The organism is Actinoplanes sp. NPDC051405 (assembly GCF_055586185.1).
This window is the reverse complement of record NZ_JBVJIR010000006.1, coordinates 190,189-247,237: the sequence shown is the minus strand read 5'-3', so window position 1 is coordinate 247,237 and position 57,049 is coordinate 190,189. Positions and strand designations below refer to the sequence as shown.

Here is a 57,049-nt window from a genome sequence, read left to right as displayed (position 1 = left end):
CGAGCCCAACCGGGGCCAGTTCGACTTCCGGGCCGGGGACGCCATCTACAACTGGGCCACCCAGCACGGCATGCGGGTCCGGGGCCACACCCTGGCCTGGCACGCCCAGCAACCCCGCTTCTGGGGCAGTCTCAGCGGCAGCGCCCTGCGCACCGCGATGATCGACCACATCAACGGCGTCATGGCCCACTACAAGGGCAAGCTCTACGCCTGGGACGTGGTCAACGAAGCCTTCGCCGAGAACGGCAGCCGGCGCTCGTCGAACCTGCAGTCCACCGGCAACGACTGGATCGAGGTGGCGTTCCGCACCGCGCGGGCCGCCGACCCGGGCGTGCAGCTCTGCTACAACGACTACAACATCGAGAACTGGACGTACGCCAAGACGCAGGGCGTCTACAACATGATCCGCGATTTCAAGGCGCGCGGCGTCCCGGTCGACTGCGTCGGCCTGCAGACCCACTTCACCGGGGGCAGCTCGCTGCCGGGCAACTTCCAGCAGACGCTGTCGAGCTTCGCCGCCCTCGGCGTGGACGTGGCGTTGACCGAGGCCGACGTGACCAACGCGTCGGCGAGTCAGTACCAGGGCCTGACCCAGGCGTGCATGAATGTCCCACGCTGCGTCGGCATCACGACCTGGGGCATCCGGGACAGCGACTCCTGGCGGGGCAACGAGAACCCGCTGCTGTTCGACCGCAGCAGCAACCCCAAGCCCGCGTACACCTCGGTCCTCAACGCCCTCAACGCCGCCTCCACGACGGTGCCCGGGACGACCACGCCGCCGAGTACCCCGACCAGCACGCCACCGAGCACCCCGCCCGTCACCGGGCAGCCGGGCGCGTGCACCGCGACCTACCGCACGGCCAGCACCTGGAACGGTGGCTATCAGGGTGAGGTGACGGTGACCAACAACGGCTCCGGCACCCTCAACGGCTGGACCGTCCGGCTGACGCTGGCCGGCGGGCAGACCATCGCGAACGTCTGGAACGGCGTCAACACCGGCACCAGCGGCACGGTCAGCGTCCGCAACGCCGCGTACAACGGCTCCGTCGGTGCCAACGCCTCCACCAGCTTCGGCTTCCTGGTCAACGGCAGCAGCAACGCGGCGCCCGGCGCCCTGTCGTGCGCCAGCCCCTGACCGCCGTCCCCCGCCAGAGGAGAAAGGCTAGTGATGACAACACGTACGGGGCGGACTCGAGCCGACCGTCGCCGGCTACTGGGGCACCTACACCGGGGCGATCGACCAGGCACTCACCAAGGGCAAGGTGATCATGGCGTACTGGGCCCACAGCGGCGGCCGGCCCAGCGACGCCGCGGCCTACGACCGGATGTGGGACACCGTCGTCGCCCGGTACGCCGGCAACAGCAACGCCTACTTCGAGGTCATCAACGAGCCGCACGGGTATTCCACGACCGACCTGAACAACATGTACAACGCCTGGCTCAACCGGCACTCCGGGGTGCCGCGCGGCCGGGTCATCCTGGACGGCGCCGGGCTGGCCCAGAACGTCGCCGCGGTCGGCCAGGACACCAGGTTGAACAACACCCTGCTGGCCGTCCCGGACGGTGGCCACCGAGTGGGGCGGTCCGATGGGCCGGGCAGCAAGAACGGGGTCGCGTACGACACCATCGACTACAACATCCCGAGCGGGTCGTTCTTCGCCGACTACCTGCGGGGCGTCAGCGCCAAACTGCGCGAGCTCGGTGTCGGCGGCGTCTACTGGCCCGGCCTGCGCGACGGCGACTGGTACAGCCTGACCCGGCGCACCGGCAGCGGATCGAATCTGAACCTGACGCTGACCAACCCTTCCGGGCTGAACCGGCTGCGGTACTCCTGGGGGATGGGCACCGGCGGCAGCACGACGGTCCGGTCGTCGGCACGGCCACCAGCCGGTACGCCGACGGCCTGGGCCGTACGGCGGCCGGCTCCGACGTCGGTCAGAGCTCCGCCACCACCAGCGTCAACCAGCAGTGGGTGATCGAGAACTCCGGCACCTACGTGCGGGTCAGGAACCAGGGCACCGGGCTGTACCTGGACGGCATGGGCCGGACCGCCAACGGCAGCGCCGCCGGCCAGTACACCACCGGAACGTCGGCCAACCAGCAGTGGTCCGTGCTGACCGACGCGAACAACGTCCGGCTGCGCAACCGGGTCACCGGCCTCTACCTCGACGGCATGGGCCGCACGGCGAACGGGGCCGGCATCGGGCAGTACGGCGACTCCACCAGCGCCAACCAGCGCTGGAAGATCGTCGCGGTGCCCCAGGACGTCAGCTGATGGTGTAGAGGACGTCCGGGCCGATGTCCTGACGGATGACGCCGGGCGGGGTCGGTGCGTTCAGCACCGCCTCGAACGGCGTGCCCGGGACCCGGTCGCGCAGCACGACCACGCTGCGGATGCCGAGCCGGCGCATGCGGTCCAGGCTGGGCTCGCTGGGAAAGGTCTGCATCAGGTCGCGGAGTCCCTGGTGGTTGGGCGGGATGTAGCCGGACGCCCCGTTGACCATCAAGGGGAATCCTTCGGTCGACCAGAGCAGGACGTTGGTGTCGACGTTCTCGTCGGAGGGCAGCACCATCAACGGCGCCGACGCCATGGTGAACGCGGCCGGTGGAACCGGGGTGTCCGGATGGTCCATGTCGGGCATGCCCTCGGCCAGCACCAGCAGCAACGGGGGAATGGTCAGCACCCGGACGGCGACCGTCTGCCACTGCGGCAGTGTCGCCGCCCGGGCCAGCCGGGCGAGCTTGGTGAGCAGGCCGGCGGCGAGGACAACCATGAAGATGGTCGGCCACAGGATCAACCGGCCGGGGGTACGGCTGCCGTCGAAGCCGGGCACGTACAGGTGCAGGAGGCGGTACGTGGGACCGTTGGTGCCGAGCGCGAACAGGATCCCCAGGACTGTGCCGGCGAGGAGAAGCAGGCGCTGCCGGACGGACCACGACGAGAGGACCAGGCCGCCGAGAGCCAGCAGGTAAAGCGCGTACCCGCACAGCAGCGCCTTCTCGTTGGCGGCGTTGCCGAGCTCGGCCCGGGCGTCGTTGTGCAGGGTGCCCCAGGGCAGCGAGTACTGCGGTGCGACGAACAGGCCGCGCGGCGGCGGCGAGAACACGGCGACGTAATCCCAGGACCGGGTCACGTACGGGTACAGCTCGCGGACCTGCTGGTAGCCGTACGCGAAGAAGGCGGTGACCGCGGTGAAGGCCAGCCCGCCGGCGAGGTCGGCGAGGATCAGCCGGCGGCCCAGTGGCGGGCGGCCCCGGACCAGCCAGCCGATCGCCGCGCAGAGGCAGGCGAGGGCGAGCAGGTAGACGAAACCGAGGCCGATGCCGAAGCCGAGAGTCACCTGCCAGGCCGCGACCAGCCAGCCGGCGACCGCCCAGCCGGGCCGGACCCGGTCGCTGCGGTAACCGCGGGTCAGTGACCAGCCGTGGCCGCGGGCGAGCATCGCCACGGCGAGGGTGATGCCGCCGGTCGACATGATGTTCAGGTGACCCGCATGGTCGTAACGCCAGGGTGCGTAGGCCAGGGCGGCGCCGGCCAGCGCGGCGGCCACCCGCTCGGCGCCCAGCTGGCGCAGCATCGCGTAGCCGCCGAGGAACGCCAGCGCGAACGTCAGCACGAACAGGATGTTGTAGCGCAGCACGGCGGCCGTCACGCCCTCGCCGATCAGCCCGGCCGGCGCGTAGCCGAAGAGGGTGTCGGTGTACGCCAAGCCGAACGTGTCGGGGTAGAAGGCGTTGGTGTGCCACAGCCCGCGCAGGCCGTGCCGCAGGGACTGGCCGTTCCAGGCGACGATCCAGGCCTGCGCCGTCGGGTCGCCGGCGTCGCCGATGATGGTGCGCACCGGGTTGGCGATGGTCTCCTGCTTGACGCCGCCGGTGACGAGCCGGCTCGCGTACGGCGGGAGCAGCCACACCATGACGATCGCGAGCAGCACCGAGCCGGCGGTGGCGACGGTCCACTCGTGCCGCAGCAGCCGCAGCAGCCGGGCCGGTGCTCTCGTTGCCTTCTCGGTGACCACATCGGACAAGACGTACCCCCGTACGCGGAAAGATCCTGGTGAGCGCGAGGAAAGCTAACACGACTTCCGGCGCAGCAATAGAGCGGTTCCGAATAAGGAGAACATCGCCGGCGAAAAACCGTTACGAGAACGCACGCCGATGGTCGATTAACTATTTGCCAGTGAAGTTCTTGAATGCATGGGAGCGCTCCCGTAGCCTGCGTTCATATTCGTGCTCAATCAGCGAGGAGTGACGCGATGGCGAGCGGAAGACGGACCTCGTCGATGGTGGGCGTCGTCCTGGCCGCCGCCGCGCTCCTGGTCGGGGCCGGCGTGGTCGCGGCCTCGGCCGGAACGGTCGCGGCTGACGGGCCCACCGTGCTGGCCGCGACCGCCGGGTGCGGCAAGACGCCGACGCTGCGCAACGGCACTTACACGATCCAGCGCGGTGGCCAGTCCCGCACCTACATCCTGCGCATCCCCGACAACTACCAGCCGACCCTGAAGTACCGGCTGTTCGTCGGGCTGCACTGGCTCAACGGCTCGGCGCAGAACGTCGCCGCCGGGGGCGGTGCGGCCGGCGCCGCGTGGGCCTTCTACGGCGAGCAGCGGGCGTCCGGCAACGGAGCGATCTTCATCGCCCCGCAGGGCCTGGACGCCGGGTGGGCCAACACCAACGGCCGCGACGTGACGCTGGTCGACGACATCCTGCGAGTGGTCGAGAACGACCTCTGCGTCGACACCACCCAGCGTTTCGCGCTCGGCTGGAGCTACGGCGGCTCGATGAGCTACGCCTTGGCCTGCGCCCGGCCGGCCATCTTCCGCGCGGTGGTGGCGTACTCCGGTGCCCAGCTCAGCGGCTGCGCCGGTGGCACCCATCCGGTCGCCTACTTCGGTATCCACGGCACCCGCGACAGCGTGCTGAACATCAGCTCCGGGCGGCAGATCCGCGACACGTTCGTACGGGTCAACGGCTGCACCGCGCAGAACCCGCCGGAGCCCCCGAACGGCAGCGGGCGGCACATCACCACCGCGTACGCGGGGTGCCGGGCCGGGTATCCGGTGCAGTGGGCCGCTTTCGACGGCGACCACACGCCCGAGCCGGCCGACGGCGGCGGCACCAACACCGCGACCACGTGGACGACCGGCGAGGTCTGGCGCTTCCTGAGCCAGTTCGGGCCGGCCACCTCGCCCGCCGGCTCGACCCCGGGGCCGTCGAGCCCGGCGCCCTCGAGCCCGATGCCGAGCGATCCGGTGCCCAGCATTCCCGGCCCCAGCATTCCCGGCCCCAGCAGCCCCGGACCCAGCAGTCCCGCGGACCGGGCGTGCCGGGTGTCCAGCAAGGTCAACGCCTGGAACACCGGGCTGACCGCCGACATCACCCTCACCAACACCGGCACGACCGCGGTCAACGGCTGGTCGCTGAGCTTCGGCCTCGCCGCCGGGCAGACGATCACCGCCGGCTGGAACGCCACCTACAGCCCGGCCTCCGGGCAGGTGACGGCCCGCAACGCCGGCTACAACGGCGCGATCGCCGCCGGCGGGTCGGTCAGCATCGGCTTCCAGGCCGGGCACACCGGCAACAGCGCCGCACCGACCGCATTCGTCCTCGATGGAGTTCCCTGCGTCACCAGTTGAAGCCGCACTCATCCGGGGAAAGTCCGATGCGAACGTGCTGTGGGCCGCGCAAGCCACCGCACGTTCGCATCGGGCATGTCCGCCGGCAGGGGCTCATCGGGCAACGTTCGGGGCATGTGCGGGCAGCCACCCATCGGCAACGGCCGGAGCCGCGTACTCGTACCCGTGCCCACACTCAAGAGAAAAATCGCCCTCACCGCGGCCGCTGTCGTCACGGCCGGCGTCTCCGCGGTCACCTACCAGGCCTCGGCCGCCGAGGCCCCGTCCCTCCAGCCGCCGGCCGGCCTGAAGATCATCGGCCAGTTCGTGGTCGGCACCGGAACCCAGACCTACACCTGTACGGGTGGCAAGTTCACCGGCTCGTCGGTCCCCGAGGCGGGCCTCTTCGACGGGGCCAACCGGAAGATCCACCACTTCGGCGGCCCGACCTGGCAGTCCGAGGCGGACGGCTCGCTGATCACCGCCGCCCCGGTGGCCAACTCCCCGGTGCCCGGCGCGATCCCGGAGCTGCTGCTGGAGGTCAGGACCCGGTCCGGGTCGGGGATGCTCAGCACGGTGACCCACATCCAGCGGCTGAACACCTTCGGTGGCGTGGCCCCGGCCACCGCCTGCACCGACGGTCAGAAGGCAAGCGTGCCCTACAACGCCAACTACATCTTCTGGGGCAACTGACCTCATGTAATGACTTTGCATGGGTTTTCCGCCGCGGGTGGGCTCAGCCGCTGACGATGTCGATGTCGTCGACGTAGCCGCGGAAGAGGCCGGTGGTGCCGGGCTGGTCGTACCCGATCCAGATCTGGTCGACGGTGCCGCCGGCCAGGGCGCTCAGCGGGATCCGGACGAGATTCCACTCGTTGAGCCGCAGGTGGCCCGCCTGGCCCTGGAACCGCGGGTGGGCCCGGACCCCGGACTGGTCGGTCGCGCCGGAATCCCGCAGGCTGCGGCCGTCGGTCAGGAACAGGTCGAGTGCGACCGACGTGGCCGGGTACTGCGGATAGATCCAGTACGACAGCGTCGTGTCCGCGGCGATCGGGACGTGGACGTCGAAGACCTTGTTGTACGAGTACGACTGCGTCGTGCTGGTGTCGTTGCCGGAGTACATGAGGGCGTACGTGCCGCCGTGCGCGGTCTCGGCCCGGCGAGCGGATTCCATGGCGGTCAGGCCGCAGCAGAAACCGCCGACGTTCACGCTCGCGTGGACGCTGTTGGTCCAGGTGGGCTGCGCGGCGGCGCCGAAGTCGGTGCGGAACAGCGGCCAGGCCCGGCCGGCGCCCAGCACCGGACGCAGGGCGCTGTGCCAGAGGTTGGCGAGTTTGACGTATCCGCCGTCGGTGGGATGGATGGTGTCCGGGCCGATGTCGGCGGCCGTCAGGGTGCTGGTGAGGTCGACGAGCCGGACGTTGTGCCCGGCGGCCACCTGCGCCGCGGCGATGGCGGGCAGAGCGGCGTTGAAGGTCCGCGCCCGGCTGTCGTTGGTGGGATTGCCCGAGGGGACCAGCGTGGAGAACACCACGGCGGCGGTCGGCCGGGCGGCGACGATCCGGTCGAGCAGGTCGCGCATCCGCGCCGGCGCGTTCGGCAGGTCGTAGTTCTGCAAGGTGTCGTTGGTGCCGACGTTCAGCAGCACCACGTCGGGCCGGGCGGCGGACAGCCAGGCGTCCGCGTTGGCCGCGATCTGGTCGATGCGCAGACCGGGGTGGCCCTCGTTGTCGCGATCCGTCATCGTGCCCGACTGCTGCGATCCGACGAAGTCGATCGCGACTCCGGCGTCGCCGGCGAGATGCTCGCGCAGCTCCTCGCGGTAGCCGTTGCCGTCGGTGGAGGAGGTGCCCCAGGTGATCGACGCGCCCAGCGGCATGATCCGCACCGGGTCGACCGCGTGGGCCGGTGCCGCCGCCCCGGTCGCGCCGATGGCGGCCGCCAGGAGGACGGCCGTGGTCAGACGCCGGAGAATCATCGGGCTCCCTGCCGTTGACATCGTTGTCAGCGCATTGCACATCGCAGGTCGTCGATGTGTCAAGAGCGGGCCCGGTGGTAGATCGCCTCCAACCGCCGCAGAAAGACCTCCGGCGGGTACGCCGCCGCGGCCGCCATGCCGTCCCGGCTCACCCTGGCCCGTAGGGCGCCGTCGTCCAGCATGCGCAGCAGCGCGGCGGCGAACGCGTCCGGCGTCGGTGCGCAGGTGAAGCGCGCGGCCCCGACGGATCCCGGCCGGACGGCGAGCTCCGGGTCGGCGACCACCACCGGCAGCCCGGCCGCTTCCGCCTCGGCCAGCACCAGGCTCTGCGTGTCCGTGGTGGAGGCGAACGCGAGCACGTCGGCGGCCCGGTAGAAGCCGGCGACCGCGTCGGGCGGCACGGGCGGAAGAACCTGGACGTGACCGTCCAGCCCGAGTGCGGCGATCCGGCGGGCCAGGCGCCGGCGCTGCTGGGACACCCCGACCAGGACCAGCCGGGCGTCCGGCCGGGCTGAGCGCACCCGGGCGTACGCCTGCAGCAACAGTTCCGGGTTCTTCTCGGCGGTGGCCCGGCCGACCGACAGCACAACGTTCCCGCTGGTACGGGCCGGGCGGGGCGCGACGCCGGCGACCGGTGTGGGCAGCACGCAGATCTCGGCGGCCGGCCGGAACGGAGCGAAGCCCGCCGCCGCCTTGTCCGAGGGGGCGATCGCCACCGCCATCCGCGCGAACATGGCCTGGCCGAGCGCAACCAGCCGGCGCCGGCGCACCGCTCCGGGCCGGGTCAGCTCCAGGAACTCCCGGGGCGACCAGCCCAGGCCCAGGCGCACCGCACACCAGGCGGCGCCGGCCGGGATCTCGGCGAACAGGTCGGCGTAGGCCAGCAGGTCGGTGTGCCAGGTCATCACCAGCGGCACGCCCCAGTCGGCGGCCGACCGGAACCCGGTCATCCCGATCGGCCCGGTGCTGTGCGCGTGGACCAGGTCGGCCGGCCGGGGCGTGAACGGCAGCCCGACACGGACCTGCCGCAACGGCACTGGTACCGAGCGGACGCCGTCGCGGCTCAGCAGGGGTCCGGGGCGGTAGAAGTCCACCTCGTGCCCGGCCGCGCGCAGCAGCCGTACGGTCAGCTCGGCCGACCGGGCGACGCCGTCCGGCCGTCCGGCGTGGCTGTCGCAGAAGTGGGCGATCCTCACGGCTCGCCTCTTGCCCGTAGGCTCGCTCGATGAACCGGGGCAAGCGGCTGCTACCGGCGTTCGGAATGCTCGCCGCGGTGCAGATGATCGCCGTGAGCACAGTGGACGGCCTCACCCGGCCCGGCTACGACGAGACGCGCCACTGGATCAGTCAGCTGTCGCTCGGTCCGGACGGCTGGTACGGCACCGTCAACCTCGCCACCTGCGGCCTCTGGCTCATCCTGTGTGCCATCGGGCTGCACCGGCGGGCCGGCGGACGCGCGGTGGTCCTGATCCTGTGGTGCGGGCTCTGTTTCGTGTCCCTCGCCGTCGTCCGGACCGACGCGGGCCTGGGCTTCCCGCCGGGCGTGCCCGAGGAGCACACCCCGCGCGGGCTGATTCACAAGCTGATTGCTCTCACGCTGAGCGTCGCGGGGATCGCCGCGGTGGCCGGTGTCGGACCGCGACGGGTGGCCCGGGTGGTCGCGGCGGCCATGGCGGTGTCGTTCGTGGCGGCCGTCGTGCTGGTGCTGCTCGACGACGGCGAGGTGCTGCCGGGCAATCCGAGCGGGGTGTTCGAACGGGCCGCGTTGTTCGCCGGGCTCGGCTGGATCGGACTGTGCTGTATGGGCCTGGTCGGGGGCCGGCAAGTGGCGGGCACCGGATCGGTGCCCGCCGCTCACTGCGGTGGTTCTGACGTCAGCGGATGACCCCGGTCAGCGCCGGGTCCACTGCTGGTTGGCGGCCCCGGTGCAGGCCCACAGCAGCGTCAGCGTGCCGTTCGCGGTCTGGTTGTTGGAGACGTCGAGGCAGAGGCCGGTCTGGTTGTTGCGGACGGTGCCGTTGCTCTGGAAGGTCCATTGCTGGTTGGTGCCGCCGTTGCAGTCCCAGAGCTGCGCCTTGGCGCCCGCGGTGGCGCCGGTCGGCGCGTCCAGGCACTTGCCCAGCGACTGCAGGGCCTGACCGGACACGGTCCACTTCTGGTTGTTCGCCCCGCCGCAGTCCCAGATGACCGGCTGGGTGCCGTTGGCGGTGTTGCTGTTCGGCACGTCCAGGCAGCGCCCGGACGAGGTGCTGACCAGGCTGGTCGAGGCCGGCACCGGCGGCTCGCCGCTGGTGCCCCCGCTGACCCGGTAGACGACCGTCCCGTGGGCCGGCACGCTCGCGCTGATCGTGCCGCTGGTGGTCGTCGTGGCCCCGCTCCAGGCGTCGACCAGGTTGTACGACGACGCTCCGGTCTTGCCGACCGCCGCGGCGGTGGTGGAGATCGTCCGGGTGGCGCCGCTCTGGTTGAACAGGGCCACCGCGACATCGCCGTTGGCCAGCCGCTTGGCCAGCACCCGTTGGTTGCTGTCGCCCGCCACCTGGACCCCCTGCAGGCCCAGGGTGTCCTGGTTGATGGCGATGAGCCGGGGGTTCTTCAGGATCGTCTGGGTGGCGGTGGTCATGGTGCGGATGTCGTTGCCGGCGATCAGGGGCGCGGCCATGATCGCCCACATGGCGAAGTGGGAACGCTGCTCGGTGTCGGTCAGCGTGCCCCGGCCGACCTCCATCATGTCCGGGTCGTTGAAACCACCCGGCTTGGCGTATCCGGCCAGCGGCACGTTCACGTTGATGATGTTTTGGACGCCCATCGGGTAGTCGTTGACCTGGTTCGTGTTCCAGACCAGCTGGATGTCCTCGGTGGTGCGCCAGATGTTGGCCACATCGCCCCAGTTGCGCTGCGGCCCGGTCTTGGAGTGGATGCTGTTGGAGTTGATGCTGTACAGGATCGGCCGCCCGGTCGCGGCCAGCGCGTCACGCATCTTCGCGAACGTGGCCACCTGGTCGTTGATGGTGCCGCTGGGGGAGCACCAGTCGTACTTCAGGTAGTCCACGCCCCAGGCGGCGAACTGCCGGGCGTCCTGGGCCTCGTGCCCCTGACTGCCGGTCGCACCCGGGTACGAGCCGAAGTACTGCGCGCAGGTCTTGTCCAGCGGCGCCTGGTAGATGCCGAACTTGAGACCCTTGCTGTGGATGTAGTCGCCGAGGGCCTTCATGCCGCTGGGGAAGCGGGTCGGGTCGGCCTGCAGGTTGCCGCTCCCGTCGCGGTCGGGGTTCATCCAGCAGTCGTCGACCACCACGTACTGGTAGCCCGCGTCGCGCATGCCGGAGCTGACGATGCTGTCGGCCATTCCCCGGATCAACGACTCGTTGATGTTGCAGAAGAACGTGTTCCAGCTGTTCCAGCCCATCGGCGGGGTACGGGCCACCCCGTTGTCCAGGGCCTGCGCCGGCGTTGCTGCGGAAGCGACGAACGCCGTGCCCGACAGCATCAGGAGTCCAGCCGCGAGCAAGGATTTCAGAGCTCTCATCGATTACCGACCTGTTCAGAGTGAACGTTAACATCCGGATTTCACAAGGTTGCCAGAATGTTTCCAGGCATTCAAGGGCGAGAATTCGTCACGGCGGTACGCGACTTCTGGATGCCGCTGCGCATAACACAATTACGCCCGGGCCCGGTCAGCGCGTGGTTCAGGGGTATCCGGCGGCGATCACGTTGGCCTGTACCGCGTTCTCGGTCGTCGGACGGGTAGCCGGCGACCATGACTCCCTCGTAGAAGGTGCCGGCGCTCGGTTGGCGCCGCCCACGGGCTTGCAGCAGTCGCCGCCGCTGACGAGGATGATGGCGCCCTGCCTCTTCATCGGGCTGTGCTGGTGAAGGACCGCTGGTTCGGGTTCCAGGTCTGACTGCCGCCGGGATTGATGAACAGCGAGTACGCCTTGGCCACGCCGACCGTCAGCGATTCGGAGGTCGCGGTGGCCGGGCGGCTCCGGGGCGAGCCGGGCACGACGCTCGAACCCTGGTACCAGAGGTCGTTGCCGCGGCCGGACTGGTCGTGGCCGACGGTGATGACGCAGGTGTTCCCGCCGCAGAACGCGTCCTGGGCGGTGCCGTCACCGGTCGGTGGCGTCGGGTCGGCCGGCGAGTCCCACAGCTGGTTGCTCTGCCCGTTGCAGTCCCAGATGACGACCGGCATGGCGTTGGCGGCGCCCTGTCCCGAAGCGTCCAGGCACTTGCCGTTGACCATCAGCTGCTTCGACGCGGTGTAGGTCCAGGTCTGGCCGGAGCAGTCGCGCAGTTGTGCCTGGGTTCCGTTCCCGGAGGCGGTGACGCTCAGGCAGCGGCCGGACCGGGTGCCCACGATCGGGGCGCTCTGGCCCGGCTGGACGGTCGCGGCGGCCGCGGTGCCGGCGACGAGGATGACGGCGAGGGTGACGCCCGCTGCGAGCAGTTGTCCGAGGTGGCGGCACCGTTGGAAACGACCATGAATGGCCTCCCGGTACTGGTGGTTCGCCACATGGGGACAAATCGGCGGATGTCAATACGACTTCACCGGGTCCGATCTCGTTACACATTTCGGGCCGGGGATTTCCGGCGGGGCCGGGATTTACGCATCGACAATGGTCGCTTGACATGGTGGAAACACCGCCTTAACGTCGGCGGAAGGAAACGTCATACGTCATACGCTGCGGCTCTGTGCCGATCGCGCCGCGATGATCCCCGACCCGAGGAGATGCCCGTGCCGTCCACGCTGCGCAGAAAGGTGCTGGCCGGATTCGCCGCGGCGGGTGTGGCCGCCGCGGTGATGACCGTCGCCGGGGCGACCCCCGCACTGGCCGCGCCCACCACCCTCTACGCTTCCCCCGCCGGCTCCGGCACCGCGTGTTCCAGCGCCCAGCCGTGCTCGCTGACGGGCGCGCAGGCCGCGGTGCGGTCGCTGAACGACGCGATGTCCGACGACATCGTGGTGCAGCTGGCCGACGGCGTGTACCGCTTGTCGGCGCCGTTCCGGCTGACCGCCGAGGACTCCGGCACCAACGGCCACACCGTGGTGTGGCAGGCGGCGCCGTCGGCCCGGCCGGCGATCAGCGGAGCGCGGGCGGTCACCGGCTGGACTCTCGCCGACGCCGGTCGCAACATCTGGCAGGCCAATGTGGGCGCCGGGACCGACAGCCGGCAGCTCTACGTCAACGGGTCCATCGCCACCCGGGCGCGCACAAGTGTGAACCGGGCGGACTTCACCGCCAGCGGCACCGGCCTGCGGTTCACCAACGGGGCGCTGAGCTACCTCAACAACCTGGCCAACCAGAACCGGATCCAGCTGGAGAGCGTCGCCTCGTTCACCGACCGGTACGTGTCGGTGCAGAGCATCAGCGGCAACTTCATCACCATGCAGCAGCCGAGCTGGAACAACAACACCTTCGGCTACGACACCTTCACCACCCCGCACCGGGCCGGCCCGCTGTACCTGACCAACGCGTACGAGTTCCTGGACTCGCCGAACGAGTGGTATCTCAACTCCGGCACCGGCACGTTGTCCTACGCGCCGCCGGCCGGCCAGAGCATGAGCAACCTCAGCGTGGAGCTGCCGACGCTGCAGTCCCTGGTCAACATCGGGGGCACCTACGACGCCCCCGCTCACCACGTCACGTTCAAGGGGATCACCTTCACCGGCACCAGCTGGCTCGGGGCCAGCAGCAACCAGGGCTACGCGGACCAGCAGACCGGCGCGTACATGACCGGTAACTGGAACTGGCCGGCGTTGAGCGTCTGTCAGGAGGGGTGCAGCCAGTTCGAGGCCACCCGGCCGCACTGGAACCAGATGCCCGCCGCCGTGCAGGTCTCCGCGGCCAACGCCATCACCTTCAGCGGCTCGCAGTTCGTCAACCTCGGCCAGATGGCCATCGGCATCGGCAACGACGCCAACGCCCACGCCAGCGGCGTCGGCCTGGGCGCCAGCAACATCACGGTCACCGGTTCGGAGATCGCCCGCAGCTCGGCCGGCGGCATCGTGGTCGGCGGCGTACGCGCCGACGCGCACCACCCGAGCGACCAGCGGATGGTCAACCGCGACATCACGATCAGCAACAACCGCATCCACGACCTCGGCGTGGAGTACCGCGGCAACGTGTCGGCCCTGACGACCTACGTCACCAACGCCACCATGTCGCACAACGAGGTCTACAACATGCCGTACTCCGGCATGTCGATCGGTTTCGGCTGGGGCGCCAACGAGCCGGGCGGCAGCAACCAGTACGCCAACCGGGGCCTGTACAACTACCAGCCGCGGTACACCACGGCGACGACCGCCTCGAACAACCGGCTCATCGGCAACTACATCCACGACGTGATGCAGCAGATGACCGACGGCGGATGCATCTACACGCTGTCCTGGAACCCGGGCGCCCGGATCGACGGGAACCACTGCCTGCGGATCAACGGCTGGTTCGGGCTCTACTTCGACGAGGGTTCCAAGTACTACACCGCCAGTGGCAACGTCTTCAACAACGTCGGCACCTGGGCCACCGCCAACTACTGGGGCGGCGAGAACATGGGCAACTTCACCGTCACCGGCAACTGGACCAGCAACAGCAGCACCAACATCACCAACGGCGACCGCGGCAACGTCGTGAACAACACCACGGTCACCAACGGCAACTGGCCCGCCGCCGCGCAGGCGGTGATGGCGGCGGCCGGACCGCAGACCAGCACCAGCCCGCAGACCACCCGGATCGTCGGGGTGCAGTCGGGCCGGTGCGTCGAGGTGGCGGGCGCCGCGACCGCCAACGGCGCCCAGACGCAGCTGGGGGACTGCACCGGCGCCGGCAGCCAGACCTGGACCTACACCGCCTCGAAGCAGCTCATGGTCTATGGCAACAAGTGCCTGGACGCCAGCGGACAGGGCACCAGCAACGGCACCGCCGTCATCATCTGGGACTGCAACGGCCAGCCCAACCAGCAGTGGAACCTCAACGCCGCCGGCACCGTCACCGGCGTCGCCTCCGGACTGTGCCTGGACGCCACCGGCGCGGGTACCGCCAGCGGCACCAGGATCAATCTCTGGGCCTGCCACGGCGGCACCAACCAGCAGTGGACCCGTCCCTCCTGACCGGCTGACCGGACGGGCCCACGCCACCACGGCGTGGGCCCGTCCCGTTCACTTCAGCAGCTGCCGCATCGACCGGGACAACAGCTCGGTGCGGTCCGCCGCGGTCAGCTTCTCCGGCCCGAAACCGAAGTAGAGAGTCGCCGGGGTGGCGGTCGCGGCGCCGAAGTCGTACACGTGCCCGGCCCGGGTCCAGTCGGTCGGGTTGGGCGCGGAACCCGGCGGTGGCCCGGCCACGGTCCAACCGCCCAGGTCCGTCTCGAAGGACGTACGGGCGACGGTCGCGCCGTCCACGTCCAGGCGTACGTCGTCGAGGAAGACGCCGTAGCCCTGGACGTACCAGTCGGATGTGGAGCTGATGGAGATCTCGACCTGCTTGCCCGCGTACGCGGACAGGTCGGCATGGAAGTCTTTCCACCCGCCGCTGTTGCCGGTCGCGGCGTTCCAGTCGCCGGTGGAGCCGTGCGGTGTGCAGTCCTCGGCCCAGTAGTGGGCCAGGAACGGGTGCGGGTCGAGCCGTTCCCACTCGCAGGTCCACCCGACGTCCGTACTGGTCAGGCCGCCGGTGTCCGGCAGGGTGGTCCAGTTGTCGGTGCCGACCTCGTGCGCCTCCACGATGAGGAAGTCGGCCCCCGGGTCCGTGTCGAACGAGGTCTTGAACCGCAGGTGCGCGTCCCGCGCCGTCCTCAGGTCGACGGTCCTGGTCAGTCGCTTGTAGGAGGAGTCCGAGCGCCCGCTCCACAGGTACTGGTCCCCGTCGGCCGGGTCGTAGGGTCCCGGACCGTCGTGCTGCCAGACCATCGGGACCGTGCTGGTGAACTGCGGGAACTGAGCCGCGGGCAGCTCGCTCGATGTGCTCAGGAACGCCGCCGTGTGCTGCTGTGCCCCGGCCGGGGCGGAGAAGCCCGCCAGCGCGCCGGCGGTGCCGGCCACCGTCGCGCTCCCGCCGTTGTCCACGTACGCGCCGGCGCCGAGCCAGTACTGCCGGAAGTCGTCGCTCAACGGCTGGCAGTCGAGGTCGTCGCCGCCGTCACCGCACTCCCCGGGGCCCTGCGGGAGGTAGAAGTACCCCGCGGATGCGGCGTACTGGGCGTACTGGCCGGCGTGCAGCAGCTTGCCGCCCTCGTTGAGGTAGTCGCGGACGGCCAGGTCGGTCTCGAAGGTGGCCCGGGTGGTGGCCCACTCCGGCTGGCCCGGGTTGCGCGGGACGATGTCGTCGCCGGTCTCCCACACCACCGCCCGATAGTGGGAGAGGACGCCGAGCGGGTGCGGGGCCCGCCGGTCGTGCGTGTCCATGTCGTAGACGTCGGCGGTGTGACCGGAACGCTTGAGGGCCTCGACGTAGGTGCCCGCGTACCGGGCCGCGGTGGCGCCGTCGGTGTTCGCCGGTTCGACGGCGGTGACGTCCTCGGTGGCCAGCACGAGCACGTCGCCGCCGACCTGCTGGTTGACGGTGTAGGTGAAGGGTGCGCTCTTGTGGCCGCCGGCGGCGGTGAACCACACGGTCACCCGGTCGCCCGGCTTCTGCCCGGTGACGGTGCCGCGCAGCTCCGCGAAGTACTTGTCCGCGCTGCCGCCGTACCTCTGGCCGCCCTGCCACTTGGTGACCGCGACCGTACGCTCTCTGCCGTTGATCCTGGTGTGCAGTCGCACGTTGCGCAGCGAGCGCTTGGCGACCACGGCCACCTGCTGGGGGGTGCCGAAGGAATCAGGGAAGGTGTCGGGGACGAAGTCCCTGGTCGACCGGCCGGCCACGGAGACCGGATCGGCCGGGTTCCGCGCCGAGCGGGCCAGCGAGAGCGCGAACGGGATGTTCTTGGCGACCTCGGCCTGGATCAGCTTCTCGTCATCGGGGAAATCGAACTCGGTACGGCAGTCCTCCGGTCGCCAGGCGTCGTCCGGATCGGACTCCGAGGCGGTCTGGCACGTCGACATCTCGGGGGCGAAACCGATGGTCCCCATCCGGACCTGGGCGTGATGGTTGGTGTCGCCGTTGGTGACATACAGCTCGGCGGAGATGTCCGGGTCATAACCGGGTACGGCCGGGTGCGCGTCGTCGCCGGCCAGCGCCATGGCGATCTGGTCGTCCGGGCTGACCGTCTCGACCTGCCAGCCGGCGCCCCAGAGGATGAGTTGGGCGGCCGAGTGGTAGTTGACCAGGAACTCGAAGCCGACCCGGCGGAACAGGGCGTCCATCGCCCGGGTCTCCGGCTCGGACTGCGGCGCGGGACCCCGATAGGTCTCGTCGCCCGGTTCCGGCGACGAGCCTTCGTTGTCGTATCCCCACCGCTCGGCGAAGTTGCGGTTGAGGTCGATGCCGTCCTCGGGCCCGTACCGGCCGTCGCCGTTGTTGTCGCGCATGTTCTTGCGCCAGTAACGGTATTCGTCGGAGGTGAAGGTGAGGTCGTAGCCGTCGGGGTTGGCCACCGGCAGGAACCACAGCTCGGTCGTGTCCACCAGGCCGGTGATGGCAGGGTCGGTGCCGTAGCTGTCGAGGACGTGGTGCATCAGCCGCCGGGTCATCTCGGGGGTGATCCACTCCCGGGCGTGCTGCCCGCCGAAGTAGAGCACGGCCGGGCGGCGGCCGTCGGGCACGGTCCGGGCGTTGCGGGTGACCTTGACCGCCTGGATCGGGACTCCGCGGACCGTCGTGCCGATCGTCTCGAGCTTCGCCAGTTTCGGGAAGCGTGCCGCGGTGGTGGCCAGCTCCTCGCGGATGCCGCCGAGCGAGTGGTAAGGCCGGAAGACTGTGGGGCCGGCTGCCTTGCGGGAGCGCGTCGAAGCGGTCTCCGGTTTGCGGGACAGGGAAACGCCGGCCTTCACGAGCCGGTCCGCCTGGGCCCGGCCGAGGATCACCTCGACCGCGGCCTTGCGGCCCGGAACCGGCGCGCGGCCGAGCTCGTCCGCCGCCAGGCCGGCCGTACGCAACGTGTCCCACTGGCGGTTGTCGAGTGTGCCGACGTAGACGTCGAGCCGGTCCTCGGAGGACGGTGCGGCCCCGGCCTGCGCCGGGATCGCGGTGACGGCGGCGGCGGTGGTGATGAGCACGGCTGCCGCCATGGCTGTCCGTTGTGAGCGCCTCATGAGTGACAAGTATCGATGTCTTGTCAACGCGCACGAGGCTCGCGGTCATCGGCCCAGCCATCCTCCGTCCACTGCGAGCACCGTGCCGGACACGTAGTCCGAGGCCGCCGAGCTGAGGAAGACGGCCGCGCCCGCGAGGTCGGCGCTGTGGCCCCAGCGCCCGGCCGGGATCCGTTCCAGGATCGACCGGGAGCGGTCGGGATCCGCGCGCAACGCGGCGGTGTTGTCGGTGGCGATGTAGCCCGGCGCGATGGCGTTGACGTTGATGCCCCGGCCGGTCCACTCGTTGGCCAGCGCCCGGGTGAGCCCGGCGATCCCCGACTTGGCGGCGGTGTAGCCGGGGACGTTGATGCCGCCCTGGAAGCTGAGCAGGCTGGCGGTGAAGACGATCTTGCCGCTGCCGCGTTCCAGCATCGGCGCGGCGACCAGCTGGGTCAGCACGAACTGGCTCGACAGGTCGACCTCGATGACCCGGTCCCACCAGGACAGCGGGTGCTCCGCCGCGGGTGCCCGTTCGATCGTGCCGGCGTTGTTGATGAGGATGTCCGGCGCCCGCCCGGCCAGCTCGCTGCCCAGCGCTGTCACGGCGTCGCGGTCGGCGAAGTCGACGGCGCGGGCCTCGAAGGTGCGACCGAGCCCGCGGACCGACTCGGCGACCTCGTCGTCGGCGTGCATCCGGGCACTGACCCCGATGATGTCCGCGCCTGCGGCGGCCAGGGCTTCGGCCATCGCCCGGCCGATGCCGCGGCGGGCGCCGGTGACCACGGCGAGCCGCCCCTCCAGATCGAACAAGCCGCTCATGCCATCGACTCCCCGGCGACGTCGATGAGGATCTTCATGGCCCGGCCGGCCGACAGGTCCGCGATGGCGGTGGCTGTTTCCTCCAGCGGCACGACGCCCGAGATCAGCGCCGCCGCCGGAATCACCCCCCGGCGCAGCAGCTCGATCGCCCGCTCGAAGTCGGATCGCTGGTAGACCCGCGCGCCCAGCAGGCGGAGCTCCCGCCAGAAGACCCGCTGCAGGTCGATCTCGCGTGCGGCGGCGTGGATGGCGACGACGACGATCGTGCCCCGGACCTTGGCCAGTGCGGTGGTGGCCCGGACCGCCGCGGCCGCGCCGGACACCTCGAACACCACATCCGCGCCGACGCCGCCGGTCCAGCTCTCGACCTCGGCGGTGAGATCGGTGCCGGCCGGATCCAGCACCTCGAAGCCGAGCGCCGCGATGCGGCTGCGACGCGACTCGTCGATCTCCGCGACCCGGACCTCCGCCCCGGCTTCGCGTGCCACGCAGGCGATGAGCACTCCGATCGGACCGCCGCCCAGGACGACGACCCGGTCGCCGACCTGCAACTCGGAGCGGCGGACGTCGTGCACGGCCACGGCCGCGGGCTCGACCAGCGCCGCGGTGCGCAGGTCCAGGTCGCCGGGCAGCGGCACCGCGATCGACGCCGGTACGTTCCAGCGCTGTTGCAGCGCACCGGGAGAGTCGATGCCCACGAAGACCAGGTTCTGGCAGATGTGCTGATGCCCGGCCAGACAAGCCGCACAGGTGCCGTCCCAGAGCAGTGGCATCACGGTCAGCGGATCGCCGACCGCCCAGCCCTGAACGGCGGCGCCGACGGCGGCCACGGTGCCCGAGGCCTCGTGACCGAACGCCAGCGGCGTCCGTACCCGGGCGTCCATGTCGCCGTGCACGATGTGCAGATCGGTGCCGCACAGACCGCAGTAGGCGACGGCGATCTGCAGTTCGCCCGGTCCCGGTGGTGCCTCGTCCATGGACACCGTCCGCAGCCGGCCTGAGCCCTCGTACGTCGTGCCCTTCATCGGCAGCTCTCCCTTGCAAACATCATACGTATGCCCTTATATTTCGGGCCGATGAACGCGGCGTCAATACGGAAGATCAGAAAAGGACACCGACTATGGTCCGTTCCAGGCGTGCCCGCTCCATCCGCTCCCTCCTGACAACCCTCGGCGGCGTCGCGGTTCTCACGGTCGCTCTCGCCGGCTGCGGCAACGACGACGGTGGTGGTTCCACCGCCGGCTCCTACGGATTTCCTCAGGTCACCCAGGACGACAAAGCCCCCATCACGGTATGGGTGGACGCCGATCGCACGAAGGCCGCGGACGCCTTCAAGAAGGCCCACCCGGAGGTGCCGATCCAGGTCGTGACCTACGACGGATCGGCCAACGGCTCCAACTCGTTCCGTACCAAGATCCAGCTCTTCGATCGCACCCAGAGCGGCTGGCCCGACGTCGTGTTCTCGACGCAGAACAACGACGCCGCCTGGGCCAGCCAGCAGAGCAACGGCAAGCAGGCCTTCGCCGCCGTGCTCAACGGCGGGCTCGTGCCCAAGGACACCCTCGACAAGTTCACCCCCGGCGCGCTGAACCCGTGCACCGTCGACGGCAAGGTCTACTGCCTGCGCAACGACCTCGCCCAGGTCGTGCTCCGGTACAACAAGGCGCTGTTCGACCAGTTCGGTTACAAGGTCCCGGCCACCTGGCAGGAATACCAGGCCCTCGGTGAGAAGGTCGCCCGGGAACACCCCGGCAACATCGTCGGCACCGTGGGCGACGCCTGGACCCCGGAGGTCTTCTTCTGGGGCAGCAAGTGCCAGGCGAACGACATCACCGGCCCCAAGACGGTCACGGTGAACACCACGACCCCTCAGTGCCAGCGCGCGGCGGCGATGCTCGACACGCTGATCAAGAACGGCACCACGCCGAACGTCAGCGTCTTCACGCCGGAGTTCGTGAAGAAGTACTCCGGCAAGGTGCTGATGATGCCCGGACCGGCCTGGTACGCCGGCGCCATCTTCAACAACCCGCAGTCGCTCAAGGTGCCCGCCGGTCAGCTCGGGGTGGCCGCGCCGCTGGCCTGGCCGGGCGAGGACGCCGTGACCGGCAACGTCGGCGGCGGCACCTGGTTCGTCAGCAGCCACTCGAAGAACCTCAAGGCCGCCGAGACCTTCGCCGAGTTCGTCACGACGGCCGACGACTACCAGGTGGCGGTCGCTCCCGGCTATCCCGCGTACGGGCCGGCCGCCGAGAAGTGGGTGAAGAAGCAGGAGTCGAGCGGCTACTACGCCACCGACCTGAAGGCCATCGTCACCGCCGGCACCTCGATCTGGCCCGGCTGGGGCTCGGGCATCTTCAGCCAGGAGGCGGTCTGGGCCAAGACGATGACGCCGGCCATCGCCGGCGGCAAAAGCGTGGTCACGCTCCTCCCGGAGTGGCAGACGGCGATCAAGAACCAGGCGCAGGTCGACGGATACACGGTCAAATGACGGTCGTCGACCGCACCGCGCAAGCGGCGGCCGTGGCGACGCGGCGGGCGGCCCGCCGGCCGCCCACCGGCCGCGACAACGTGATGAGCTACGGCCTCATCTCGGGCTACGCGGTGCTCACACTGGCCTTCGGGTTACTGCCGGCGCTGTACGCGGTGTACCTCGCCTTCACCGACGCCACCGGTGGATTCGCCGGCCTGGCCAACTTCTCCAAGGTGGCCGGCGACTTCCGCTTCTGGCCGGCGGTCTCGCACGTGGCCCTCTACCTGGTCATCTGGCTGGTCGCGCTGGTGGCGCTGGTGACCGTGCTGGCGGTCGTCGTGCACGCCATCAGGGTCCGGTGGCTCAGCCGGACCCTGCGGCTGGTCTTCTACCTGCCGGGCGCACTGGCCGGGGCCTCCAGCGTGCTGCTGTGGCTGTTCGTCCTCGACCCGACGGCCAGCCCGGTCGGCGGGCTGCTGCGGCTGCTCGGCTTCGAGAGCTTCGTGCAGGTCATCGTGCCGGGGAACCTGCCGGTCATCTTCGCCGTCATCGCCTTCTGGACCGGCGCCGGCGGCTGGATCGTCATCATGTACGGCGCACTGAACAACATCAGCGCCGAGGTCATCGAGGCGGCCCGGGTGGACGGTGCGAACGCCGTGCAGATCGCCTGGCGCATCCAGCTGCCGATGCTGCGCAAGTGGATCTCGTACATGGGCATCATGTCGCTCGCCGCCGGCACCCAGCTGTTCGTCGAGCCGCAGCTGCTCTCGCAGGCCAGCAACGCCGTCGTGCCCAACGACTACTCGCTCAACCAGCTCGCCTACCAGTACGCGTTCCAGCAGAACGACTTCAACGGAGCAGCGGCGATCTCCCTGCTGCTGCTCGTCGTCGCCCTCGCGCTGTCGGCGGTCTTCGTGACGCGCGGCGGCCTGTTCGAGCGGGAGTGAACCCATGAGCTCTGTGCCCACCGGCTCCGCGGCGGCGCACCGGCCCGGCGTCAGCGGCTGGAGCGGCCGGGCGATCGTCGCGGTCATGGTGACGGTGTTCGTGCTGTTCTTCGCCGTCCCCATCGTCTGGCTGCTGCTGGCCACCACCAAGTCGGCGCGCGGCCTGAGCGTCGGCGACCCGTTCGCCTTCGGCAGCACCGGCGACCTGGCCACCAACTGGAGCCAGCTGTTCGGCTTCCAGGACGGCGCGGTCACCACCTGGATGACCAACTCGGCGCTGTACGCCGTCGGCGCGCTCGTCATCACCCTGGTCGTGAGCATCCCGGCCGGGTACGCGCTGGCCCTGACCCGGTTCCGGTTCCGGCGGCTGCTGCTGGTGCTGACGCTGATCGTCATGCTGATCCCCAACACCGCGCTGGTGCTGCCGATCTTCCTGGAGCTCAACGCGGTGGGCCTGATCGGCAGCCCGCTGTCGGTGATCCTGCCGATGTCGTTCTTCCCGTTCGGGGTGTACCTGACCTACATCTACTTCTCCACCAGCATCCCGCGCGACCTGCTGGCCGCGGCCCGGATCGACGGGTGCCGGGAGATCCAGGTGTTCACCCGGATCGCCCTGCCGCTGGCCGCGCCGATCGTCGCGCTGGTCGCGTTCTTCAGCTTCGTGCAGAACTGGAACAACTTCTTCCTGCCCTTCGTGATGCTGCCCTCCAGCGACGGCTATCCGGTGCAGGTCGGGCTGACCTCCCTGCTCGCCTCCACCCCGGCGTTCAACCCGAGCTCCGCCGGCGGGCAGTCGGTCCAGCTGCCGACGCTGGCCCTGGCGACCGTGGTCTCGGTGCTGCCGGTGCTCATCGTCTTCCTCGTGTCACAACGCTTCCTGGTCGCCGGCATGACCGCCGGCGGCACCAAGGAGTGAGCCGAATGTCTGCCGACCAGGAGCCAACATGAAAGTCACCGGTTATCGCAGCCTGTTGACCAAGCACGAGTGGGGGCGGCTGACCGGTGACGCCAACGGCGTGATGCCCGAGCCGCGCACCGACGTCCACGTGCTGATCCTCGAGACCGACGACGGGCTCGAAGGCGTCGGCGTCGGCCCGCACGGCGACATCGACCGGATCTTCGGTGCCGTCGAGGGCGAGGACCCGCGGGCCGTCACCGCGCTCTACGACCGCATGCTGAGCTGGGTGTTCAAGACCGGCCACGCCGGGGCGACGTTCGGCGCGGTCGGGGCGATCGACATGGCGCTGTGGGACCTCAAGGCGAAGGCGGCGGGCGAGCCGCTCTGGCGGACCCTCGGGGCGCTGGACCGCTTCGTGCCCGGGTACGCCTCCGGGCTCGACATCGCGCTCGACGACGAGGCCCTCGTCCGCCTCTACGAGCGCTACGCCGACCGCGGTTTCAGCTCGGCCAAGCTCAAGGGCGGCCTCGACGTCACCCACGACCTGCGCCGGCTGCTGGCGGTCCGCGACGTGCTGCACCGCAACTCGACCCACCCGGCGCTGATGCTCGACGCCAACGAGGCCTGGAACCGTACGCAGGCGGTCCGGTTCGTCAGCGAGCTGGAGCGCACCGTCGACCTGGCCTGGATCGAGGAACCGGTGCGCCGCTGGGACGCGGCCGGTCTCGCCTCGGTGCGCCAGCACCTGCGCGCGGCCGTGGCGACCGGCGAGAACCTCACCGGCCTGGAGCAGTACCGGCCGCTGCTGGACGCCGGCGCCGTCGACATCGTCCAGGTCGGCAACGTCTGGGGCATCACCCACTTCCTCCGGGTGGCCGCCGTCGCGCACAGCCACGACCTGCCGGTGAGCCCGGTGTCCTATCACGCCAACCCGGTGGCCCACGCCGCCGCCGCGGTGCCCAACCACCTGTCCTTCGAGGTGCAGCACCTCGACTCGCCGATCGGCCTGCGGATCGATCAGGAGGTCATGGACGGCGGTATCGTCCTGGGCGACGAGCCGGGCATCGGCATCCGGGTCGACGAGGAGCGCATCAACGCGGTACGGGCCGCCAACCCGGTCGCCGGGATCACCGGCCCGCACGTGCGTCCCCGGCGGGCCGGGCTGCGGCTGGTCCCCGAGTCCCGGCGCGACCTGCGGCACCTGTCATGAGCGGGGTGATCGACGCGCACGTGCACCTGTGGAACCGCGCCACCGATCCGCAGCCCTGGATCGACCCGGCGACGATGGCGGTCATCGACCGCGACTTCGCCGCCGGCGACCTCGAACGCATGCTCGACGAGACCGGCAGCGACACCGCGGTGGTGGTCCAGGCCGGCAACAGCATCGCCGAAACCCGGAGGCTGCTGGCCGGTGCCGGGCCCCGGGTGGCCGGGGTGGTCGGCTCGTGGCAGCAACCGCTGGCCGCGACCGTCGCCGGGGAGCATCCCGGCCTGCGCTTCGTCGTCGACCATCTCGGTGGCATCGCCGACTCCATCGACGACGACGGCTGGGAGCGCGGCCTGCGGGCGCTCGCCGCCCGGCCGAACGTCCGGGCCAAGATCTCCGGGCTGGCCGGGCTTGTGAAGGACCCGCAACGGCTGCGCCGGGTGGTCGGCGTGGCGGTCGAGGCCTTCGGCCCGCAGCGGCTCACGTACGGCTCCGACTGGCCGGTGGCGTGTCTGGGCGCCGGCCCGGTCGCCTGGCGTACGGCTGTGGACGAACTGCTGGCCGACCTGAGCGCGGGGCAGCGCGCCGCGATCATGTCGGGAACCGCCTCGGCCTTCTACGGGCTCGGCACATGACCAGCGCGGTCGAGGAGCTGCGGCGCCGCGGGGTGATCGGGCTGGGCGGCGCACCGCTGGGCAACTTCGCCGGTGCCATGGACGACGAGCAGGCCGCCCGTACGCTGCGCCGGGCCTGGGAACGAGGTATCCGCTACTTCGACACCGCGCCGCACTACGGCCTCGGGTTGTCCGAGCGGCGCATCGGTGCGGAGTTGCGTCACCGGCCGCGTGACGAGTTCCTCATCTCCACCAAGGTCGGCCGGCTGCTCGTTCCCCGCGTACCCCCGCTCGACCAGGACGACGACGGCTTCGTCGTGCCCGGAGACCTGGAGCGGCGCTGGGATTTCTCCGCCGGCGGAGTCGAGCGGTCCCTGCGGGAGAGCCTCGAACGCCTCGGGCTCGACCGGATCGACATCCTCTACGCGCACGACCCCGATCAGGCCTGGGACGGCGCGGCCCGGGAGGCACTGGCGTCGCTGGCCCGGCTGAAGGCGGCGGGTGTCGTGTCGGCCATCGGCGTCGGGACGAACTCGACCGCCGGCCTCGGACCGCTCATCCGCGAGGGCCTGGTCGACGTGATCATGCTCGCCAACCGGTACTCGCTGCTCGACCACAGTGGCCTCGAGGCGGTGCTCGCGCCGGCCCGGGACGCCGGCATCGCGATCGTCGCTGCCGGCGTCTTCGCCACCGGTCTGCTCTCGACGGCGCAGCCCGAGCCCGGCGCCACGTACGAATACCGCCCGGCCGACGCCGCAGTGGTCCAGCGGACCAGGCTGATCGCGTCGATCTGCGCGGACCACGGTGTGCCGCTGCCCGCGGCGGCGCTGGCCTTCCCGCTGCTGCATCCCGCGGTCGCCGCCGTGGCCATCGGCATGCGCTCGCCCCGGGAGGTCGACGAGGACATCGAGCGGTTCACCACCGACATCCCCGCCGGACTGTGGCGTGACCTGGTCTCGGCCGGGCTCATCCCGGCGGGCGCGGTGCCGGCGGGACCTACGAGCCGCTCTCCGGAGGAGCCGCCGGGCGGCGCCGCTGCCAGGAGCTGACGATGTGGTGGCGCATCGCCCGCTCGGCGCCCTCGACGTCGTGCCGGGCGATCGCCTCGACCACCTTGCTGTGCTCCTCGATGGTCGAGGCGAAAGCGCCGTCGTAACGGAGCCCCTGGTACCGGTCGCTCTCCAGCGCGCGCCGGTACAGGCGTTTGGCTATGTTCTCGGCCAGCCGGTTGCGGGAGATCTCCATGACCGTGAAGTGGAAAACGACGTCCTCCTGCCGGAAGGCGTCGCTCTCCTGCCGCATCTCCCGCATGGCGTCCAGGACGTGCTCGATGCGCGCCAGCTCCTCCTGGGTGTGGTGCGCGGCCACCGCGCCGGCCATGGCCGATTCCAGGTTTCCCCGCACGATGGTGAGCTCGTCGAGGATGCCCAGCGACTCGTCACTGTCGATCAGCGCGGAGAGCACGATCGGGTCCAGCATGTTCCACGACCCGGCCCGGGCCACCTGCGTGCCCCGGCCCTGGGCGACGACGACCAGCCCCTTCTCCTCGAGCCGCTTCACCGACTCGCGGATCACGGTGCGGCTCACCCCGAAGTGATCGCTGAGCGGGCCCTCCGGGGGCAGCAGGCCGCCCTCGGGGATCTCACCCGTGACGATGAGCTCGACGAGCTCACTGGTCACCGCCACACCGAGCCGCGCCGAGCGGCGGCGGGGCGGAAAGGCGGAGGTGTCGGGCTGGTCTGCCATGACCGCAATATACGGGTCGCGATGCTCCGGCCCTGGCCGCAGCCCCGGGCGGACGCGCGGCGGGCCCCGCCTCAACCGCTGACCGGCCCGGCCGGATCCTCCTCGCTCTGGTGGAACATGCCGGCGTGCCGGGTGCGCAGCTCCCGCTTGAGCACCTTCCCGGTGGGACCGAGCGGGAGATCCTCGATCACCACCGCGGCGAGGGTGGCCAGCCCGGCCGCCGACAGCTCCTTGTTCGCCTTCTCCAGGATCAGCTCGGCGGTGGCCGCGGCCGCGCCGGCCTGCGGGCGGACCACGGCGATGGGGATCTGGCCGCAGCCGTCGGGGGCCGGTACGCCCACCACCGAGCAGTCCAGCACCAGGTCGGCGCAGTCGGCGATCAGCACCTCCTCGATCGGCAGGCTGTAGACCGGCCCGGCCAGGGTGTCGATGACGTCGACCGTACGGTCCAGGTGGTAGTAGTTGCCCTCGGCGTCGCGGCGGGCCACGTCGCCGGTCAGCCAGTAGCCGTTGAGCTCGAAGCTCTCGGTGAGCCGCGCGTTCTTCCAGTAGCCGGGCGTCCGGGACGGGGTGATCACGCCGAGCAGGCCGACCGTGCCGTCGGGGAGCTCGTTGCCGTCGTCGTCGAGCACCGCCGCCTTGATCACGGCGTCCTGCGGCTTGCCGACGCACCTGTCGTTGCGCGGCGTCTCCGGGGTGGTCAGACCGCCGAACAGGGCCATGCCCATCTCGGAGGAGCCGAGCCCGTCGATGAACTGCGAGCCCGGCAAGGCGCCGTCCGCGGCCCGGTCCTGCGGCAGCAGCCAGGCGGCGAGCAGCCCGGCCGGCCGTTCGCCCAGGCCGACCAGGCGCCGGATGTGGCCGTAGTGGGCGGAGTCGCCGGTGTTGAACCAGGAGTGCACCCGGGCCGCGCCGCGCACCGGCAGGTCGCCGGTGGCCAGCTCGACGAAGGTACGCGGGAACGACGCCAGCATGGTCGGCTGGAACGTCTCCATCACCGGCTCGACCACGCTGCGGCGCCAGTCGGCCATCACCACCGTGGGCAGGCCGAGCAGGACAGCGGTGAGGAAGTAGCTGAGCCCGCCGGCGTGCGTGTGCGGCATCAGTGACATCAGCCTGTCGTACGGCTCGGCCGGGAACCGGGTCATCCGCGCCTGCTTGCCGTCCCAGAAGCTGCGGTGCCCGAGGATGGTGGACTTGGGGCTGCCGGTGGTGCCCGACGAGTGGATCAGCGCGCACACGTCGCCGGGCCCGTGCCGGTACGGGTACTGCTCCGGAAGCTGCGTACCCGTGTCGTCAAAGGCCTGGATCTCGGCGGCGAGCGTCAGGAACCGGGGCCGGGTGGCCGGGTCGGCCCGGTACGCCGAGGCCAGCCGCGTGGTGTCGTCGGCGACCACTCCCACCACGCCGACGTGCTCGAGGTAGCGGAGCAGCACGTCCGGCCGCATGGCGTCGTTGATCATCGCCGGGATGGCGCCCAGCGCGGTCAGGGCCAGATAGTGGATCAGCGGTTCCAGCCCCTCGGCGACCACGATGCCGACCGGGTCGCCGGCCCGGACCCCGTTGGCCCGGTACCACCGGGCGTACCGGTCGCGCAGGGCGGCCAGCTCCAGCAGGCTGTGCCCGCGCAGCGTGACCTGGCCCCGGTGGTCGACGCTGTGCGTGTGGATCAGCGGCACCGCCCGGTTCGGGTTGGACCGCACGGCGTGGTCGAGGAAGTTGCCGGCGCCCAGGTCCGGCTCGGTCATGAACTGCCGGCGCACGCTCAGCGGGGCGATCGGACTGTCGGTCATCGCGTTCTCCTTGCGGTTTCGTGGCTGGACAGGATTTCCGCGGCCACCCGGTGACCCGAGCGGATGGCACCTTCCATGAGCCCGAAGAACTCGGTGCTCGTCTCCGTGCCGGCCCAGTGCACCCGGCCGTGCGGGGTGCTCAGGTGCGGGCCGAGCCGCGACCAGTCGCCGGGCCCGAACACGGCCGCGTAACAACCCCGGCTGTACGGCTCGTTCACCCAGTCGCTGACGTGCACGGCGACCGGCTCCGGCAGCCGGGGGAACAGCTCGGCGACCTGGTGCAGGGCCTCGGCCTCGCGGGCCGCCGGGTCCAGCGCCGCGAACCGGTACGCCTCGGCGCCGGTCACGAACCCGGTCAGCACCCCGGCGCCGGCCCCGGGCGGCGAGTCGTCCACGGTCGACAGCATCGGGCCGGTGGCGCTCACCGACCAGCCGGACAGCCCGTGCGCGTGCCAGTACGGCTCCCGGTAGACGATCTGCACCTTCACCGCGCAGCCCCGCCCGGTGGCCGTGGTGGCCCGGGGCGCCGGCAGGCCCGGCCGGTAGTCGATGGCCTGGGCCAGCGCCGGCGGCACCGCCACCACAACCGCGTCGCCGTGGTGTTGCTCGCCGGTGCCGGTGTGCACGCTCACCCGGCCGTCGTGCTGGTGGATCGCGTGCACGGGCCGGTTCAGCCGGATCCGGGCGCCGAGCTGCGCGGCGAGCCGTTCGGCGACCTGGTGGGCGCCGCCGAGCACCCGGTCCTGCTGCGCGCCGCCGGCGAACGCGTTGAGATATCTGATCCCACCGCCCGAGCGCAGGTAGAGCGCCATGTGCAGGACGGACACCGAGGCCGGGTCGGCGGCCATCATCTCGCCCAGGAACAACGGGAAGAACAGCCGCGCGTCCGGGTGGCGCAGGTTGCCGGCGGCCCATTCCGCGGCCGTGAGGGTGTCCAGGGCGGCCGCGTCCGGCGTTCGCCACGGCGCGTCCGTCCGGACCCGCGCGGTCAGGTCGTGGAGCAGGTCGAACAGCTCGCCGAGCGCGACGGCGTTCAGCGGCGGGAACCGCCCGGCCCGGGTCTTCTCGCCGCTGCCCAGCGCGAACCGGCTGCCGCCCCACATCGCGGTCGGTGTCGCCGACAACCCCAGCCCGGCCAGCAGCTTGTGCAGTTCGGTGTGCCGGTCACCCAGGTACGCCGCCCCGGCGTCGACCCACGCGCCCGGCGCCACCTCGATGCCGTGGGTGCGTCCGCCGACCCGGTCACGGGCCTCCAGCACGATGGTCTCCACCCCGGCGGCGGCCAGGTCGGTGGCGGCGGTGAGCCCGGCCAGCCCGGCGCCGATCACCACGACGCTCATCGGGGCGCCCCCGCGACCGTGCTGGCCAGCGCGGCCGGGGTGGGCGCGAGCAGAAAGTCCTCGAAGGTCAGCTCGACGCCGTGCTCGCGGGCCACGGCACTGAGCACCCGGGTCGCCAGCAGCGAGTCCCCGCCCAGGTGGAAGAAGTCGTCCTGCTCGCTGACCCGCGGGTTCTCCAGGACCCGCCGGAACAGGTCGGTCGCCTGGTGGACGTTCATGACAGCATCTCCTTGCTCGCGCGCCGATCGACCTTGCCGCTCGCGGTGTAGGCCAGCTCGGCCACGACGTGGATGTGACTGGGAACCAGGTGGGCCGGGACCCGGCCGCGCAGGTGCGCGGTGATCCGGTCCGGCAGCCCGGCGCCGGACGTGCCGGCCCGGGGTACGACGTATGCCGCGAGGGCCGTGCGGCCGGCCACCGTGACCCCGGTGACCAGGGCCGCGCGGATCGCCGGATGACCGGTGAGGTGCGCTTCCACCTCGGCCGGGTCGACCCGGATCCCGCGGATCTTCACCTCGTGGTCGATCCGGCCGCGGTGGGTGAGCACGCCGTCGGCGGCACGCGACACCCGGTCGCCGGTGCGGAAGAACCGTCGCCCGCCGACCGTGACGAAGCGTTCCGCGGTCGCCGCCGGCCGGCCCAGGTAGCCGTCGGCCAGCGCCGGCCCGCCGATGAGAAGTTCGCCGCCCTCGCCCAGGTGCTCGGCCACGTGCGGCAGGGCCCGGCCGATCGGCACCGGGTCGGGCGCTCCGGTCAGCTCCAGCGCGTGGGTGATCAGGGTCGTCTCGGTGCACCCGTACGTGTTGAGCAGCTGAACCGGCCCCGCCGGCAACGCCGACCACTGCGCGACCTTCCCGGGCGCGGCGGCCTCCCCACCGATGATCACGAGCCGTACGCACGCCGGCAGCGCCTCCCCGGACTCGTGCAGGTGCCTTACCAGCTCGTGCCAGAACGCGGTCGGCAGGTCCAGCACGGTGATCCGTTCCCGCGCGAGCATCCGCAGGAACCGGGGGAACGAGCCGCGGTGCGCGTCCGCGTCGAAGACCAGGCACGCGCCGCTGGTGAGCGCGGGCAGGATCTCCTCGAAGCAGGTGTCCCAGTTGAGCGACGCGAACTGCAGCACCCGGTCCTCCGGCGTGATGCCGAACAGCTCACGCAGGGATCCGACGGTCGTGGCGATCGCCCGGTGCGGGGTCACCACAGGTTTGGGTTCGCCGGTCGAGCCTGAGGTGAACAGCACGTAGGCCGCCTCCGGATCGGTGCCGCCGGGACCCGGTTCCGGCCGGCCGTCGGCGCCGATCAGCACCCGGCAGCCGGCGGCGCGGGCCATCGCGGTGCGGCGCTGCCCGGGGAAGCCGGGATCGATCGGGCAGTACGTGCCACCGGCGGCCCACACCCCGAACAGCGCGGTCACCGTGCCGGCGTGATGGCCGGCCGGGACACCGACCACACCGGGCTGTGTCCCGAGGCCGGCGGCGAAGTCGGCCACCCGGGCCGCCAGCTCGGCGTAGGTCAGGTCGACGCCTTCGGCTCTGATCGCCGGGCGATCCGCGTGGACGCGGGCCGCGGTGAGGAAGTCGGCGAGCACGCCGCCGGAACGCCCGCGCCCCGCCGGTCCAGCCCCGTCCGGCCGGGCGCTCGTCGCCGGTTCGGCCCCGCCCGGATTGGCGCTCATCGCTGGCCCCAGGAAGGATCGCGGCCCAGGAAGGCGAGCAGGCGGTCCAGCGGGGGAGCGCCGTCGTCCGCCGGCCGGGCGGGCGCGAAGGTCGCCTGTGGACGGTGCCGGCGTGGCCCGTCCGGCACGTCGCGTTCGGCGATCTCCCGGACCGCGGCGATGACGTCGTCGGTGTGGGTGACCGGCCGCCCGATCGCCGCCGCCACGTCCCAGCCGTGCACCACATAGTCGAGCAGGTGGAAATCGAGCGCCTGCCGGGCCGGCAGCGAGATCCCGTCCCGGATCAGCGGCAGCCAGACGGTACGGTCCAGCGCTCCCTCGGCGGCGAACGCCGCGGTCACCTCTTGTGCGGACGCGGCGTACTCGGCCCGGGGATCCGCGCCGATCGGGGTGTGCCAGTCCGCCGGTCCGGTGTGCTCGCCCCGGACCGCCGCGGCGAACCCGCGGTTCTCCCGGATCATGTGCGCCACGAGCTGGGCCACCGTCCACTCGGCGCACGGGGTGGGCCGGTCCCACTGGTCATCGCGGATCGCCCCGACGGTGTCGGCGCTGTGCCGCACCACGTCCGGGTGCAGGTGCAGGGCCCGCGGCGCCAGCCAGGACCGGGTCATCGCCGACACCGCGGCGCCGTCGGGGTCGGCGAGCTTCGTGCGGACGTACTGCTCGCCCCAGGCGCTCGTCATGATCCTGATCGGGGGCGCGTCGTCGGTGAGCGCGCGGATCAGCACGTCGGCCACCTCGGCCGCGGACTGGGCGCCCGGGTGCCCGCCGCGCGCGACCCAGTCCAGGTAGTCGGCCAGCACCTCGGCGTACGGGCCGGCCGCGGCCAGCAGCGACTCGCGGGTGACGCCGGAGTTGGCGCCGAACGCCGTGCCCAGCACCGGTCCCGGCTCGACCATGACCACTCGGACGCCCTGGCTCGCCGCGACCGGCGCGAGGCTCTCCATGAACCCCTCGACCGCGAACTTGGCCGCGGAGTACGCCTCGTTGAACGGCTGCCCGATGAGCCCGCGCGTGCTGCCCACGGTGACGATCCGGCCCCGGCTGGCGCGCAGATGCGGCAGCGCCGCCCGGGTCACCGCGACCACGCCGAACAGGTTGACCTCCAGCCCGGCCCGGAACGGGGCCATCCCGGCGGTCTCCACACTGGCGAACGTGTTGGCCAGCCCGGCGTTGTTGACCAAGGCGTCGAGCCGGCCGTGGGTGTCCAGCACCCCGGCCAGGCACGCGTCGACCGAGGCCTCGTCGGTGACGTCCAGACGCCGTACGTCGAGCTTCACCCCGGCCGCGTCGGCGGCCTGCCGCAGCGATTTCGCGCGGCCGGGATCGCGCAGCGTGGCGATCGTCGTGCAACCGGCCTGCGCGGCCCGGATCGCGGTCGCCAGGCCGATCCCGGAAGAACAGCCGGTGATCAGCACGATTCGGCTCATGCCATCCCCTCCGCCGGCGCTCCGGTGCTGACATTCGTCGGGCGCTGAGTTGATGATTCGCTTGCAAGCCCGCTCATCCGGCACCCGCCGCCGCGCTTTCCCGGGCCAGCCGGGCGTGGGTGGGGGCCAGGGGGATCCAGGCGAACAGGACCCCGATCAAGGTGCCGCCGACCATGGCGATCCGGGCCGCGTCCAGGACGCCCACCCGCGGGGTGAGCAGTTCGACCAGCACCCCGCCGAGCAGCGCCGCGAACGGGATGACACCCCAGGTGATCGTGCGGAACGCGGCGTGCGAGACGGCCTGGTCGGCCGGGCCGACCCGGGCCTGGCGGACCGCCGCGGTGCTGACGTTGTACCAGACCATGAACAGCCCGTAGAAGCTCAGCGTCACGCCGAGCACGAGCGCCGGGGGCAGCGCCGGTGCGGCCAGGATGCCCAGGCCGGCCAGGCAGTGCAGGAACACCGACCAGGGCATCAGCCGGTCGGCGCCGATCAGCCGGCTGACCCGCTGGGCCAGCAGCGCACCGGCGACGGCGGCGACCGCGGCCACCGACATCACCGTGCCCAGCGTGGACACGGACAGGTGCAGTCCCCGGTACGCCAGGATCGGCAGCACGGTCACGAAGATCGGGCCGCCCAGGTTGAGCAGCGTGGTGCCCAGGATGGTGCCGCGCAGGACCGGGTCGTGCCAGTTGAGGCGTACGCCGGCGACCAGCCGCGTCCACATCGGCTCGTGCTGCTGCGTGCGTACCCCGTACGGCCGCATCGCCCGCACGCCGGCGGCGGAGATCAGGAAGGTGACCGCGTCGACCAGCAGCGAGGCCACGCCGAGCAGGCGGTACAGCACGCTGGCCAGCGCCGGTCCCACCACCTCGGCGACGCTGCGGCTGCCCTCCAGCCGCGAGTACGCCCGCACCCGGCCCTCGGCCGGGACGATCGCCGCGATGGTGGCGACGTAGCCGATGTTGAAGAAGACCGACGCCGCGTTGGCCAGCACCACGACCACGAAGACCAGCGGCACGGACAGCACGCCGAGCCAGTAGGCGACCGGGATGGCGGTGATGGCCAGCATGCGGATCAGGTCGCACCAGATCAGCGTGCGGCGCAGGTCCCAGCGGTCCACCAGCACGCCGGCGGCCAGGCTGAGCAACGGGATGGCCAGGTACTGGGCCATGCCGACCAGGCCCACCTGGAACGCCGAGGCGTGCAGCAGCAGGATCATCACGGTCGGCACCACGAAGACGTTGATCCGGTCGCCGACGTTGCTGACCGACTGCCCGAGCCACAGCAGGTTGAATTCGCGCCCGAGCCCGCGGGCGGGGTCCTCGCGGGCCGGTGCGACGGCCGGTGAGCTCATGTCGCCTGCCGCTGGACCAGCGGGGACACCTTGCCGGTGCGCTCGTTGTGGATCAGCGCGTCGGTGACGGTGACCGCCAGGGCTTCGGGGTCGCGCTGGAAGGCGGTGCTCGGGCCGCCGAAGGCCGAGCCGAGGATGTGGTCGCGGACCCGGCCGGCGAGCCCGTCCGGCGTGCCCCGGGCCGGCACCACCAGCACCTCGCACGTACTGCCGCGGGCCGGATACTCGGTGATGACCACCTGGCTCTGCGAGACGCCGGGCACGCCGGCGACCTCGCGCAGCAGGGCATCCGCGTTGAGCAGCAGGCCGCGGAACTTCACCTCGCCGTCGCGGCGGCCCAGCACCCGCAGCGCCCGGCCGGGCACCCCGCAGGTGCAGGTGACCCACTCGCCGGCGTCGCCGGTCTGGTAGCGCAGCACCGGGTTGAGGCCGTGCGGCTTGAGCGAGGTGAAGTCGATCAGCTGGTCGGCGCCGATGTGCACGAGCTGCGACGGCAGCGGGTGCCAGGTGTCGTCGGCGCACTGCGGGGTGTTGGTGCCGGCGACCCAGGTCTCGGTGCTGCCGAACAGGCCCCAGCGGCGCGCCTGCGGCGCGACCACCGGCAGGTCCTCGTCCAGGCCGGGGTTCCAGGCCTCGCCGAGCCAGAGCACGGTACGCAGGTCGGCCAGCTTGATCCCGAGCTCGCGGGCCCGGCCGATGATCGGGCGCAGGACGCTGGGCGTGCCACCGATGGAGGTGACCCCACGGTCGGCGAAGAACTCCAGCCAGACGTCGTACTCGGTGCGGTTGATCGCGCCCAGCCCGATCCCGGTGCAGCCGGTCAGGTCGGCGTAGGAGTTCATCAGGTAGTGCGCGCCCCACAGCTTGCCGGCGCCCCAGCCGTTGACGAACAGGTCGTCCGGGCCCAGCGGCTTCCACTGCTCGTACACCTCGGCCATGTACAGCCCGGTGGGGGCGTAGCCCAGCTTGGGCGAGCCGGTGCTGCCGCCGCTCTGGAACGTCCAGGTGGCGCCGTGCTGCGCCTTGGGCTTGAGGTGTTCCAGTGCCACGTTCAGGTCGTCCTTGCGCATGACCGGCACGTGGACCAGGTCCTCGAGGCTGTCCAGGGCGACGATGTCGGCGTACCGGGCGGCCAGGGCCGGCACCGAGCGCAGCTTGGCCAGGGTGTCGGCGACGGTGGCCACCGCCAGCGGGGCGGCGGAGAAGAATTCGGTGGTCACAGCGCACCTCCGTGCAGTCGCGCGTGCCCGTCCCGGTACGCCAGGAACCGGTCCCGGACGATCGCCCGGTTCTGCGCGACGACCTCGGGGTCGCGGGAGTCGGGGCACATGATGGCGCCGTCCGGTTCCACCTCGGACAGCCAGAACCGTTCGCCGTCGTGCAGGAAATCCACGCAGAAGTACGGCATCGGCAACTTCTTCGCGAAGTAGTCGACCGCCGCGGCCAGCTCATCCGGCAGCGGCGCGTAGTGCAGCCGCGCCCCGGTGCTGTACTGCGGGTAGCGGGCACCGTCGCCGGGGATGCGCACCAGCGTGGTGTGCGGCTTCCCGTCGACCATGTGGATGCGGTAGTCGGTGGTGGCCCGGCCCAGGTACGGCTGGAACACCAGCGTGGTGTCACCGCCCTGGGCGAGGCTGAGCAGTCCCCGGACGTCGTGGGCGTCGTGAGCCATGTTGATGCCGCGCGAGGCGGCCCAGCCGGACGGCTTGACGATGGCCGGGTACGGCAGGTTCTCGACCGCGGGCAGGAACTCGTCGTACAGCAGGTCGCGGCCGGAGCCGATGCGCACGGTCGGCACCGGCGGGATCGGCGAGTCCTTGAGGAACAGCAGGGTGGCCAGCTTGTCGTTGCCGAGCGCGGCCAGCCAGCTCGGGTGCGGCAGGTAGAAGCCGGCCTGCTCCAGCACGGCGTAGAGGGTGAACTGGTTGAACGCGTCGGCGGCCTGGTACGGCAGCGTGTACGGCGAGGTGACGAAAAGGGTGTCCCGCGGGGTCACCAGGATCCCGTCGACGTACACCTTGGGGCTGCGGGGGTCCAGGGCGTCCACCGTCACCGCCTCCGGCGCGGTCCGCTCCCAGCTCAGGCCCAGTTCCTTGGCCACCTCCTGATAGGTGCGCCAGAACGCGGCGTTCCACTGCGCCGCGGTCCGGGTCGATTCTCGGTCCGGGAAGATCCAGCACATGCGCTGCAACATGGGCCGAAGCCTGACGGGCGCCGCTTCAGATCCACCATGGATCCGCTGCGCAGCGGATCTGTAGCGAATCTGCAGCGCCCCCGGCCACGGTGGGGCGATGAGCGCTTCCCGAACCGTCGTGATGGTCGATGCGTACGCCCCGACCCGGCGCCTCGCGCCGGTGTTCCACCAGGCCGGCTACCAGGTGGTCCGGGTGCAGAGCACGCCGGAACCGCCGCTGGTGTACCAGGGCGCGTTCGACCTGTCCCCGTACGCGGCGAACATCGTGCACACCGGCGACCTGGCTGCCACGCTCGCGGCGGTCCGCGGGCACGACCCCGTGGCCGTGGTGGCCGGGGGCGAGATCGGCGTGGAGTTCGCCGACCTGCTCGCCGCCGAGCTCGGCCTTCCCGGCAACGGCACCGCGCTGAGCGTCGCCCGCCGCGACAAGTACGTGCAGATCGAGACGTTGCGGGCCGCCGGCCTGCGGGCCACCGGGCAGCTGCTCGTGGAGAACGCGGAGCAGCTGGCCGCCTGGCACGAGGCCCAGGGCGGCCGGATCGTGGTGAAACCGATCCGCAGTGCGGCCGGCGACGGGGTGCACTTCTGCGCCACGCCACGGGAGTCGGTCGCCGCGTACCGCAAGATCCTGGGCAGCGAGAACATCTTCTCCCGTCGCAACGAGGCCGTCGTCGCCCAGGAGTACCTGGCCGGCGGCGAGTACGTGGTGGACACGGTCAGCTGCGACGGCGCGCACCAGGTCACCGACATCTGGAAGTACGACAAGCTCACCGTCAACGGCATCGTCGACCTGACCTGCGGGGTGCGCCTGCTGCCCCGGCACGGCGCGGTCCAGCAGGCGCTGGTGCCGTACGCGTTCGCGGTCCTGGAAGCGCTGGGCATCCGCTACGGCGCCGCCCACCTGGAGATCAAGCTGACCCCGTCGGGGCCGTGCCTGGTCGAAGCCGGCGCCCGGATGGCCGGTCTGGACCTGCCCGGTTTCTGCCGGCCCGCGCTGGGCGAGGGCCAGCTGGAGTGGATCGTCGACGCGTACGTGCGCCCGCAGCGCTTCGCCGCCCGGGTCGGCACCGACTACGAGATCAGGAAACACGTGGTCAGCGCCTGGGCGGTGTCCACCGTGGAGGCGCGGCTCAAGGCGTACCCGCTGATCGGGGTGATCGAGGGCCTGGAGAGCCTCTACGACATCCGCCCGGTGGTCGCCCCGGGAGGCCGGCTGCGGCGCACCGTCGACGACCTGAGCACCCCGCTGATCGTCAACCTCATGCACCCGATCGAGGAGGTCGTCGACCGCGACTTCGGCACGTTCCGCTACCTGGACGGCCCGGCGTTCTACGAGCTGGCGGAGGACGACTGATGCCGGCCCGGCCGCACATCGTGGTCATCCACCGCTGGCGGGCCCGCTACGCCGAGTACGCCCGGTACCTCGACCATCGCACGCACACCGTCACCTACGTCGCCACCGAGGTCGGGGCGTCGGCGGTGCCCCCGGACGCGGCCGCGGTGCTGCTGGTCGACGCGACCGACGACCTGCCCGCCGTGACGGAACGGGTCAAGCAGCTGGCCCACGAGTTCGGGCCGCCGGCCGCGATCGTCGCGCTCAAGGAGGACGATCTGCTGGTCGCCGCCCAGCTGCGGCAGGAGTGGGGCTGCGCCGGGTGGACACCGGGGGAGCTGCGCCCCTACCGGGACAAGGTGACGATGAGCGGGCAGGTGGCCGGCGCGGGCCTGGCGGTGCCGGCCTTCACGACCGTACGGGAGGCGGCGACCGTCCGCGCCTTCGGTGACCGGTACGGCTGGCCGGTGATCGTCAAGCCCCGCACGGGCAGCTCCAGCGCCGGCGTCGTACGCCTGGACGGGCCCGGTGACCTGCGCGAGGTGGACTTCACCGGCCGGCCCCGGCTGATGGCCCAGTCGTTCGACCCGCGCCCGATCCACCACGTGGACGGCTACTTCGACGGCGCGGCGCTCGGCCCGTACCGGGTGTCGCGGTATCTGAACACCTGTCTTGGCTTCCGCGGCGGCACCCCGCTCGGCTCGGTGGAGGAGGACGATCCCGGCCTGGTGCGGGCCGTCGGCGCGTACGCGGTGCGGGCCCTGGCCGCCCTGTCCGACCGGCCCGTGGTGTTCCACCTGGAGCTGTTCGTCGACCGCGCCACCGGCGCGTGCGCGTTCCTGGAGGTCGGTGCCCGCGCGGGTGGGGCGGAGATCCCGTTCCTGTGGCGTGAGGTGCACGGCTACGACCTGATGGAGGCGGCGTTCCGGCTGGCGCTGGGCCGTCCGCCCCGGGACTGGCCGGCCGCGCTCGCCCAGCCGGGCGGTGAGGTGGCCGGCTGGCTGCTGGCGCCCGCCCCGGCGCAGCGTCCGTGCCGGATCACCGGGGCCGGGTCGATGCTGGACCGCGAGCCCGGCCCGTACGCCGAGGCGGTGCTGCGGCCGGGGGAGATCCTGCCGGCCGCCGACGCGTACTACGAGCACGTCGGCGGCCGGTTCCGGTTCCGCGGGCGGACCTCGGCCGAGGTGGCGGCGGCGATCGCCGCGACGGCCCGGGACTTCCGGGTCAGCGCCGTACCCCTGTGAACAGCCGGGCCGCCAGCCGCCGGTCCGGGCCGGTCACCCGCGGGGCCCGCATGCAGTCGTCCAGGTAGGCCAGGAACCGGACGCCCACCTGGGCGTTCAGCACCAGCCGGGCGCGGCTGAACCGGCTCCCGGTGGCGGCCTCGCACATGATCAGCGCCTGGGCGAAGCGTTCCTGGCCGCGGCCGGCCGAGCCGGTGCGCACCAGCAGGTCGGCGTGGGCGAACAGGGCGATCGTGGAGGCCAGCGGCTCGGTCCCCGGGTCGAGCAGATCGAGGGTCCGCTCCAACAGCGCGCCCGCCTCGGCCGGCCGGCCCTGCCGGGCCAGCAGACTGCCCAGGGCGAACGTGGCGATCCGGACGTGCTCGCCCTGGTCCACGCCGAGCAGCTGGATGGCCCGTTCCAGATGCCGGCCCGCCTCGTCGGCCCGGGCCGGGTCGGTCAGCAGCGCGGCGCCGAGCTGGGTGTGCGCGGCTCCCAGCGTGCGGCTGTCGCCCAGGTTCGTCGCCGCGGCCAGCGCCGCCTCGCACGCCTCGACGCCCACGGCGGGGGTGACCGTGTACGCCCAGCTCACGAAGTCCCAGGTGAGCTGGGGATCGCCGCGCTGCGCGACCCAGCGGGCGACCGCCGGCAGGTCGCCCTCCTCGGCGCCGACGAGCTCGGGGTCCGGCGCCGGCTGGGCCGCGAGCCGCTCGAACGTGGACAGGTACCAGCGGATCGCCCGTTCCTCGGCCACGTCACGGTCGCTCAGGGCGGCGCCGCAGCGGCGGGCGTACCGGCGGACCATGTCGTACCAGCCGTACCGGTCCGGGCCGGTCTCGACCATCAGGTTGGCCGAGATCACCTCGTCCAGCAGCCGCCGGGTCCGGATCACCGAGATCCCGGCCACCGCGGCGGCCAGCGCCAGGCTGACCGAGCCCACCGGGAGCGCGCCGAGCTGGTCGAACAGCCGCCCGGCGGCCGGGTCCAGGCCGGTGCGGGCCTGCACCAGCGCGGCCCGGACGGTCCGCGGGTCGTCGGCCACCGACAGGGTGTCGGCCCGCTCGCGCAGCTCGCCGGCGAAGGAGCCGAGCGACTGGGTGGACCGGGCGGCCAGCATGGCTCCGGCCTGGCGCAAGGTCAGCGGCCAGCCACCGCACAGCTCCACCACCTCGGCGCCGCCCGGCCCGGCCAGCCGGCCCGGGCCGACGATCGCGCACAGCAGGTCGCGGGCCAGCTCGCCGGAGAGCGGGCGCAGGGCGACCGTACGCACCTCGTGGTGCGCGGTGAGCGCGGTCAGCCGGCTGCGGCTGGTCGCCACCAGCAGGCTGCCCGAGGTGGGCGGGACCAGCGGCAGCAGCTCGCCCACGCAACCGGCGTCGTCGGCGACCAGCAGCACCCGCTGGTGGTACAGCCGGGTCCGGAACAGGGCGGCCCGCTCCTCGACCCCGGCCGGCAGGCGCTCCGCGGGGACGCCGATCGCGAGCAGCGCCGCGCCCACAGCCGCGCCGGGGGACAGGGTCGCATCCCGGGCCGACCCGTGCAGGTCCACGAAGATCTGCCCGTCCGGGAACCGGTCCGCGACCGTGTGCGCCCAGCGCACCGCCAGCGCGGTCTTGCCCAGGCCCCCGGCGCCGGAGACGAGCACGACCCGGGGATCGGCGCCCGGCTCCGGCAGTGCGGCGGTCAGCGCGGCCAGGTCGGCCTCCCGGCCCGCGAAGTGCCCGACGCCGGCCGGCATCTGCGCCGGCCGCGCCTTCGGCTCCGGCTCCACCGGCACCGCGCCCGCCACGGCCGGGCGGCGCGGGGCCGGATCCTCGCCGCGCAGGATCGCCGCGTGCAGCTCCCGCAGATCCGCGCACGGGTCGCTCCCCAGCTCGCCGGCGAGCCGCTCGCGCAAGCTCTGGTACGCCAGCAGCGCCTCGGCGCCCCGGTTCGCGCGGTACAGCGCGGTCATCAACTGCCCGGTGAGCCGCTCCCGCAACGGGTTGGCGGTCACCGCGGCCACCATCTCGCGGACCAGTTCCGCGTGCCGGCCCAGGGCCAGCTCCGCCTCGAAGCAGGCCTCCAGGAGCGAGACCCGCAGCTCGGCCAGCCGGGCCCGGTCGGCCTCGACACCCGGTGCGGCCACCCCGCCCAGCGGCTCGCCGTGCCACAGCGCCAGCGCCTGGCGCAGCTTCTCCGCCGCGTCGGCCGGCCGCGCCCGGGCTGCCTGCCGGGCCAGCTCCTCACACCGCTGCAGGTCACAGGCGGCGGCGGGCAGCGCCAGGAAGTACCCCGGGTCGCGGGTGACCAGCGCGCTGCCGATCTTGCGTCGCAGCGACGAGATCAATCCCTGGACGCGGGCCCGCGGTGCCGCCGGGGGCTTGACCGCCCAGAGGCTGTCGATGAGCCGCTCGGTGGACAGCACCGTGCCCTCGGCCAGCGCCAGCAGGGTGAGAACGCTGCGTTCCAGCGGGGCGAGCGGGACCCGCGCCCCGTCCGTACGGGCCTCGACCGGCCCGAGCAGTGCGAGCTCCAGCGCCATCGCCGGTCACTGCCCCGGTGCGACGGCCGGACGCCCGCTCAGCATCACGCTGTGCCCGCGGAACTCGGCGACGGCCTCGCCGGTCGGGCGCCGCACGGTCACGTCGTACACGCCGTTGCGGCCGGCGCGCACCCGTTCGACCGCCTCGGCGAGCAGCTCGTCGTGCACCTCGGCCGGACGCAGGAACGTGACCTGCGCGTGCTGGGCCACCGCGACCGGCCCGTGGGTGTTGCTGGCGTACGCGAACGCCGCGTCGGCCAGCAGGAACAAGTATCCGCCGTGGACGGTCCCGTGCCCGTTGGTCATCGTGGTGGTGACCCGCATCCGCATCAGTGCGCGGCCGGGCCCGAGATCGTCGAGCTGGATGCCGAGCTGCTGACAGGTGAGGTCCCGGTGGTACATGGCTGTGGCGATCCGGATCGTGTCCATGGTGGTAAGCGCCCCCGCTCGTGCCGGTGAGATCGAGAGCGAATCTAACTGTGCGGGTACAGCTTCTGACTAGCAGTGATCATCCATGGACGGTCGCCACTGTCTGGTTCGGCAGCTTTTGTCAGCTACCTTTGGCGCCGTCGGCCAGGCTATGACGCATTAGTCGAAATCGCTGACTCGTGATTGTTCGCACCTAACATCCTGATATGGGCGGGATCCGGCGGCCTATACAGATTGCCCAGCCGGACCCGGTCAGCGATGGCAGATCTGTACAGATTGCCCGCCCCCGGCTGGACGCGTTGTGCACCACAGGCCGTTGACCAAAGCTGGAGCGGCGCAGCGACCCCGACGGAGGTAAGAGTGACCGCACCGCCCCGGCTGTTCCTCGGCCTGCTCGACGACGCGGCCATCTTCCCGCCCGGCAACGAGCCCTTGCCGGACGCCGTACGGGCGCACCGCGAGCGCCGCGCCTCGCCGATGGCGCCGCTGCTCGGCCCGTTCATCTGCTCCCTGCCCCGCTGGGCGGAGCTCACGACGGCACTGCCGGCCGGACCGCCGCTGCCCGTCTCCCTCACCTTTCCCGGCGGGAGTGCGGACGTTCCCGCCGCCATCACCCGGGCGCAGGCGGAACCCGGGGTGGACCTGGTGGCGCTGGAGGTGCCAGCGTCCGCGGCCGGGCTCGCCGAGCTGGTGACCGCGGTCGAGGGGCACGTGCCCCCGGCGGTGCGCACCTACGTCGAACTGCCGTGGGCCGACGTCACCGCCGCGACGGTGGCCACCCTGGCCGCGGCCGGTCTGCGACTCAAGATCCGGACCGGTGGGGTGGTCGCGACCGCCTTCCCCGACGAGCGGCAGCTGGCCGCGGTCCTGGACGCGGCCGTACGCGGCGGCCTCGCCTTCAAACTCACCGCGGGCCTGCACGACCCGGTCCGGCATCGCGATCCCGACACGGGCTTCGAACACCACGGCCATCTCAACGTGCTGCTCGCCACCGGCCGTGCCCTTCAGGGAGCCGACGTCGCCGCCGCACTGGCCGACCAGGACGGCGTACGCGTGGCCACCGCGATCGCCGGCCTCGACGACTCCCTGGCCGGACGGATCCGGCAGCACTTCATCAGTTTCGGCACGTGCAGCATCACCGAGCCGGTCGACGGCCTGCTGCGGCACGGACTTCTCCCGGAGGACCCGCGTTGAGCACCGTCTCCACCCCGTTCGGCGTCGCGACCCTGCCCTACGGGGTGTTCAGCACGGCGGCGGACAGCCGGGCCCGGGTGGGCGTGGCGATCGACGACCTGATCCTGGACCTGGCCGCCGCCGTGCGGCAGTTCGCCCCGGCGCTGGCCCCGGCCGTGGCGGGCCCGTCACTGGACACCCTGCTGGCCGCCGGACCTGACGCCTGGTCGCAGGTCCGCGCCCTGGTGACCGGCTGGGTCGCCGACGGCGCCTTCGCTGAGCGGTTCGGCCCGCATCTCGTGCCGGCGCGGGACGCCGTCATGCACCTGCCGTTCACGGTGGCCGACTACGTCGACTTCTACGCCTCGGAACAGCACGCGACCAACCTCGGCCGGATGTTCCGGCCCGGCCAGGACCCGCTGACGCCCAACTGGAAGCACCTGCCGATCGGCTACCACGGGCGTGCCGGCACGGTGATCGCCTCGGGCACCGACATCATCCGCCCCTGTGGCCAGCGCCGCGGCACCGACGGCGAGATCACCTTCGGGCCGTCCCGCCGCCTCGACATCGAGGCCGAGCTGGGCTTCGTCGTCGGCACCCCGTCGTCCTTGGGCCGGCCTGTGCCGCAGACCGCCTTCGCGGCGCACGTCTTCGGGATCTGCCTGGTCAACGACTGGTCCGCCCGCGACATCCAGGCCTGGGAGTACGTGCCGCTGGGCCCGTTCCTGGGCAAGTCCTTCGCCACCTCGATCTCACCGTGGGTCGTACCGCTGGCCGCGCTCGGCTCCGCCCGGGTGGCACCGCCGGCGCGGACGGTGCCGCTGCTGCCGTACCTCGACGACTCGCGGACGCCGCCGTGGGGACTGGACGTCCGGCTCGAGGTCCGGCTCAACGGCCACGTCGTCTCCCGCCCGAGGTCCGACGGCATGTACTGGACCGGCGCGCAGATGCTGGCCCACCTGACCGCCAACGGGGCGTCGCTGCGCACCGGCGACCTCTACGCCTGCGGCACCATCAGCGGCGAACGCCCGGACCAGCGGGGCTCACTCATCGAGCTCTCCTGGGGAGGCGCCGAGCCGCTGCGGCTCCCGGACGGCAGCACCCGCACCTTCCTCGAGGACGGCGACGAGATCGTGATCAGTGCGAGCGCGCCCGGCCCGGACGGTGCCGTCATCGGGCTCGGCGAGGTGCGCGGCCGCATCCGGCCCGCCACGGATCCGACGCGGTAGGCCCCTGTCCGGGCCGCGACAGCCGTGGCGGATCATCTTCGGCATGGCTGTACTGGTGGAGATCCACATTCCGATGACCGCTGACGGTGAATGGATCGACGACGTCGGTGACTTCATGATCGACCTCGAGGACGAGCTCGGCATCGAGGAGTACGACGACGGCGAGGAGTTCGGCGACGTCTACATCTTCTTCATCGCCGGCGGGAGCGAGCAGAAGCTGCTGGCCGCGGCCTCCCGGGTGGCGAAGCGGGAAGGTGTGCCCGCCGGCGCCTTCGCCATGGTGACCGACACCGACGCTCCGCAGTTCGGCATGGGCCGCCGGGTCGAGCTTCCGGTGCGGTGACCTGCTCAGCCGAACAGGCGATCCCGGGCCACCGATGATCGACGCTCCGTCATCGTTACGGCAACTACTCGGTGTAGTCGGCCACTGGTAAACCCTCTGGCAAGATGCGGTAATTGGTCCGGAAATCAGTGTGGTGATCGCTGTGCGTTTCTGACGATGATCACGCGCTGTGTCGGCGGCTCGCTCGCCCTTCAGGAGGCCCTCCGCATGTCGTTCACCGCTCGCCTGCTCGGCGCCGGACTCGCCGCCGCGCTGCTCGCCGGCGTCGCCGTCGCGCCGGCCGGATCCGCTCAGGCCGCCACCGCAGACGTGACCAGCGCGATGGAGGCAGAGCGGGTCGACCGCGTGCCGACACCGGCTCTGCAGTGGTACACCTGCTACGGAAGCGCCCAGTGCGCCACCGTCCGGCTGCCGCTCGACTACGACGAGCCGGACGGCGCGACGGTGCAGATCGCCCTGCTCCGCGTGAAGGCACGCAAGCAGTCGCAGCGGATCGGCAGCCTGTTCGTCAACCCCGGCGGACCGGGCGGCTCCGGCACCGACATGGCCGCGATGGCCCCCGCCTTCCTCAGCGACAGCGTCCTGGACCGTTTCGACGTGGTCGGCTTCGACCCGCGCGGCATCGGCGCCAGCGACAACCTCAAGTGCTTCCCCTCGACCCGCGAGCAGGTGCTGACCCAGGCACCGCTGAACAAATTCTTCCCGTACGGCGCCGCCGAGGAGGCGAGCTACACCAAGGCCGCCCGCGCGGTCGGGCAGGCCTGCTCCACCACCGGGGCCGCGCTCGCCGGGGCGATGTCCACCGCCGAGGTCGCCCGCGACATGGACGTGCTGCGCCGCGCGGTCGGTGACCCGAAGCTGACCTACCTCGGCTTCAGCTACGGGACCCTGCTCGGTCAGTACTACGCGAACATGTTCCCCGACCGCGTCCGCGCTCTGGCTCTCGACGGTGTCGTCAACCCGAAGTCCTGGGCCGGGGTCCCGGCGCAGGGCTCCCTGCAGGACAACCGGCTGCGCTCGGCCGACGCCGCCTACCGGGCGTTGCGCACCCTGCTCACCCGGTGTGACCACGCCGGGAAGAAGCGCTGCGTGTTCGCTGCCGGCAACCCTCAGCGGCACTTCGCCGCCATTGCGCGGTCCCTGCGCGCCAAGCCGCTGCTGCTGGGCCGCGACGAGAACGGCAAGGCGGTGCGGCTGACCTACGCCGACTTCATCGGCCTCACGCTCTCCGGCCTGTACTCCGCCGAGGCCGGCGACTTCGTCACCTCCGTCGCCGCCGCGGTCGAGACCCTGCTCGCCGCACCCGCGGGCAAGAGCGCGAAAAAGCGGTCCGTGGCGCGGGCCGAGCTGCGTGCACACCTCACCCGGGTACGCACACCGGCCCGCGATTTCCCGTACGACAACACGCTGGACGCGTTCAGCGGTGTCATCTGCACCGACGCCGACCACCCCCGCGACACGAGCATGTGGCCCGCCCTGACCGCGGCCGAGGATGTCCGCGCCCCGTACTTCGGCCGGGCCTGGGGCTGGGGCACCGCCTCCTGCGCCGGCAATACGTGGACCGTGCGGGACGAGGACGCCTACCGCGGGCCGTTCAACCGGACCACCGGCGCGCCGGTGCTGTTCGTCGGCAACTACTGGGACCCGGCGACGAGCTACCGGCAGGCCGAGTCGGCCACCAAGCTGCTGCCGGGCAGCCGCCTGCTGTCCAGTGACAACTGGGGCCACACCGCCTACGGGACCTCGACCTGTGTGACCAGGGCCGTGGACCGCTACCTGCTCGGCGGGGCCCTGCCCGCGGCCGGCACCGTCTGCCACTCGCCGATGCAGCCGTTCAAGCGCCGGGTGTCCATGGCCGGTGCCACGGCCCAGGCCGAAGCGAAGCAGCTTCCGCCGGTCGCCGGTCCCTACGCCGCTTCGTCCCCCCTGCCTCTGGAGTACCGACCGTGAGCCCTGATCACCGCGACGTCAGCGTCGTCATCCCGACCCACACCGAGCGGCGCTGGCAGTCCCTGGTCCGCACGGTGCGATCCGCCCGCACCCAGCGGCACGCCCCGGCCGAGGTCGTCGTCGTGGTCGACCACAACCCGGCCCTGTTCCGCCGCGTCCGGCGCGAGCTGCCCGGCATCACCGTGCTGGAGAACGCCTACGCACGGGGCGCCTCCGGCACCCGTAACACCGGCGCGTTCCACACCGGCACGCCTTTGATCGCGTTCCTCGACGACGACACCGTGGCCTCGCCGGACTGGCTCGGCCGGCTCATGGCGCCCTTCGCCGACCCGGCCGTGGTCGGCGCCGGCGGCGGCATCCTCCCGGCCTGGTCCGGCGAACGGCCCCGGTGGATGCCCGACGAGCTGCTGTGGACGGTCGGCGTCTCCTACACCGGCATGCCGACGGCCACCGCCCCGATCCGCAACGTCTGGTCGGCCAGCATGATGGTCCGGCGCGACGCCTTCACCGCCGTCGGCGGCTTCCGGACCGGCTTCGGTAAACTGGGCGACCGCAACCGGCCCGAGGACACCGAGCTGTGCCTGCGGATGAGCGCCGCGGGCGGCGGGCACTGGATGTACGTGCCGGGCGCGCTGATCGACCACGAGGTGCCCACCGAACGCTCCACGTTCCGGTTCCTGATGCGCCGCTGCTACGCCGAGGGCCGGGGCAAGGTGCAGATGGCCCGGCTGCTGCCCCGTGTCCAGAAACTGGGCGTCGAACGCGACTACGTCCGTCGTATCCTGCCGCGTGCGGTGGTCCGTGGCCTCGTCGCGGCCGGCAACGGCCGGGGTGCCACCCACGCGTTGCAGGCCGTCACCGTCGTGGCGGCGGTGGCCGCCGCCGGAGTGGGCGGCGGCCTGGAAACCCTGGCCGAGCTCATGCACACCGACTTCGGCGACAACCGCAGCTGACGGCGGGCTGGCCGCCACGCCGGGCGGCGGCCGGCCGCACCGTCACCGAGGGAACGGCGGCAGCGCCCGGTTGTCGAGCCACGCGGCGAACAGGTCGTCCAGCGGCTCCCGGGCGAAGCGCTGCGCGTGCGCCCGGAACTGCTCGGTCGTCACCGTCGCGTGCCGGTGCTCGGCCACCCACGCGCGCAGCATCGTGAAGAACGGCTCCTCGCCGATCCGCTTGCGGAGGGCGTGCACCGTGAGGGCCCCGCGCTTGTAGACCAGCGGGTCGAACATCCGGTCGATGCCCGGGTCGGCCACGATGACGTCGCGCGGGCGGGCCGCGATCCGCTCGTACCACTGCGCTGCCAGGGCCTCGGCCGGCAGGTCGCCGGCGACGCCGGACCACAGCCATTCCGCGTACGTGGCGAAGCCCTCGTTGAGCCAGATGTGGCGCCAGTCGGCCACCGTGAGGCTGTTGCCGAACCACTGGTGGGCCAGCTCGTGCGCGACGAGCCGTTCGTGCGTGCGCCGCCCGTCGAGGTGGTTGCGGCCGAAGATCGCCATGCCCTGCGCCTCGACCGGGTCGTCGAGGTCGTCGTCGGCCACCACGACGACGTACTCGCGGAACGGGTACGGCCCGAACAGCCGCTGCATCGCCGCCATGATCTCGCCGTGCCGGCCGAGGTCGTGGGCGGCGTTGGCGCGCAGCGTGGGCGGGATCGCGGCGCGCTGCAGCACGTCACCGGCCGCCAGCTCGATCAGCTCGTAGCGGCCGATCTGGACGCTCATCAGGTACGGCGAGGTCGGCTCGGACCGCTCGTACACCCACGTGGTGCTGCCCGCGCCGCGCCGCCGGGACACGGGATCGCCCGTCACCAGCACCGTGTACGGCGAGGGGGCCGTGACCGCCACTCGGAAGGTGGCCTTGGCGCCGGGCTGGTCGTCGCACGGGAACCAGGACGGCGAGCCGTTCGGCTGGCTCGCGACCAGCACCCCGTCGGTGAGCTCGTCCCACCCGAGGTCACCCCACCGGCCGGAGATCGGCACCGGCTTGCCCGCGTACCGGATCTCCACCCGGAAGGTGTCCCAGGCGCCGATCGGGCGCTCGGGCCTGATCTGCAGCTTGTCCGGCCGGTGGGTGTACTTCACCCGGCGGCCGTCGACCCGGACGTCCTGCACCTGGAGGCGGCCGAGGTCGAGGGTGAACCGCGACAGCGGCTGCTCGGCGATCGCGGTGACGACCGCCCGGCCGGCGAGCCTGTTCGACACCACCCGGTAGTCCAGGTCGAGGTCGTAGTGCAGGACCCGGTAGCCGCCGTTGCCGTGCCCGGGCAGGTAGGAGTCGCTGGAGCGGTCGGCGCCGGGCGTGGCACCACGGGACCCCGGCGCCGGGGTCACGGCCGGCGGCCGGCCGGGGCCGGCCAGGTCGCGATCGGGTTGCCCCGCCACCGGCTGTCGTCCGGCACGGCGTCGCCGCGGGTCACCAGCGAGCCGGGGCCGATGGTGGTGCGGGCGCCGATGCTCGCGCCGGGCAGCACGATGCCGTGCGGGCCCAGAGCGGCTCCCGCGCCCAGTGTCACCTCGTCCATGCTCATCACCCGATCATGGAACAGGTGGGTCTGCACGACACAGCCGCGGTTCACCGTGGCGCCGTCACCGAGGGTGACCAGGTCGTACTCGGGCAGCCAGTAGGTCTCCAGCCAGACGCCGCGGCCGATCTTCGCCCCGAGCGTGCGCAGCCAGGCGGTGAGCAGCGGCGTGCCGGTCGCGAAGCGGATCAGCCACGGCGCCGCGAGGACCTCGACGAACGTGTCGGCGAGCTCGTTGCGCCACACGAAGGAGGTCCACAGCGCGCGCTCGGCGACCCGGAACCGCCCGACCAGCAGCCACTTCGCGGCCGTCGCGGTCGCGGCGGCGACGATCGCCGCACCGAGCAGCACCGGTCCGGCGGCGAGCGCGGCGACCCACAGTCCGTAGGTCTGCCAGACGAAGGCGAGCGCGGCCAGGACGCCGACGGCCAGGGCGGCCGCGCACATCACCGGGATGATGCGGCACAGCTCGATCGCCGCCCGGGCCAGCCTGAGCCGGGCCGGCGGGTCGAAGGTGCGGCTGGTGTCGGCCGCCTCGACGGTACGGCGCAACGGCATCGGCGGCGCACCGAGCCACGACGTGCCCTTCTTCGCCTTGCGCGGGGCCGACGACAGCACACCGACGAGTCCCCGCTTGGGCACCGAACGGCCGGGTGCGGCCATCCCGGAGTTGCCGAGGAAGGCCTGCTTGCCGATCCGGGCCGGGGCGACCCGCAGCCACCCGTGGCTCAGCTCGTACGTGGCCACCATGGTGTCGTCGGCCAGGAAGGCCCCGTCGGCGACCGTGGTCATCGCCGGCAGCGCGAGCACGGTGGAGGCCTCCACGCCGCGCCCGACCTTCGCGCCCAGCAGCCGCAGCCACACCGGCGTGAACAGGCTGGCGTAGAGCGGGAACAGCCCCACCCGGGCCATCCCCATCAGCCGCTCGGTCGTCCACACCTGCCACGCCACCCGGCCCTGCACGGGGTGGTATCCGGCGCGCTGGCCGATGCTCAGGGCCCGGACGGCGACGAGCACCAGCAGCGCATAGCCCACGACGTAGGCGACGGTGCCCACCGCAATGGCGGCCAGCACCGTGCCGACGGCCGGGCGGACGGTCACCGTCCAGCCGAGCAGGACGAGCGCCGGCAGAGCGGCCACCACGGGCACCAGTCCCAGCAACTGCGCGGTGAGGCCGTACGCGGCGGTCCAGAAACGAGACGCCACCCGGGAGCGCGGCGGACGCTGCGCCGGCCAGGCGGCCGGCTCCTTGGCCGCGGGCGCCGCCGGCGAGCCCGACCAGCGCTGGTTGGCCGGTACGGCACCGGCCACAGTCGAGCCCGCGGCGATCCGCGCGCCCTTGCCGACCCGGGCACCGGGCATCAGCGTGCTGCGGGACCCGACCCGGGCACCCGCCCCCACGCGCACCTTGCCGATGTGCACGACATCGCCGTCGATCCAGTGGCCCGACAGGTCGACCTCCGGCTCGATCGCCGCACCCCGCCCGAGCTTCAGCAGGCCGGTGACCGGCGGCGCGGAGTGCAGGTCGACGTCGGGACCGAGCTGCGCGCCGAGCGCCCGGGCGTACGTGATCATCCAGGACGCTCCGGCGACGCTGGTGGCGCCGGACAGCTCCGCGAGCCGTTCGGCGGCCCACAGCCGAAGGTGCACGCCGCCACCGCGCGGGTAGCTGCCCGGGCGTACGCCGCGCAGCAACAGCCGGGCTCCCGCGGCGGCCACGGCGATCCGGCCGAGCGGGCTGAACAGCAGCGCCCAGCCCAGCGCCACCCACCACCAGGACACGACCGGCGTCCAGGACGCCGGGGCCAGCAACGCCAGGACGTTGCCGAGGGCGGCCAGTACGGTCAGCCAGCGCAGGCCGACGAGCGCGAGCATCGGGACCATCAGCACGGCCTGGACCAGCCCGGCGCGCCGCGGCGTCGGCCGGACCTCGCGGCGGGTCGCCGCGGTGGTGTCGAGCGCGTCCAGCACCGCTGCCAGCCGCGACAGCCTCGGGTGCAGGTAGATGTCGGCCACCGAGACCCGCGGGTGCCGCCGGCGGATCCACGCCACCAGCTGCGCCGCGTTCAGGCTGCCGCCGCCGTGGTTGAAGAAGTCGGCCTCCGCCTCGGTGGGACGCACGCCGAGGATCTCGGCCCAGCCACCGGCGAGCCACTCCTCGGTCGCGGTCAGCTCACCGGCCGCGTCCCCGGCGGTGGCCAGCGGCCACGGCAGCGCCGCCCGGTCCACCTTGCCGGACGTACGGGTCGGCAGCGCGTCCACCACGGCCAGCAGCGGCACGAGCGCGGCCGGCAGCTGCTCACGGATGCGCAACGCCGCCGCGGCAGCATCGAAGGTCACACCGTCGGCCGGCACCACGTACCCGACCAGCAGTTGATTGCCCGCGGCGGTCCGCTGCACCGCCGCGGCCGCCCCGGCGACCCCGGGCAGCGCCTGCAGCGCGGCATCGACCTCGCCCAGCTCGATCCGGCGCCCGCCCAGCTTGACCTGCTCGTCACCCCGGCCGACGAACAGCAGCCCCTCGGGCTCGGCCCGGACGATGTCCCCGCTGCGGTACGCGCGCGGCCAGCCCAGCGACGGCAGCGACGCGAACTTCTCGGCGTCCTTCGCGGCTTCCAGGTAGCGGGCCAGACCCACGCCGCCGATCACCAGCTCGCCGGTCTCACCCATCGCCACCGGGTCGCCGGTGCTGTCGACCACCGCGAGCTCCCAGCCGGCCAGCGGCAGCCCGATGCGCACCGGTCCCTCGCCGGTCATCCGCGCGGCGCAGGCCACCACGGTCGCCTCGGTCGGCCCGTAGGTGTTCCAGACCTCGCGGCCCTCGACGGCCAGGCGCTGCGCGAGCTCGGGTGGGCAGGCCTCCCCGCCGAAGATCAGCAGCCGTACCTCCTCCAGCGCCTCGACCGGCCACAGCGCGGCGAGCGTCGGCACCGTCGAGACCACGGTGATGCGCTGCTCGGCGAGCCACGGGCCGAGGTCGACGCCGCTGCGCACCAGCGACCGCTCGGCCGGCACCAGGCAGGCGCCGTGACGCCAGGCCAGCCACATCTCCTCGCAGGAGGCGTCGAACGCCACGGAAAGCCCGGCCAGCACCCGGTCCTGCGGGCCGATCGCCTCACTGACCTCACCGGCGAGGAACAACCGCGCCTCGGCGTCGACGAAGGCCGCGGCGGCGCCGTGGCTGACCGCGACCCCCTTCGGGGTGCCGGTCGAGCCGGAGGTGAAGATGATCCAGGCGTCGTCGCCCGGTCCGGGCCGGGCGGAGCGGCCCTCGGGGGTACGGCGCAGCGAGACGCTCAGCCCGTCACCGAGCACCGCGCTCACGCCCGCCTCGCCGAAGACCAGCTCGGCGCGTTCCTCGGGATCGTCGGCGTCGACCGGCACGTAGGCGGCCCCGGCCGCGAGCACGCCGAGGATGGCCAGATACAGCTCGGCCGTGCCGGACGAGATCCGTACGCCGACCCGGTCGCCGGCGCCGATCCCGTGCCCGGCCAGCGTCACCCGGACGGCCTCGACCTCATCGGCGAGCTCGCGGTACGTCAGCGCGGTGGTGCCGTTGTCGAGCGCGCGGGCGCCCGGGTGTGCGCGCACGGTGTCGTCGAAGATGTCGACCAGGGTGCGGGTGGCCGGCGCCGACGGGGAACGGAACACCGCCGGAGGCACTGGTGCGATGACGATCGGAGGGAGCGAGACCAGCTGCGGTTCGGTCGTCACGGTCACCGGGCGTGCACCATCTTCACCTCGAGGGTCGGCGTCAACCAGGCGTGCGGCATACGGACCCGCCCTGGGCAGCCCTCAACGCTACGTCGCCCCGCCGCAGGATGACGGCATACGAGCGGATCCGTGGCCACCACCACATCTGCCGGGGCGCAGTTTGCGTAGTATCGTCCAGCCCGATGAAGGCGCCGCTGCGATCCACTGACCCGCAGTTCCTCGGTGGCTACCGTCTGCTGGCCCGGCTCGGGCAGGGCGGCATGGGGACCGTCTATCTCGCCGAGGACCGGCACGAGCGGCTGGTGGCGATCAAGGTCGTCAAGCCCGAGCTGGCGTACGAGGAGGAGTTCCGCGCCCGCTTCCGCAGCGAGGTCAACCGGGCCCGCCAGGTGCCGCCGTTCTGCACCGCCGAGCTGCTCGACGCCGACGCCGACCACGAGACGCCCTACCTCGTCGTCGAGTACGTCGACGGTCCCAGCCTCGCCGAGGTGGTCGCCGAGCAGGGCCCGCTGACCGGCGGCAGCCTGTACAGCGTGGCGGTCGGCGTGGCCACCGCGCTGGCCGCCATCCACGGCGCCGGCGTGATCCACTCGGGCCGGCCGCGGACGTGTTCGCGTGGGGCGTGGTCGTCACGTACGCCGGCACCGGTCGCACGCCCTTCGGCGGCGACAGCGCGGCCGCGACGGCCGGCGCGATCCTGACCCGGCCGCCGCACGTGGAGGGTCTGCCCACGCCGCTGCGCGACCTGGTCGCGCGGACCCTGGAGAAGGAGCCGGAGCTGCGGCCGACGGCCTTCGAGCTGCTCGACGAGCTGGTCGCGGTCGGCGCGCCGACGACCGTCAACCTGGCCGGCCGCCCGGCGCTGGCCCAGGCGGCCCAGGCCGCGCGGCAGGCAGGACGCCGGCCGGCCGCCGGCCCCGACACCAGGACATCGGTACGGCGGTGGCGGCGCACCGCGCCCGTACTGGCGGCCACGGCTGTTGTTGCCCTCGGCGCGCTGGCCTTCAGCCCGGTCCGGCAGCTGCTGCCCGGTCAGGCGTCGGAGGACTCGGCGGCCGGCCCTTCGCCGGTCCTCGATCCGGGCGCGGGGGCACTGCCCGTGCCGAGCGGCAGCACACCGTCCAGGAACGACGTCTCACCCAGTGCGGGCCCGGCGCCGGCCACCGGTCCGACCTCTCGCCGCGCCGAAGGTGGCGCCGGCGGCCCCACCGACGAACCGCAGGTGGCACCCACCCTGCGCAAGACGCCGCAGGCCGCCCGGTGCAGCGACGGCGACCTGGAGATCGCGGTCACCGCGCAGAGCGACGACCCGACCGCGGTGGGGGCTCAGCGCGGGCTCGTCACGATCGCCAACAACTCCGACGCCGCGTGCCGGGTCGACGGCCGCGTGTTCGTCAGCCTCTACAACGCCGCCGACGAACGCAGCCTCATCACCATGAGGTCGCTGAAGCTCGGCACCATCCAGCCGAGCACTCAGGGCGTCGTCGCCTGGTAGCTCCGGCCGTACGCCTCCAGCAGGCGCAGCCAGACCTCACTGACCGTCGGGTACGCGGGAACGGCGTGCCACAGCCGGTCCAGCGGAACCTCGCCGACGACCGCGATCGTCGCGGCGTGCAGCAGCTCCGCGACGTCCGGGCCGGCGAGCGTGCACCCGACGATCACCTGCCGGTCCTCGTCGACGACCAGCCGGGCGTGCCCGGTGTATCCGTCGGCGTGCAGGGCGGAGCCGGCGACCGCGGCCAGGTCGTAGTCGACGACGCGGGTCCGCAGTCCGGCGGTTTCGGCGGCGGCAGCGGTCAGCCCCACCGACGCGACCTCCGGATCGGTGAAGACCACCTGCGGCACCGCGCGCTCGTCAGCCGTGGCCACGTGCCGTCCCCACGGGCCGTCCTGGACCGGCGCACCCTTCGCGCGCGCCACGATGACGTCGCCCGCGGCGCGCGCCTGGTACTTGCCCTGGTGGGTCAGCAGCGCGCGGTGGTTGACGTCACCGGCGGCGTACAGCCAGCCGTCGCCGGCCGGTGTCCCGTCCTCGCCGAGGACCCGCAACGTGTCGTCGACCGTGAGCCAGGCGCCGGGCTTGAGGCCGATCCGGTCCAGGCCGATGTCGAGCGTGTTCGGCGTACGGCCGACCGCGACCAGCAGCTCGTCGGCCTCGACCTGCTCGCCGCCGGTGAGCGTCAGCCGTACCGTGCCGTCGCCGTCGCGCGTCACCGACGCGGCCTCGGCGCCGGGGCGCACCGACACGCCGGCGTCCCGCAACGACGTCGTGACCAGCTCGCCGGCGAACGGCTCGGCCTGCGGCAGCACACCGTCGCGAGCCAGCACCGTCACGATGGAGCCGAGACCCGCGAACGCGGTCGCCATCTCCGAAGCCACCACGCCACCACCGATGACGGCGAGCCGAGCCGGAACCGCCGTCGCGGCGGCAGCCTCCCGGCTCGTCCACGGCGCAGCCTCGCGCAGACCCGCGATGTCCGGGACCAGGGCGCTGCTGCCGGTCGCGACGACGACCGCGTGCCGGGCGGTGAGCGTCGTCGTGGCACCGTCCGGCGCGGTCACCTCGACGACCCGCTCGGAGCTGATCCGTCCCTGGCCGCGGTGCAGGGCGATGCCGGTCGAGCCGAGCCACGTCACCTGCCCGTCGTCCGCCCAGTTCGAGGCGAAGGAGTCCCGCCGGCGCAGCACGGCGGCCACGTCCGGCCCGCCGGTCACCGCCTCGCGGGCGCCGGGCACCTGCCGGGCCGCCCGGAGTGCGGCCGCGCTGCGCAGCAACGCCTTCGTCGGCATGCACGCCCAGTAGGAGCACTCGCCGCCGACCAGTTCCCGCTCCACGACGGCCGCGGTGAGGCCGCCCTGCACGACCCGGTCGGCCACGTTCTCACCGACCGGTCCCGCCCCGATGACGATGACGTCGTACGTCGTGCCGGTCATGTCAGTTGCCCTTCGCCGCGCGGCCGAGACGGATGGCCGAGATGAGGAAGAAGACGGCGCCGGGGATGGCGTAGCCGATCGCGTTGGTCAGCGTCGGGTTGTCGGCGGAGGCGCCGGTGATGAACGCCCCACCGGCCAGGACGGAGATGCCACCGCTGATGATCATCGGCCACTGGCCGCCCATCCGGCGGCGGGTGACCCCCACGACCAGCTGGATCAGGCCGGCCACGACCGCCCAGGCACCCCACACGCGCAGGACCGCCGGAATGCCGGAGGTGGTGGCGACGGCCAGGCCGATCGCGGTGAGCAGGCTGACCGCGATGTTGACGAACAGCAGGTTGGACGACCCGGTGGCGCGCGAGGCGCGCAGGTCGACGACGGCGGCGGCCACGTCGAACAGCGGGTAGAGCACCAGCAGCGTGACCGCGAGGGGACCGAGATGGTCGGCGGTCGTGAACATCACCAGGGCCCAGACCACGGCGAACGCGAAGCGGACGAAGTACAGCCGCCGCAGGGCGGCCGCCGTCGTGGAGATGCCGGGGGCGGCAAGGGTGGTCATGATGATCTCCAGTCGAGGTAGAACGAACGTTCTGTCTTTGGTCATGGTGGGCGGTGGTCGCCCGATCTGTCAAGACCGAACGTTCTGTCGCTATGATGGGCCGATGGCGCGTACCGAAACCGAGAGCCGGCCGTCCGAGGCGCGGCTGCGGCTGCTCAGCACGGCAGGGAGGATCTTCTACGCGGAGGGCATCCACGCGGTCGGCGTCGATCGGATCATCACCGAGGCGCAGGTGACCCGGGCCACCTTCTACCGGCACTTCCCGGGTAAGGACGATCTTGTCGTCGCCTACCTGCAGGGGGCCGACCAGGCCATCCGCGGCCAGGTGGAAGCGGTGCTGGCCGCCGGCCTGCCGGCGGGTGAGGCCGTCCGGGCCGTCGCGGCGTCGATCGCCGAGGGCATCCGATCCGCGGGCTTTCGCGGCTGCGCCTTCCTGAACGCGGTGGCGGAGTATCCCGATCCCGGGCATCCGGTGCACCGGACGGTCCTCGCCCACCGGGAATGGTTCCTCGACACGATCAACACCTTGATGGCGCGCATCCAGCAGGACTCGGCTGAGCCCGCCGCGCAGCACTTCGTCATGCTCCGCGACGGCGCCATGGCGGCCGGCTGCCTCTTCGATCCGGTTCTGATCTGCGAGACCTTCCTGCGCGGCGTCGACGGACTCGTCGAGACCCACGCCGCGCGCCAACCCTCCTGATCACCCCGGCGAGGGCCGGCACGGCGAGGATCGGCGCGGCGGGTTCCGCCAGGCGGCCCGGCCGACGGCGGTGCCGGCGATCCCAGCACGTCCACGGGCAGCAGCGCGACGGTCGCCGCCTCGGTGCTGCCCGCCGGCCCGGCGGGCCCCGGCCCGGAAT

At 72.1% G+C, this 57,049-nt stretch carries 45 protein-coding genes and 2 pseudogenes (1 of these 47 cut by a window edge); 23 read left to right on the top strand and 24 right to left on the bottom strand.

The genetic code is table 11. The features are described 5' to 3' along the window. The 3 genes from ACZ6S4_RS15745 to ACZ6S4_RS15735 all read left to right on the top strand — a co-directional run. On the top strand, positions 1-1,135 hold the 3' portion of the coding sequence (locus ACZ6S4_RS15745; protein ID WP_465475610.1) for an endo-1,4-beta-xylanase. It extends 269 nt beyond the left edge of the window; 1,135 of the gene's 1,404 nt are visible here — the last part of the coding sequence; the start codon falls outside the window, past its left edge; the stop codon is at positions 1,133-1,135. 133 nt (positions 1,136-1,268) lie between these two features. After that, positions 1,269-1,976, top strand: a complete 708-nt coding sequence (locus ACZ6S4_RS15740) for a hypothetical protein (RefSeq protein ID WP_465475759.1) — start codon at positions 1,269-1,271, stop codon at positions 1,974-1,976. Then, entirely contained in the window at positions 1,904-2,275 is a 372-nt protein-coding gene (locus ACZ6S4_RS15735; RefSeq protein WP_465475751.1) for an RICIN domain-containing protein, read from the top strand. The genes ACZ6S4_RS15740 and ACZ6S4_RS15735 overlap by 73 nt, the downstream gene beginning before the upstream one ends. Here the strand turns inward: ACZ6S4_RS15735 and ACZ6S4_RS15730 are convergent. Beyond that, positions 2,268-4,019, bottom strand: a complete 1,752-nt coding sequence (locus ACZ6S4_RS15730; RefSeq protein ID WP_465475750.1) for a hypothetical protein — start codon at positions 4,017-4,019, stop codon at positions 2,268-2,270. The genes ACZ6S4_RS15735 and ACZ6S4_RS15730 overlap by 8 nt on opposite strands. Before the next feature lie 237 nt (positions 4,020-4,256). Between ACZ6S4_RS15730 and ACZ6S4_RS15725 the strand changes: the two genes are divergently transcribed. Beyond that, a complete protein-coding gene (locus tag ACZ6S4_RS15725; RefSeq protein WP_465475609.1) occupies positions 4,257-5,636 on the top strand; it encodes a CE1 family esterase in 1,380 nt (459 codons plus the stop codon). A gap of 165 nt (positions 5,637-5,801) precedes the next feature. Continuing rightward, on the top strand, positions 5,802-6,308 hold the full coding sequence (locus ACZ6S4_RS15720) for a DUF3455 domain-containing protein (RefSeq protein ID WP_465475608.1): 507 nt from the start codon (positions 5,802-5,804) through the stop codon (positions 6,306-6,308). Between the two features lie 43 nt (positions 6,309-6,351). On the opposite strand, the gene ACZ6S4_RS15715 is transcribed toward ACZ6S4_RS15720, so the two are convergent. Continuing rightward, positions 6,352-7,593 carry an SGNH/GDSL hydrolase family protein gene (locus ACZ6S4_RS15715; RefSeq protein ID WP_465475607.1) on the bottom strand — a complete coding sequence of 414 codons (1,242 nt, stop codon included), beginning with the start codon at positions 7,591-7,593 and terminating at the stop codon, positions 6,352-6,354. A gap of 59 nt (positions 7,594-7,652) precedes the next feature. Beyond that, a complete protein-coding gene (locus ACZ6S4_RS15710) occupies positions 7,653-8,789 on the bottom strand; it encodes a glycosyltransferase (protein ID WP_465475606.1) in 1,137 nt (378 codons plus the stop codon). Positions 8,790-8,818: 29 nt separating this feature from the next. Between ACZ6S4_RS15710 and ACZ6S4_RS15705 the strand changes: the two genes are divergently transcribed. Next, on the top strand, positions 8,819-9,478 hold the full coding sequence (locus ACZ6S4_RS15705; protein WP_465475605.1) for a DUF998 domain-containing protein: 660 nt from the start codon (positions 8,819-8,821) through the stop codon (positions 9,476-9,478). Positions 9,479-9,484: 6 nt separating this feature from the next. Here ACZ6S4_RS15705 and ACZ6S4_RS15700 read toward each other — a convergent pair whose 3' ends face one another. After that, entirely contained in the window at positions 9,485-11,122 is a 1,638-nt protein-coding gene (locus ACZ6S4_RS15700; RefSeq protein ID WP_465475604.1) for a glycoside hydrolase family 27 protein, read from the bottom strand. Between the two features lie 327 nt (positions 11,123-11,449). Beyond that, the gene (locus ACZ6S4_RS15695; protein WP_465475603.1) at positions 11,450-12,109 is read right to left on the bottom strand and encodes a ricin-type beta-trefoil lectin domain protein; all 660 of its coding nucleotides are present in this window, start codon (positions 12,107-12,109) and stop codon (positions 11,450-11,452) included. 222 nt (positions 12,110-12,331) lie between these two features. Between ACZ6S4_RS15695 and ACZ6S4_RS15690 the strand changes: the two genes are divergently transcribed. Beyond that, positions 12,332-14,701: a ricin-type beta-trefoil lectin domain protein gene (locus ACZ6S4_RS15690; RefSeq protein ID WP_465475602.1), complete on the top strand. Its 2,370-nt coding sequence runs from the start codon at positions 12,332-12,334 to the stop codon at positions 14,699-14,701. A gap of 48 nt (positions 14,702-14,749) precedes the next feature. On the opposite strand, the gene ACZ6S4_RS15685 is transcribed toward ACZ6S4_RS15690, so the two are convergent. The 3 genes from ACZ6S4_RS15685 to ACZ6S4_RS15675 are packed head-to-tail and all read right to left on the bottom strand — an operon-like array spanning position 14,750 to position 19,608. Beyond that, entirely contained in the window at positions 14,750-17,782 is a 3,033-nt protein-coding gene (locus tag ACZ6S4_RS15685) for a M14 family metallopeptidase (protein ID WP_465475601.1), read from the bottom strand. A gap of 45 nt (positions 17,783-17,827) precedes the next feature. Continuing rightward, the gene (locus tag ACZ6S4_RS15680) at positions 17,828-18,583 is read right to left on the bottom strand and encodes an SDR family oxidoreductase (protein ID WP_465475600.1); all 756 of its coding nucleotides are present in this window, start codon (positions 18,581-18,583) and stop codon (positions 17,828-17,830) included. Continuing rightward, positions 18,580-19,608 (bottom strand): zinc-dependent alcohol dehydrogenase, encoded by a 1,029-nt coding sequence (locus tag ACZ6S4_RS15675; protein ID WP_465475599.1) that lies wholly within the window; start codon positions 19,606-19,608, stop codon positions 18,580-18,582. The genes ACZ6S4_RS15680 and ACZ6S4_RS15675 overlap by 4 nt, the downstream gene beginning before the upstream one ends. Before the next feature lie 95 nt (positions 19,609-19,703). Between ACZ6S4_RS15675 and ACZ6S4_RS15670 the strand changes: the two genes are divergently transcribed. From ACZ6S4_RS15670 to ACZ6S4_RS15645, 6 genes are read left to right on the top strand one after another with little or no spacing between them, the layout of a single operon-like run. Beyond that, positions 19,704-21,071, top strand: a complete 1,368-nt coding sequence (locus tag ACZ6S4_RS15670; protein WP_465475598.1) for an ABC transporter substrate-binding protein — start codon at positions 19,704-19,706, stop codon at positions 21,069-21,071. Then, positions 21,068-22,000, top strand: a complete 933-nt coding sequence (locus tag ACZ6S4_RS15665) for a carbohydrate ABC transporter permease (protein WP_465475597.1) — start codon at positions 21,068-21,070, stop codon at positions 21,998-22,000. The genes ACZ6S4_RS15670 and ACZ6S4_RS15665 overlap by 4 nt, the downstream gene beginning before the upstream one ends. Positions 22,001-22,004: 4 nt before the next feature. After that, on the top strand, positions 22,005-22,916 hold the full coding sequence (locus ACZ6S4_RS15660) for a carbohydrate ABC transporter permease (protein ID WP_465475596.1): 912 nt from the start codon (positions 22,005-22,007) through the stop codon (positions 22,914-22,916). A 28-nt stretch (positions 22,917-22,944) separates the two neighbouring features. After that, positions 22,945-24,108 (top strand): mandelate racemase/muconate lactonizing enzyme family protein, encoded by a 1,164-nt coding sequence (locus ACZ6S4_RS15655; protein WP_465475595.1) that lies wholly within the window; start codon positions 22,945-22,947, stop codon positions 24,106-24,108. After that, a complete protein-coding gene (locus ACZ6S4_RS15650) occupies positions 24,105-24,740 on the top strand; it encodes an amidohydrolase family protein (protein ID WP_465475594.1) in 636 nt (211 codons plus the stop codon). Before ACZ6S4_RS15655 ends, ACZ6S4_RS15650 begins: the two co-directional genes overlap by 4 nt. Then, complete coding sequence (locus ACZ6S4_RS15645; protein ID WP_465475593.1) at positions 24,737-25,768, top strand: aldo/keto reductase; 1,032 nt, start codon at positions 24,737-24,739, stop codon at positions 25,766-25,768. Before ACZ6S4_RS15650 ends, ACZ6S4_RS15645 begins: the two co-directional genes overlap by 4 nt. Here ACZ6S4_RS15645 and ACZ6S4_RS15640 read toward each other — a convergent pair. The 10 genes and pseudogenes from ACZ6S4_RS15640 to ACZ6S4_RS15595 all read right to left on the bottom strand — a co-directional run bounded on the left by ACZ6S4_RS15640 (position 25,716) and on the right by ACZ6S4_RS15595 (position 36,254). Continuing rightward, a complete protein-coding gene (locus ACZ6S4_RS15640) occupies positions 25,716-26,465 on the bottom strand; it encodes a FadR/GntR family transcriptional regulator (RefSeq protein WP_465475592.1) in 750 nt (249 codons plus the stop codon). The two genes, ACZ6S4_RS15645 and ACZ6S4_RS15640, sit on opposite strands and share 53 nt — an antisense overlap. A 71-nt stretch (positions 26,466-26,536) precedes the next feature. After that, entirely contained in the window at positions 26,537-28,258 is a 1,722-nt protein-coding gene (locus ACZ6S4_RS15635) for a class I adenylate-forming enzyme family protein (RefSeq protein ID WP_465475591.1), read from the bottom strand. Continuing rightward, the gene (locus ACZ6S4_RS15630; protein WP_465475590.1) at positions 28,255-29,598 is read right to left on the bottom strand and encodes a flavin monoamine oxidase family protein; all 1,344 of its coding nucleotides are present in this window, start codon (positions 29,596-29,598) and stop codon (positions 28,255-28,257) included. The genes ACZ6S4_RS15635 and ACZ6S4_RS15630 overlap by 4 nt, the downstream gene beginning before the upstream one ends. Further along, positions 29,595-29,816, bottom strand: a complete 222-nt coding sequence (locus tag ACZ6S4_RS15625; protein WP_433729128.1) for an acyl carrier protein — start codon at positions 29,814-29,816, stop codon at positions 29,595-29,597. The genes ACZ6S4_RS15630 and ACZ6S4_RS15625 overlap by 4 nt, the downstream gene beginning before the upstream one ends. Continuing rightward, positions 29,813-31,273 (bottom strand): amino acid adenylation domain-containing protein, encoded by a 1,461-nt coding sequence (locus ACZ6S4_RS15620; RefSeq protein ID WP_465475589.1) that lies wholly within the window; start codon positions 31,271-31,273, stop codon positions 29,813-29,815. Before ACZ6S4_RS15620 ends, ACZ6S4_RS15625 begins: the two co-directional genes overlap by 4 nt. Beyond that, positions 31,270-31,821 (bottom strand): annotated as a pseudogene (locus ACZ6S4_RS15615) (TIGR03086 family metal-binding protein); the annotation flags it as partial. The pseudogene ACZ6S4_RS15615 and the gene ACZ6S4_RS15620, both read right to left, overlap by 4 nt. Positions 31,822-31,863: 42 nt before the next feature. Then, a pseudogene (locus ACZ6S4_RS15610) lies at positions 31,864-32,757 on the bottom strand (SDR family NAD(P)-dependent oxidoreductase); the annotation flags it as partial. 19 nt (positions 32,758-32,776) lie between these two features. Next, on the bottom strand, positions 32,777-34,060 hold the full coding sequence (locus ACZ6S4_RS15605; protein WP_465475588.1) for an MFS transporter: 1,284 nt from the start codon (positions 34,058-34,060) through the stop codon (positions 32,777-32,779). Beyond that, the gene (locus ACZ6S4_RS15600; protein ID WP_465475587.1) at positions 34,057-35,280 is read right to left on the bottom strand and encodes an AMP-binding protein; all 1,224 of its coding nucleotides are present in this window, start codon (positions 35,278-35,280) and stop codon (positions 34,057-34,059) included. The genes ACZ6S4_RS15605 and ACZ6S4_RS15600 overlap by 4 nt, the downstream gene beginning before the upstream one ends. Then, the gene (locus ACZ6S4_RS15595; RefSeq protein ID WP_465475586.1) at positions 35,277-36,254 is read right to left on the bottom strand and encodes an ATP-grasp domain-containing protein; all 978 of its coding nucleotides are present in this window, start codon (positions 36,252-36,254) and stop codon (positions 35,277-35,279) included. Before ACZ6S4_RS15595 ends, ACZ6S4_RS15600 begins: the two co-directional genes overlap by 4 nt. Positions 36,255-36,351: 97 nt before the next feature. Between ACZ6S4_RS15595 and ACZ6S4_RS15590 the strand changes: the two genes are divergently transcribed. Then, entirely contained in the window at positions 36,352-37,608 is a 1,257-nt protein-coding gene (locus ACZ6S4_RS15590; RefSeq protein WP_465475585.1) for an ATP-grasp domain-containing protein, read from the top strand. Further along, complete coding sequence (locus tag ACZ6S4_RS15585; RefSeq protein ID WP_465475584.1) at positions 37,608-38,831, top strand: ATP-grasp domain-containing protein; 1,224 nt, start codon at positions 37,608-37,610, stop codon at positions 38,829-38,831. The genes ACZ6S4_RS15590 and ACZ6S4_RS15585 overlap by 1 nt, the downstream gene beginning before the upstream one ends. On the opposite strand, the gene ACZ6S4_RS15580 is transcribed toward ACZ6S4_RS15585, so the two are convergent. Together ACZ6S4_RS15580 and paaI are read right to left on the bottom strand one after the other, a co-directional pair. After that, positions 38,812-41,334 carry an AfsR/SARP family transcriptional regulator gene (locus ACZ6S4_RS15580; RefSeq protein WP_465475583.1) on the bottom strand — a complete coding sequence of 841 codons (2,523 nt, stop codon included), beginning with the start codon at positions 41,332-41,334 and terminating at the stop codon, positions 38,812-38,814. The genes ACZ6S4_RS15585 and ACZ6S4_RS15580 overlap by 20 nt on opposite strands. A gap of 6 nt (positions 41,335-41,340) precedes the next feature. Then, the gene (gene paaI, locus ACZ6S4_RS15575) at positions 41,341-41,763 is read right to left on the bottom strand and encodes a hydroxyphenylacetyl-CoA thioesterase PaaI (protein WP_465475582.1); all 423 of its coding nucleotides are present in this window, start codon (positions 41,761-41,763) and stop codon (positions 41,341-41,343) included. A 360-nt stretch (positions 41,764-42,123) separates the two neighbouring features. On the opposite strand from paaI, the gene ACZ6S4_RS15570 reads away from it, so the two are divergent. From ACZ6S4_RS15570 to ACZ6S4_RS15550, 5 genes are all read left to right on the top strand, one after another. Next, a complete protein-coding gene (locus ACZ6S4_RS15570; RefSeq protein WP_465475581.1) occupies positions 42,124-42,957 on the top strand; it encodes a hypothetical protein in 834 nt (277 codons plus the stop codon). Continuing rightward, positions 42,954-44,165, top strand: coding sequence for a fumarylacetoacetase (fahA, locus tag ACZ6S4_RS15565; protein WP_465475580.1), 1,212 nt, complete (start codon positions 42,954-42,956; stop codon positions 44,163-44,165). The genes ACZ6S4_RS15570 and fahA overlap by 4 nt, the downstream gene beginning before the upstream one ends. 43 nt (positions 44,166-44,208) lie before the next feature. Continuing rightward, a complete protein-coding gene (locus tag ACZ6S4_RS15560) occupies positions 44,209-44,508 on the top strand; it encodes a hypothetical protein (RefSeq protein ID WP_465475579.1) in 300 nt (99 codons plus the stop codon). A 207-nt stretch (positions 44,509-44,715) separates the two neighbouring features. Further along, positions 44,716-46,458 (top strand): alpha/beta hydrolase, encoded by a 1,743-nt coding sequence (locus tag ACZ6S4_RS15555; RefSeq protein ID WP_465475578.1) that lies wholly within the window; start codon positions 44,716-44,718, stop codon positions 46,456-46,458. Next, positions 46,455-47,411 (top strand): glycosyltransferase family 2 protein, encoded by a 957-nt coding sequence (locus ACZ6S4_RS15550; protein ID WP_465475577.1) that lies wholly within the window; start codon positions 46,455-46,457, stop codon positions 47,409-47,411. Before ACZ6S4_RS15555 ends, ACZ6S4_RS15550 begins: the two co-directional genes overlap by 4 nt. Positions 47,412-47,453: 42 nt before the next feature. Here ACZ6S4_RS15550 and ACZ6S4_RS15545 read toward each other — a convergent pair whose 3' ends face one another. Further along, on the bottom strand, positions 47,454-48,791 hold the full coding sequence (locus tag ACZ6S4_RS15545; RefSeq protein ID WP_465475749.1) for a M1 family metallopeptidase: 1,338 nt from the start codon (positions 48,789-48,791) through the stop codon (positions 47,454-47,456). Beyond that, complete coding sequence (locus ACZ6S4_RS15540; RefSeq protein ID WP_465475748.1) at positions 48,788-52,696, bottom strand: Pls/PosA family non-ribosomal peptide synthetase; 3,909 nt, start codon at positions 52,694-52,696, stop codon at positions 48,788-48,790. The genes ACZ6S4_RS15545 and ACZ6S4_RS15540 overlap by 4 nt, the downstream gene beginning before the upstream one ends. Positions 52,697-52,878: 182 nt before the next feature. Between ACZ6S4_RS15540 and ACZ6S4_RS15535 the strand changes: the two genes are divergently transcribed. Continuing rightward, entirely contained in the window at positions 52,879-53,397 is a 519-nt protein-coding gene (locus tag ACZ6S4_RS15535; RefSeq protein ID WP_465475576.1) for a protein kinase domain-containing protein, read from the top strand. Next, complete coding sequence (locus ACZ6S4_RS15530; RefSeq protein ID WP_465475575.1) at positions 53,319-54,191, top strand: serine/threonine-protein kinase; 873 nt, start codon at positions 53,319-53,321, stop codon at positions 54,189-54,191. The genes ACZ6S4_RS15535 and ACZ6S4_RS15530 overlap by 79 nt, the downstream gene beginning before the upstream one ends. Here the strand turns inward: ACZ6S4_RS15530 and ACZ6S4_RS15525 are convergent. Together ACZ6S4_RS15525 and ACZ6S4_RS15520 are read right to left on the bottom strand one after the other, a co-directional pair. Beyond that, complete coding sequence (locus ACZ6S4_RS15525) at positions 54,170-55,630, bottom strand: dihydrolipoyl dehydrogenase family protein (protein WP_465475574.1); 1,461 nt, start codon at positions 55,628-55,630, stop codon at positions 54,170-54,172. The genes ACZ6S4_RS15530 and ACZ6S4_RS15525 overlap by 22 nt on opposite strands. Before the next feature lies 1 nt (position 55,631). Next, a complete protein-coding gene (locus tag ACZ6S4_RS15520) occupies positions 55,632-56,189 on the bottom strand; it encodes a hypothetical protein (protein ID WP_465475573.1) in 558 nt (185 codons plus the stop codon). Positions 56,190-56,292: 103 nt separating this feature from the next. Between ACZ6S4_RS15520 and ACZ6S4_RS15515 the strand changes: the two genes are divergently transcribed. Continuing rightward, positions 56,293-56,889 carry a TetR/AcrR family transcriptional regulator gene (locus ACZ6S4_RS15515; protein ID WP_465475572.1) on the top strand — a complete coding sequence of 199 codons (597 nt, stop codon included), beginning with the start codon at positions 56,293-56,295 and terminating at the stop codon, positions 56,887-56,889. Positions 56,890-57,049: the final 160 nt, after the last annotated feature.

Coding starts and splice junctions, on each gene's coding strand:
- ACZ6S4_RS15740 (WP_465475759.1), top strand. CDS start 1,269: ATGGCGTACTGGGCCCACAGCGGCGGCCGGCCCAGCGACGCCGCGGCC.
- ACZ6S4_RS15725 (WP_465475609.1), top strand. CDS start 4,257: ATGGCGAGCGGAAGACGGACCTCGTCGATGGTGGGCGTCGTCCTGGCC.
- ACZ6S4_RS15715 (WP_465475607.1), bottom strand. CDS start 7,593: ATGATTCTCCGGCGTCTGACCACGGCCGTCCTCCTGGCGGCCGCCATC.
- ACZ6S4_RS15705 (WP_465475605.1), top strand. CDS start 8,819: ATGAACCGGGGCAAGCGGCTGCTACCGGCGTTCGGAATGCTCGCCGCG.
- ACZ6S4_RS15700 (WP_465475604.1), bottom strand. CDS start 11,122: ATGAGAGCTCTGAAATCCTTGCTCGCGGCTGGACTCCTGATGCTGTCG.
- ACZ6S4_RS15685 (WP_465475601.1), bottom strand. CDS start 17,782: ATGAGGCGCTCACAACGGACAGCCATGGCGGCAGCCGTGCTCATCACC.
- ACZ6S4_RS15680 (WP_465475600.1), bottom strand. CDS start 18,583: ATGAGCGGCTTGTTCGATCTGGAGGGGCGGCTCGCCGTGGTCACCGGC.
- ACZ6S4_RS15675 (WP_465475599.1), bottom strand. CDS start 19,608: ATGAAGGGCACGACGTACGAGGGCTCAGGCCGGCTGCGGACGGTGTCC.
- ACZ6S4_RS15670 (WP_465475598.1), top strand. CDS start 19,704: ATGGTCCGTTCCAGGCGTGCCCGCTCCATCCGCTCCCTCCTGACAACC.
- ACZ6S4_RS15665 (WP_465475597.1), top strand. CDS start 21,068: ATGACGGTCGTCGACCGCACCGCGCAAGCGGCGGCCGTGGCGACGCGG.
- ACZ6S4_RS15660 (WP_465475596.1), top strand. CDS start 22,005: ATGAGCTCTGTGCCCACCGGCTCCGCGGCGGCGCACCGGCCCGGCGTC.
- ACZ6S4_RS15655 (WP_465475595.1), top strand. CDS start 22,945: ATGAAAGTCACCGGTTATCGCAGCCTGTTGACCAAGCACGAGTGGGGG.
- ACZ6S4_RS15650 (WP_465475594.1), top strand. CDS start 24,105: ATGAGCGGGGTGATCGACGCGCACGTGCACCTGTGGAACCGCGCCACC.
- ACZ6S4_RS15645 (WP_465475593.1), top strand. CDS start 24,737: ATGACCAGCGCGGTCGAGGAGCTGCGGCGCCGCGGGGTGATCGGGCTG.
- ACZ6S4_RS15640 (WP_465475592.1), bottom strand. CDS start 26,465: ATGGCAGACCAGCCCGACACCTCCGCCTTTCCGCCCCGCCGCCGCTCG.
- ACZ6S4_RS15635 (WP_465475591.1), bottom strand. CDS start 28,258: ATGACCGACAGTCCGATCGCCCCGCTGAGCGTGCGCCGGCAGTTCATG.
- ACZ6S4_RS15630 (WP_465475590.1), bottom strand. CDS start 29,598: ATGAGCGTCGTGGTGATCGGCGCCGGGCTGGCCGGGCTCACCGCCGCC.
- ACZ6S4_RS15625 (WP_433729128.1), bottom strand. CDS start 29,816: ATGAACGTCCACCAGGCGACCGACCTGTTCCGGCGGGTCCTGGAGAAC.
- ACZ6S4_RS15620 (WP_465475589.1), bottom strand. CDS start 31,273: ATGAGCGCCAATCCGGGCGGGGCCGAACCGGCGACGAGCGCCCGGCCG.
- ACZ6S4_RS15605 (WP_465475588.1), bottom strand. CDS start 34,060: ATGAGCTCACCGGCCGTCGCACCGGCCCGCGAGGACCCCGCCCGCGGG.
- ACZ6S4_RS15595 (WP_465475586.1), bottom strand. CDS start 36,254: ATGTTGCAGCGCATGTGCTGGATCTTCCCGGACCGAGAATCGACCCGG.
- ACZ6S4_RS15590 (WP_465475585.1), top strand. CDS start 36,352: ATGAGCGCTTCCCGAACCGTCGTGATGGTCGATGCGTACGCCCCGACC.
- ACZ6S4_RS15585 (WP_465475584.1), top strand. CDS start 37,608: ATGCCGGCCCGGCCGCACATCGTGGTCATCCACCGCTGGCGGGCCCGC.
- ACZ6S4_RS15580 (WP_465475583.1), bottom strand. CDS start 41,334: ATGGCGCTGGAGCTCGCACTGCTCGGGCCGGTCGAGGCCCGTACGGAC.
- paaI (WP_465475582.1), bottom strand. CDS start 41,763: ATGGACACGATCCGGATCGCCACAGCCATGTACCACCGGGACCTCACC.
- ACZ6S4_RS15560 (WP_465475579.1), top strand. CDS start 44,209: ATGGCTGTACTGGTGGAGATCCACATTCCGATGACCGCTGACGGTGAA.
- ACZ6S4_RS15555 (WP_465475578.1), top strand. CDS start 44,716: ATGTCGTTCACCGCTCGCCTGCTCGGCGCCGGACTCGCCGCCGCGCTG.
- ACZ6S4_RS15535 (WP_465475576.1), top strand. CDS start 52,879: ATGAAGGCGCCGCTGCGATCCACTGACCCGCAGTTCCTCGGTGGCTAC.
- ACZ6S4_RS15525 (WP_465475574.1), bottom strand. CDS start 55,630: ATGACCGGCACGACGTACGACGTCATCGTCATCGGGGCGGGACCGGTC.
- ACZ6S4_RS15520 (WP_465475573.1), bottom strand. CDS start 56,189: ATGACCACCCTTGCCGCCCCCGGCATCTCCACGACGGCGGCCGCCCTG.
- ACZ6S4_RS15515 (WP_465475572.1), top strand. CDS start 56,293: ATGGCGCGTACCGAAACCGAGAGCCGGCCGTCCGAGGCGCGGCTGCGG.